The sequence below is a fragment of the Candidatus Kurthia intestinigallinarum genome, from assembly GCF_003991225.1.
Lineage (GTDB): Bacteria > Bacillota > Bacilli > Bacillales_A > Planococcaceae > Kurthia > Kurthia populi.
Map to the genome: position 1 here is coordinate 1 of NZ_JTFC01000008.1, position 57,671 is coordinate 57,671.

Sequence of the window (57,671 nt, forward strand, 5' to 3'; positions counted from 1 at the left end):
AGAACGTAAGCAATTACGTAGTCAACGAAAGACACCTAAACAAATCGTGAAACAAATTCATGATTGGATTACGCGAAAGAAAGTCTATCAACAAGACTTAGAATTGATGGGTGAGCGAAACAGTTATTCTAAAACAGATAGAGATGCGACGTTTATGCGTATGAAAGATGACTATATGAAAAATGGGCAGCTTAAGCCAGGTTATAATCTACAAGTAGCAACTGAAAATCAATATACACTCGCGTATGATGTATACCCTAACCCAACAGATACGAAAACGTTAACGCCTTTTTTAGAAACGATTACGGACCAGTATTTCGAATTACCGAAATATATTGTGGCAGATGCCGGTTACAGCAGTGAAGTTAATTATCAAAACGTGTTAGAAACACATGAACGTATCCCTCTTATCACTTATAATATGTATCGCAAAGAAGGAAAGAAGAAGTTTCAGCAAGACCCCTCAAAAACAAATAATTGGCCATACAATGAAAAAACAGACAGCTATACCTGCCCGAATGAAAAACAATTAACTTATCAATATGATGCGAGCCGTAAGGATCGTTCAGGGTATATACGTACGTTTAAAGTATATCAATGCGAAGACTGTTCAGATTGTCCAATACGTTCTCTCTGTACAAAAGCTGCCGAAGGCGCGCATCGAAAACTGTATGTGAACACGAAATGGGAACAACAGAAATCATATATACGACAGAAGCTTTCAGAACCAAAAACAGCTGAAATCTATCGTCAACGTAAAATTGACGTAGAACCAGTTTTTGGATTTCTGAAGGCTAATTTAGGTTTCACTCGATTCTCCGTCCGAGGAAAATCGAAAGTAAAAAATGAAATTGGCCTCGCATTAATGGCGACAAACTTAAGAAAATACGCAATAAGGGAATGGTAATTCCCAATTTGCGCATAAAAATAGAGAAGGTGATGTCAAATTCGACATCACCTTCTCTATTAAAGACTGGAATTTTTACTTATGTCCCAACCTCCTTTTTTTATGTAAAAAATAGTTCATTTGTTGTGTTAAATTATAAGAAATATTAAAAAATATGGTAAAATGAAAGGATTAGAAGGCTTAGGAGAGGATGAGACTAATATGAAGGAACGAATTGTTGTTGTAGAAGATGACATAGATATTTTAGAGGTTTTATCAATCTATATTGAAAATGCTGGCTTTCAATTATTCAAAGCATCAACAGTAGCAGATGGAGAACGTATTATTTTGGAAAGTAAGCCGGACGTCATCGTATTAGATGTGAATTTACCTGATGGTACAGGTTTTGAATTAGCTAAAAAAATCCGCAGTAAGACGAACGCGGTGTTAATGTTTTTAACGGTAAATGAAATGATTGATTATAAGTTAATGGGATTTGAAGTAGGTGCAGATGATTATATGACAAAGCCGTTTATTCCGAAAGAACTTATCGCAAGAATTCAAGCGCATTTAAAACGTCGTACTTCCAATCAAGATGCGAATGCGTTAACATTTGATGATTTAACGATTCAATTGGATGAAAAAGAAGTGTACCGTGCAGGAGAACGAATCAATTTATTTACGAAAGAGAAGCAATTACTGTTTTATTTAGTCGAAAATCGTACGCGTGTCGTAAGTTCAGAGCAGTTGCTTAATACAATTTGGGGCTATGATGGAATTGTTGATCCGAAAACATTGTCTGTACACATTAGTACATTGCGCAGGAAAATTGGTGATTCCTCAACGAAACCAAGATGGATTCAAACTATCCGAGGTTTTGGCTATAAATTTAATGAATAAGTTTGAATTTTTTGCGAATAGGAGTGCTATTGATGGTTAAGAAAACGGAATATATGCCGCAGCTATTGCATCGTAAATATATAGAAATCTATGAATCAATGATGGTATTACAAGTGATTCCGGATGTTACAACCTTACAGCAGGCACAAGAAAAATTACAATATGTAAAAAAGAATACGGAGCAGTATCCATTTTTGTTTCAACCACTCAACGTGCTTGAATTTAATGGACAATTTTTATTTTTATATGAAGATTTTACAGGCCAATCCCTTCGTCAACTGTTGTTGTCAAAACTGTCATTAAATCAAGTATTGCAAATTGTAATCGCTATCATTGCTGCAACTGAAAATTTGCATCAGCAAAATACGATATATCAGTTGATTAATCCATCCCATATTTTTGTGAATCCACAAACCCTTGAAGTGAAATTATTGGCGCCTGAAACATTAGCACAAGCGACAACAGAGGTAGACTGGGCTTATTTGGCACCAGAACAAACAGGACGCATCGACCAAAAAAGTGATGAACGTGTGGATTTATATGCAATTGGGGCATTACTTTATGAAATGATTGCCGATAAGCCCCTTTTTGAAGCGGATACAGAGCAAGAATATGTATTTGATATTTTGACAAAACAAGTTGATCACACGGTGATTGTACAAAAAAGTCGTATGCCGATTTTAGGAAATATCGTCCAAAAATTAATTGCAAAGAGTTCGGGTGAGCGTTACCAAACAGCAAGTAGTTTAAAGTATGACTTAATTCGTGTTTTCGAAGCGCTTGCACAAGGGAAAATGAATATAGATTTTCAGCTTGCTGAAATGGAACAACACTCGGATATGACGGTTGATTCAAAATTATATGGACGTACAACAGAGAAGCAAATGCTTGAACGCGCATTTCAACGTGTTGTCAAAGGGGATGGTCAAGTTGTCTTTTTGGTGGGTGCATCAGGGACTGGAAAATCTTCGCTTGCAAAATCGATTATGGAACAAACTTTTTATGCAAAAGGATATTTTATTGAAGGGAAATTTGATCAGTTAAAAAAACAGCATACGTTCGCTCCAGTTGTGGCACCTTTTCGCGATTTATTAAAACAAGTGTATTTAGCAGGTGATGCCGAAATTTCACGTTTTAAACAAGGTATCAAGCAAGTGGATTTAATCGTTATGGATAGTTTGCTTCAACTCATTCCAGAATTATCCTGGTTCATATCAAAAACAACGAAAATTATTGATGACCGCGAACAAGCAACACAACAAATTTATGCGTATATTTTTTCTTCATTGCAAAAATTACTTACTGTTTTTGCAACGAAGAAGCGCCCGCTCGTATTTTTTGTTGATGACTTACAATGGGCGGATGATATTGTTGTCGATTTGTTTAAGAAAATTTGTGCATATCATGATAGTGGCTATTTATTATTTATTGTAGCTATGCGTGATGAGGCATCTACAAAAAATCGTCTTATGGAGTGGCAACAAGAATTAGAAAATTATAGCACCATTCAATTAGGATTACTGGAGCTTTCAGCTATTGAAGAATGGGTGAAAGCAGTATTAGGCGAAGGTCCGACTGCATATGAAATCGCTAAATATTTAGCGCGTTTAACACAGGGCAATCCATATTTTATTGCTGAGGCTTTTCGAATGCTATTAAAAACAAAGATTCTTTTTTATGAGGCAGCGACTGCAAGCTGGCATTATGATGCCCAAAAATTAAATGGTATTGTGACGAGTGACGGTTTATCAGAATTTATTACCCGACGAGTTGATTTATTGGAGCCGCATTTAAAATATATTTTGCAAACAGCTGCTTGTTTTGGGCAAACATTTGAATTTCAATTATTACTGAAGTTGTTAGATGTTCCGTATTATAATTTATTAAGTGATTTACATATATTAATGGAGCGTGGGTTTATACGAATGCGCAGTGTATACCAACGTACGCTACCAAATGAAAAACAACTATTCCAGTTTGTTCATGATGGTGTTCAACAGGCCGTTTATAATTCTATCCCTGAAACAGAGAGTATGTCGATACATTTTTCGATTGGAAAACTATTGCAAAAAGAAAATAATGGTGTGGAATTATTAGAAGAAATTGTGCGACAACTGAATTACTGTAAGAGTCGTTTAAGTACGATTGAGCATGAGCAGCTGGCATTATGGAATCATCAATTAGGTGTTCTAGCAAAGTCGGCTGGGCTTGTACAAAATGCACGTTATTATTTTTTAGAAAGTAAAACATTATTACCTACAGACTGCTGGGAACGGTTACGAGTGGAAACTTTGCAAATTTATATGGATCTTGCAGAGTGTGAAGGTGTATTAATGCATATAGACGAATCGAATGACTATATGAATGAGGCGTTGACTCATGCGGAAACAAAGCTCGAAAAATTACGCGTATATTATTTGATGACACGTATGCATCAAGAACATGATTCTTCAGATAAGTTAATTGATATTGGCTTTCGTGCATTAGAACTTGGCAATATGAATATTACAAAATCAGTTAAAAAATTAGATATTGTTAAAGAGTTTGTAAAGGTAAAGTGGGCATTACGTCGTAAAACAAATGAGGATTTATTAAATTTGCCCGCCATTGATAATGAAGAGATTGATATTCTTATACAAATAATGATTGCATTTAGTCGGTTATCTTCACATCCGAATATTTCAGCGATGCTATTTTTACGTTTACTTCGTTTGCAGTTGAAATATGGTGCTTCTACGCAGGCGCCTATCGTTTATTGTAATTATGCATTAATACTCATTTCAGGGTTTGATGATATTGAAGGTGCGCTACGTTTTGGAAGTCTAGCAAAAGAGTTAGCGGATGCTTCAGAGGATATTTATATTAAGGCGCGCGTATATTTTATTTATAGTATTTTCCTACATCATTGGCAGCATGATTTACCATCAGCTATTGAATTAATGCGCCAAAGTCAGTTATGTACAAATGAATTAGGGATGAACTATATTACGACATCGCATTCTTGTTTTGTTTGTAATACACGGTTTTTATCAGGCGATTCACTAGTGGATGTGCAACAGGAAATCGTGACTCAACAGGACCGTTATGGTCAGCATCCGAATGCCTTAGCAGAGGACTTTTTAGCAGAATTGCAGTATTGGATTGAAGCGTTACGAAACGGTGATATTGTACCTGAATATCATATGCCGATTACGCTTGAAGATGAGGCGATGGTGAAAGCTATGCATTATATCTTGCGTATTCAAATGGCCTATTTCTTTAATGATTGTACAGCACAAGAGGAATTGCTCATGGAGTTAGAAAAACAAAAGCATGAAATTATCTCACTACCAATTGCACCATATTACTATTTCTTTAGAGCATTACATCAATTTGATCGACTGCGAGAGGATATTTTACCGCGTAAGGCGTTGTTGAAGGCTGTACGTGAAATTAAGGAAAGCTTATATAAATTTAAAATTTGGAGTACCAAAGCACCGCATCAATATGAGCATTTATATATGCTATTGGTGGCTGAAAATGAGTACCGTAAACAAATGTATGAGGAAGCAGCATTACGATATGATCGTGCGATTCAATTATCAAAAATTTATCACTATGTGCACCATGAGGCGATTTTTTATGAGCGTGCGGCACGTTTTTATCATAATCAACATGATGAAAAGAAAACGCAGCGCTATGTAGCTCAAAGTATTCAAAAGGTGCGTTTATGGGGGGCATCAGTTATTGCAGAGCGCCTCGTAGAACTATATACACATTATATTTTACCAGAAGAAACAACAACATCGAATGTGCCAGTTGATAGATTGGCTATATTTGAAGCAACAGAATCATTAGCACGTGAAACGACGATTGAAGAGGTTTATGAGCGCCTACTTAAATTATTAATGCGCCAGGCTAATGCGACGGCAGTCCATTTTATTAAAAAGCAAGAAGATGAATGGTGTGTCACAGCCTCTCTTTTAAGAGAGCAAGGACCAATACAATTAAATATGATTACAAAGCCATTAACGGCAGCGCAGCTTGTGATGATTCATGAAGTGCAACAGCGAACACAGCCACTTATATTGCGTGAAAGTACGGATGAGGAAATTCGTTTATATGATAATACAGCAAAAACATTAATTTGTATGGCAATTCAATATAAAGGAGAAACGAGGGCTTTTTTATATTTAGAAAATCAGTATGTTGAACATGTTTTCAAAGTTGTTGATATGGATATTTTACGTCAGATTGCCTTGCAGTTATTAATTGCAGTTGAAAATGCGGAAGTATATGCAGATTTAGAAAATCGAGTGACATTGCGTACAAATGAGTTAGAAGAGAGAAATATGGATTTACAAATAGCGATGGGGCGTCTTGAAATGAGTGAGCAGGAGCGTAAACAACTACTACAAAGTGTCTCCCATGAGTTACGATCACCAATTACTTCTACACTTGGCTATATTGAAGCAATTTTGGATGGTGTTGTAACAGATGAACAACAGCAAATGAAATATTTAGAACGCAGTAAAATGCGGTTATTAAATTTGAATGAGTTGATTCGTGATTTATTTGATTTAGCAAAATTAGAAGCAGGGCGTTTAGATTTCCATTATACACAGTTACCGGCACAACAATTGTATGAATCTTTATGCTATAACTATGCAGAGGATGTTGCAAGGGCTGGGTTGATATATGATACAACAAGCACTGTTTCTGCAGAGATTTTGGTTGTAGTAGATGTAAAACGAATCGAGCAGGTTTTTGTTAATTTAATGACAAATGCGCTGAAATATACAGATAAAGGATATATTTCATTTAGTATGCATGTTGAAGATGAGTATGTCATATTTGAAATTAAAGATAGCGGCATCGGCATTCCAGCGAAGGATCTGCCTTATATTTTCCAAAGTAATTATCGTGCGAGCAATAGTAAGCATCGTGATTCACATGGTATTGGATTAGCTATTTGTAAGAAAATTGTAGAAGAACATAAAGGAATGATCGAAGCAAAAAGTGAAGAATCAGAGGGTACATGTATTCGATTTAAGTTACCGACCGATAATGAGTCTTTAGACTATAAATAATTAAGTAAAAGATGTGCTGTTTAACGTTGTTTTAACCTTTGAAGAATATAGTCTATATACAAACTATATCTAATAGGAGGGGTTTTAATGGCAGTGGCACAAAAAAGCTACGAATACTGCACCGTTCATACTGTGTGTTCAGGAGACGAATTATATAGTGATTTACGAGTTGAAAATCAAGTTTGGATGCGTAGTGGGCATATTTTAACAGAACATGAAATTGACTTTTTGAAAAAAAGAAATATCAGGACTATTTGCGTGAAACGTAGAAAATTTAATGACATAGACGAGTCATTAAAATCTGTGACGGATTTATTTTTCCAGGCAGTTGGCTACAACAGCTTAGAGATGCGTTATGGTCGTACATTAAAGGATTCAACAGATATTCAATTTATTAAAGAGTTATTTTTATCATATATGAAAAATGCGCAGTGGCGAGAGCACTTCTTAATGCTGAAAGATTTTGATGGGTATTTGTATAGACATGCGACAGATGTTTTTACACTGGCAACATTATTTGCAAAGCATGAGAATATGCCAAATATTTCTCAATTTGCAATCGGTTATTTACTATATGATATAGGAACAGTCTATACATCGTTACTATTACTGCAAAAAAAGGACCCATTTACGAATGCAGAGAAACGTGTCGTGCAGCAACATGTGGAACGAGGTGAGATAATGCTTGAGTCACTAGGGCTTGAGCATGTTTCACATTTTTCAAAGCAACATCATGAAAGAATAGATGGAAGTGGCTATCCGTATGCACTAACAGAGGAAGATTTATCAGTAGAAGTGCAACTACTACAAATTGTTGATACGTATTCTGCACTTACAATGAAACGTGCGCATCAACCCGCAATGTCTGCATCAGAGGCTTTTGAGCATATGTATCGCCTTGGTACACAATTTAACAAGCAATTATTAAATCGTTTTATCGAGTTTATTGGTATTTATCCGAAGGGTTCCATTGTTGAATTAACAACAGGTGAAAAGGCTGTTGTAGAAGCCAATAATGAATTGATGCAGCTTTTACCACGCGTACGAACAGCGCATAAATCAATGATTTTGCCAATGGATTTAAGTATTACGATTAAACGTTTAGTGTCATATGAAGTAGATACGGCAAAAGAATTATTTACGCATTTATCGAATTATTTAATTAAAGGTGATACACAGCACGTACAGCGCTATTATGAACAACTAAAATTATGCTATGCATGTAAAGATTGGAGCACGCAAATTTTTATTCCAATTTATCATTTACTACAGATGCTAAAACGCACAAATTATTTACAAACAGAGCATTTACAACATGCTTTGTCAAAATTACAGCTGCTATTAGATGATACATTACAGCAATTTAGAAATGAAAATGTTGATGAACCAGTACTATTAGTTACGACAAATACAACTGAAAATCCTACACTTATTAAAATTTTCAAAAGCTTATTATATACACAAGGTTGGTCTGTGTATGCGAAATCAAAAGAATCTTGCGAACAAGTGTTGGAGCAGATGTATCTTGAGCATATTATTACAATTGGGAATCAGCCGTATCAATTTTCTACTAAGCAACAAAATTTTCATCTAACAGAACCTCAGTTAAATTCACTATTGGAGCATTTTTCCGGTAAATATATGACGGGGAAAGAATTAGAAATTTATTTAAATAAGTATAAAAGAACTATTTAAATGGGTTTTTAGTTCTATTTTATTAAATAATCTGATAATTTAACTATTTTTTAACCTTTTTCTCTTATTGTAGAGTGTAACAACGTCTATAAAGAAGGGAGAAAGAACGTATGCAACTACAGTTAACGAAGGCTTATCGCCATGTGAATGTTTTAAGCTCTGGAGATATTATTTGCGAAAATGTAAAAGATGAAAAAAAGTTATTATTGCGTGCAGGCAGAAAATTAACAGACCGTCTTATTTATTTGTTGAAACTGCATCATATTCGCTATGTCTATGTAGAACAGTCTTTACCACATCAATATGATGTCGAAACACGTACGTTTTTGACAGAATTTTTTAAAATGATACGTGCAAATAATGAAAGAAATCGCTATGCACATTTATTTTTGAATAAAGAATATAGTTGTGTGATTCAAACATTATTAGCTGCGTATTTACAAGATAATCGGTTGCGTGAGGAAATGCAGCATTTAATGCATGATCAGATGTTTTCGCAGGCGGTAGAACAGTTTTCACTGGGCACACTGTTAGCAAAACGTATGGGAATGGAACGCTTAGGGGATACGGCAATTGCCTATCTCTTAATACCTTGCGAAGCACTTGATGATACGTATTTAAAGGGTTATTTTGAACGAATTGGACTTGCACATCTTTCGCATATTCTAAAGTATCACTGTATAGAGCAGCCCACATTAGATGTTCAGATTTTACAGGTCGTCCATACGTATGTTACGATGACGCGTGAAAATTCAATGATTTCTTTGCAAGAAATTTACCATTTAATGCATGAACAAAATCGTTGGAGTAATGAGTTATTGTATCATTTTCGGGAGCTCTTAGAAGCGGGGGAACGAAAAAAAGAAGGTTTTATGCAGTCGACGCAAACAACAACAGTGGCGACACAAGCATTGCCGGTACGTACGACTATTACATTATGTAAAATGGAGTCACCAGATTATGAACGACTACTATGTTTATTGCATTATGTTGTAGAGGAACAATATGAGCAAGCAACGACATATGTCCAAGAACTATTAGCGAAATCGACACCAGCAGATTGGTTGACGATGATTGTTATGCCGTTGAAGCAGCTTATTGAGGCGGGGGCATATGCACCGGCTGTGGAGCGCTTTATTGATGATTTATTAATATCGTTATTAAAGGAATTACGCTTACATGGCGAGCAAAAAAATGTGGCCCTACTCATTATTAATAAGAAAATGAAAAACCCACAATTATTAGCACTACTTGAAGGGATTTTGCGTACACAAAAATTGACGGTTTATCGGCCACCTTTTATTAAATCGGCGGCACAAATCGAGCGCCTTAAAGAGCATTACGAGGCGCAGCATATTATTGTCGTTGGTCATGCACCACAACTTGCAACAAATCCAAAGCATTATTACGAATTGCATGAAAATCAATTGGCGAGTCTATTGTATAGCTTAGCGGGTGAGAGAATTCGTGATTATGCATTTATGAAAAAATTAGATAGGTATAATATGTTGCAGACCGAGAAGAACTAATTTTCGGTCTTTTTTGTTGACTTCTAAAGGTTTCTATTTTATAGTAAGTTACGAATAGTAATTAACTAATAAAAAATTAGGGGAAATATAATCATGACAACTTATCATAAAAAACCAAATGCATATGTGTCACATGTGCAATTAAATGTATCAAATTTAGCCCGTTCAATTGAATACTATACAACAATTATTGGCTTCACTGTTTTAAAGCAAACAGCAACAACTGCTTACTTATCAGCAGATGGCAAAACAAGTCTTGTATCGATTAATGAAGTACCAGAGGCGGTATCAGCAAAAGGTTATACGGGGTTATATCATTTTGCATTACTTTTACCAACACGCAAAGATTTAGGGAATTTTGTGCAGCATTTTATTGAATATGATGTACGTATCGGTGCAGGTGATCACGATGTGAGTGAAGCACTTTATTTATATGACCCAGATGGTAATGGTATTGAAATTTATGTGGACCGTCCAGATACCGAATGGCAATGGGATGATAATAACCAAGTGTATATGACAACGCGTGAAGTTGATTTTGCGTCAGTTCTTGCGGAGGCAGATGGACAATATAATGGCTTACCAGCAGAAACCGTAATGGGGCATATTCATTTATCTGTGGCAGATTTAGCGCAAACAGAAAATTTTTATACAAATGTATTAGATTATGAAGTGGTGACAAGATATGGTCGCCAGGCGTTGTTTATTTCAACAGGCCATTACCATCACCATATTGGTTTGAATACATGGAATAGTGCAGGGGCAAGTGAGCGTCCTCATAATGCAGTTGGTTTAAAATCGTACACAGTCGTATTGAAAGATGTAGCCTATGCGGATACGGTAGCAGGGCAATTAAAAACGGCTGGGTTTCCTGTTGAAGCATTTGAAGAGGCACCCGCATTTGGTGGTGAACAACGCTTTTCAACAGTAGATCCAAATGGCATTCGTATTATTTTTACAATTGATGAGAATTAAAAAAACGCACAAATAGGTATGTGCGGCTAAAATATAGTGGAAAAGAATCGCAGCAATGTGGTTCTTTTTTTACGTTAGCTTAGTGCTTTGACCATTAGCTCACACACCTCAGCACAGCGTGTACAAGCTTCTTCACATTTACGACAATGCTCATGATGCTCGGCGTGTTTGGCGCATTCGTTTGCGCAAGTATGACAGATTTCAGCGCAAAGAGCACAAAGTTGCTTTGCGAAGGGACTATTTCGTTCTAGCGCACTTGCAGTAGCATGACAAAAATCCGTACATTCTCGTGTTAATCGAATGCACTGAGCAACCATTGTGACATCCTGTTCTGCTAGGCATAAATCAAAGCAACGATTTGCAATTTTTGCTGTTGCGACACATTCTGCACTACATGTTTCCATATCCATATCTTAAACACTCCAATCTTTTTCTACTGTCAATCTCTTCCCGTCCTCTTGCAATTTAAACAAAAACAGGTAAAACTAAAGAAAAGGAGATGGTTTATAATGAAAGCAATTATTTTTGATGTAGATGGCACAATGCTAGACACAGAGCGTGCACAGCTGAAGGCGCTTCAACAAGTATTAGAGCAACATGATTTGATGTATACGATGGATGAGCTGCGAGTTGTTTTTGGTATTCCAGGTAAAGATGCATTGAAGCGTTTAGGTGTAGAGAATATTAATGAAGTACATAAAGAATGGGATAAAGCAGTCGAAGTCTATATGGACGAGGTACAATTATTTTATGGTGTCGAAGAAGCTTTAAAGACATTAACGGCACAGGGTGTAAAACTAGGAATTGTAACATCTAAAACACGCGTACAATTTGTGAATGAATTTCAGCCGTTTGGATTGAATGACTATTTTGCATCTATTATCACAGCAGAGGATGCACCAAAGACGAAGCCGGATCCAGCGCCATTACAACTTTGTTTAACGGAGTTAGCAGTAGCGCCAGCAGAAGCGATTTATGTTGGAGATACGATTTTTGATTATCAATGTGCGAAAGGGGCAGGTGTTCCTTTCGCGCTAGCATTATGGGGTGCGCATTCAACAAAAGGAATGGACGATGCGGCATATCGTCTTGAAACAGCTGAAGAGATTACAAATATTATTGTTTAAGCACTTCTTCTTGAGGTAACAGTACAACGAGGAAGGTGATTGAATGAATTCGACAAAAAAATTAGCAGATGGCTATGATATTCCATCCATTGGTTTTGGGACGGTATTTATGAAAGGTGAGGACTGTGCAAATAATGTAGCGCAGGCAATCAGACATGGTTATCGTTTAATTGATACGGCGATTCGTTATGACAATGAGGGAGCAGTCGGTGAAGGTATTCGCCGTTCCGGAGTTCCACGTGAGGAATTATTTGTGACGTCTAAATTACGTGCACAGTTTTATAAAAATCCTGACGTTGCACTCGAAATGATTGAAGAATCACTTTATCGTATGGGATTAGATTATTTGGATTTATATTTATTACATTGGCCAAATCCAAAGCAAGATTTATACGTACAGGCATGGCAGGTTTTAATTGAGGCGCAAAAACGCGGACTTGTCCGTTCGATTGGCGTGTGTAACTTCATGCCAGAGCATTTAAATCGTTTAGAAGATGAAACGGGTGTCCTTCCGGTCGTTAATCAGATTGAGTTGCATCCTTACTTTTCACAAGAAGAGCAACGTGCATTTGATGCATCTAAAGGCATTATTACCGAAGCATGGAGTCCCCTTAGCCGCGGACGTACAGTTATCTATGATGAGACATTAAAGGCTATTGCGGCGGAAAAAGGAAAGACAGTTGGTCAAATCATTTTACGTTGGCATTATCAGTTAGGTGTTATCGCGATTCCAAAAGCAGGTTCTGAGGAACATCAGCTTGAAAATTTAGCGATTTTTGATTTTGAATTGTCTGATGAAGATATGCAAAAGATTAATGCGCTAACACAAGAAAATGGACGCATTGATAATCAAGATCCGAGGGAGTTTGAGGAATTTTAACCTAATAATTGTTTAGCTGAAAAATAGGCTAGAACATATGTGTAAAAATAACCGCTCCTAGAAACATAAGAAAAGCCGGAATCGCACGGTGGCGCGGTTCCGGTTTTTCGTTGCGAACGCTAAAAAAAGGAAAATGACGTATTTCGTCTCAGTCTCTTTTTAGTCTATAAATCTCGTGCTTTTTTAATACGCTGCTTATCGACATACATCGCGTCATCTGCAAGCTGATAATAATATTCAAAATGAGCTGATACGTCAGCGTGTACAATAGCGTAGCCAATACTTGGTGAAATAATAAAGGATAGGTCTTCATACTGGAATGGATTTGACACAAAGCGAGTCCGTAAATCATCTACAAAACGCATCGCAAATGCCTCGTTACTATCAGGTAAATAAAGCACAAACTCATCGCCGCCTAATCGTGCTAACTCATGTGTTGGCTGTGCAGCATCGCGTAGTAGTTGTGCAGTAAACTGTAGCACATAATCACCAATTTTATGGCCGTACGTATCATTAATTTGTTTGAATGAATTTAAATCCATTAAAATCAATGTGCCCATTTTTAGGGTGTTGATTAAGTTCGTCACTTTTGGGATGAAGTATGCGCGATTTGGCAAGTGAGTTAATTGATCCTCATAAGCGAGTTGATGTAAGCGCTGCTGTTGCTTCATTTCTTCTGTCATATCAAAATAAGATAAGTAATAAAAATAATGATGCTCCTCTTCTAAAATGGAGGCATTGACAGATAAAAAATACGCATCATCTGAAAAAGGGTCTTCCATACGAACAATATGATTCGTTAAAATCCCTCTTTTTGTTAATAAATCATAAATTGACCCACTATGGTTGAGCGATAAATCATTGAAAAAAAGCTGATGAACAATATTTTCGACGCCGTACTGTTCAATGGGTTCTCGCGCATTGTCGTTAATTTCAGAAATACGGAATTCATGGTCTAAAATAACGATACCAATCGGTGCCACCGTGATAAGTTCACGATAACGATTGGCGATGCTCGGCGATAGCTCTAGGTGAACCATGCCAGCGCCAACCGCTAATATGCAGGCTACTTGAATGTACATCGACATAAATGGAAATGTCGTTTGAGGTGGAAGAAGCCATTCCACTGTGTAAAATGCACCGATAACAATAATGAGTACACTTGAAAAATAATAAAACATTTTCTTTTGAATGCCGCGACGGATTTTTAAAGCGATATAGCTGGCAAAACCAAGCAGGCCCAATAAGAGGATTGCCGATAAACTATAAACAAGTGATATAAACGGTGTCATCGTATTTTGGAGCCAAATATTCCCGTTTTCAAAGCCTGTCGTTGGCAGGGGTGCAAAAAATGCACCGATAAAAACCGCTGCTGCAGGAGCGTAAAAAATAAAAGGTGCAAACGGAATCCGTACTTGATTTAAGTTACGAATGAGCCAATAGGCAAGGTGCATTAGTGCGCTAAGTGATAAAATGCCAATCGGGGCATGCACATAATTTGTTAAATACGGATGGATGGTTGGCTGTAAATGCGCAAAAAATATGCTAATAAACGACACCATATAGCAACAGCAGATAAAGGCAATTAGTCGATTTTCTAGACTATGCAACCCGCGCGTTAATACGAATAAACTTAAACAAATTAAAATGGCTACTGGCAATAAAAAGGCACAGCAGTAAATTAAAAGCGTGGTCGCATCATACGTCAAAAGATTCACCCCTTTTTAAGCGTTTTTTAAATGCTTTTTTTCCTTGTACATATTTAAATCTGCTGTATGAAGCACAGTCTCCAAATTTGTAATCGGTTCCTTAGAAATAGCATATCCGAAGCTAGCGCTAATAAAAATTTCATTACCATCTTTTAAGGTAAGTGGCTTTGTTTGACATTGCACTCGTAATGTATAAATTAAGGATTCAATTGTGTCGATGGACGTACAATTATGCAAATAAATCGCAAATTCATCTCCACCTAGCCGAGCACTTAAATGAGGTGGGGTGATATATTCTTTAAAAAATGATGCAAAAAGCTGTAATAATTCATCTCCAATTTGATGACCATACGTATCATTTACTTGTTTGAAACGATTTAAATCACACAGAATTAAAGTGCCAGGTGTGTTTTTAGTGAGAATATAAGAATTAAAATACGTGCGGTTAGACAATGTCGTAATGGAGTCTACATAGGCCATTTCCCTAATTTGCCGTTGGCGTTCGATTTCACTTGTTTGGTCATACCAGACTAAGTAATAAAAAGGACCATCATTTAAATAAACAACAGAGGCATTACAAGAAAGATAGGTTGTTCTACCAGTTTCCGCGTGCTGAATCGTTAATAATTGCCCACGTAATGAATTTTCTTTTACAAGTCGGTCCATAAATGATTGGAACCGCAAAATATTTTCTTTTAGAATAAAAGAATCTTTTGCAGGCATACCTACTTTAAAATCTGCCCAAATCATTGCAGCATCATTAAAGTCAAATACGCGTTGTTTTTCATCTAGTAGCACAATTGCGTAAGGTGTTAATTTCATCATCGTTTGATAGCGATTCGCTAAACTTGAGGTAAGGTTAAAACGCAATATACCCCAAAATAGCATCAGCGTCGTGAAAATACCTAAATACAGCGGCCACATTGGTGGATAAGGTATAAGCGTGAAAGTCACAATACAGGTAATATACGTCGCAAAAACAATGAGTTGACCGATAAATAAAAAGCGAATTAATCGGAAAATATTACGATTGAGGCAGCGACGATAGCCGACGTATAAAATCGGTAACGTTGAGAGTGAAATAGAACCAAATCCGATAAAAAATAATGTGGTATAGAATGGTACATCTCGGTAATACCAAACGGTGTGCGAATAAAAGTTATCTGAATTAAGACCGATAATTGGAATCATCGCAAGCATGAATACAACAGGTACATAAAAAATAATTGGCGCGAACCGAAATGGAATCGGTGTATATTTTGCAATTACAATATACATAGTATGCAATGTAAATGAGGCGCCTAGTAAAATAAAAGGTGCTACAATAAATTCAGTTAGCCACCAACTTTGATTCATTGGAACCATGTGGCGTACAAATTCGCTTATTAATGCAACTGCGTAGCTGCTAAAAGCATAGCCGATAAGCTTTGCTTCTTTTATAGAATAAGAGCGCGTGAGAAGAATTGTAATACAGCTAATTAAAAGAATTGCAGGAAGCAAAAAGATAGTTATATATATATATAATGTAGGGATTGGCATCGTCAAAACCTCCAATAAGGCTTATAAGCATAATTCTATTTTTAATTAGAAAGAAAGGACAATTATGCATAATATATGTATAAGTTTGAGTGATTTTTTAGAATGCTCTTTTAAATAAAAAAGAAAAAAGGCTAGTGTGCCATTTTAAATATAAAACTTTTCAGCTAATCTATATAGAAAGAAGTCAATGCTTAACTTTACCCCATCGTAAAACAGAAAAACTAGATAAAATACCCTTAATAATGAATAATTAATTAAGGAGTCTATACTAGCATTATAGAATATAATAACTTTAATTTTCAGTTAATTCAGAGATTAGTAATAGTCATAAATACTCTTTTTTTAATATTATTTTTCGTTTAAAAGATAAACATTGAGCATAAAGTATTGTTTTGCTTTGGTTGTCGTAAATGATATTCAAGTATTGGGGAAAAGGGAATAAAACAAAGGCAAAAGGAGTGATAATGATGTGGGAATTAGCAATGCGCTTACGTAGTGCAGGGAAACATGAAGAAGCACTGAAACAATTTGAAAAAATAACAGTCGAAAATCCTCAAGACGCAGAGGCACAGTACTATGCAGCAACAAATGAGGTGTTAGGACGAGAAAAAGAAGCGGTACCGTATTATGAAAAAGCGATTGCGCTTGGCTATGATGAAGTGGATGCTTATATTGGATTAGGGAGTACATATCGCGTGCTCCATCGCTATGAGGATGCACGAAAAATCTTAGAGCAGGGCTATGAACAATTTCCAGATAACTTCGCTTTACCACCACTTTTAGCGATGCCCTATTATAATTTACAAGAGCATGAGAAGGCAACGACCTTATTGCTACAATGTTACGTGAAGGCTTCTTTAGACAATGATGTACAGGCATTTAGTCGTGCCATTAACTATTATGCGACACATTTAAACGATTAAAAAAAGCAGAATGGTGACTCTTCGCCTTTCTGCTTTTTAAATGAACATTTTATGTTCCCCTTTTATCAGTTGCTGGTCATGATACATGCGTACATCGGTAGGCTGGTAAAGCATTTCATATGGATCACAAGCAGGCGTTGCAACAGCGTAAGCCAAAGCTTGGGCCGAGCTCGATATGTGTATGATGATGTACGTATAGATTTAATGCAAAACTAATGTGCCATACTGGTAAGCGATTATGAAAAGCCACTTCTGACATGGGAGAAATGGCATACAAATTCATCTCTGTTAAGCATGCAAGCAAGTCATTTTTTGTAAAAGCTTAGCAGTATGTTTAAATAACTCATCTCTCTGAAAAAACCTAGTACCTTTTCTTATTTTTTCAAACTACTTTCAAGCGTTGACGTAATGAAAAAAGGGAATAGACAATAAAAAGGAGGTCTTTGGATGTTAGTTGATATGGAGTTAGAAGTAATGGAGCCAGATACGGATTTGAATGGGCATATGAATCATGTGCAATATATTTATTATTTAGAGCAGGCGCGTCACACATGGTATAAGGGCATTGGCATGCCGGTAAAAAAATTAATTGAAGAAGACCGTATTGGGACAGTGGTTGTGCATTTAGAAACGGATTTTAAAAAAGAGGCGCGGCTTGGTGATAAGCTAATTATTCATACAACATTAGCCCATGTAGGAACAAAAAGTTTCACATTACAGCAGGAAATCATTAATGAACAGAAAGAAACAATCGCAGAAGCTTCTATTATAAGTGTTATGTTTGATTTATCTGCTCGAAAAGCGATTCCGGTTTGTCAGGAAATTCGTGATGCACAAAAATCGAGTAATTAATAAGTTCGTATGAAAGAAGAAAGATGATTTCTTCTTTTTTATTTTGTGCAAATACATAGAAAAAAACTTTTTAAAAAAAATTTGTACTTTTTTGTAACGAAATGAAAACTCAAGGTATTAATACTATGAACGAACCAAGAAGGGAGGTCGCTGATGAATAAAATTGAAGAATATTATGTGGATTTGCAACCGCAAGTCGAAGCTTTTTTCTACGCTAAAACGGCTAATCGAATGCTGACACAGGATTTATGCCAAGACACATTTTATGAAGCATGTAAAAGTGTCGATACATTTTCTGGGGCAAGCACATTAAAAACATGGATTTTTTCGATAGCGAATAACTTATTAAAAAAATATTATCGAAAAAACCATTATGAAAACGATTTGCTAGGTATGTTATCAGCGCTCCCAGAACAAGAGGTGCCATCAACCGAACATTTAATTGAAGTGCAAGAAGATATGAAGCATTTTTTATATGTATTGTCGAAATTAAAAAAAGATGAGCAAGAACTCGTTTTACTACGGACATATGGTGAGCTAAGTTTTGCGGAAGTAGGCGAAATGCTTGGCAAGAGCGAAAACTATGCGCGTGTGACGTTTCATCGACTGAAGCGCAAGTTACAACAAGAAATGGAGGACATGTAATGAAAGAATGTCAAATTGTCGAAGACTTATTACCCTCATATGAGGAAGATTTATTACAGCCCGATTCAAAAGCATTTGTCGACGAGCATTTAAAGCATTGTGAGAAATGTCGAAAACTCGTAGCTGATATGGGGAAACCACTTCCAGCCTTTGAAGTGAAGCGTGATGTAAGGAAACTTCAAAAAACAATTAAAAAATCAAGCTTCATGCAAATGCTGCTCATTGTCTTAATGGCAGCGGGTGCGGCGTATAGCGCATATGGAGCTGAAGAGGGTCTTTATTTTATCTTAATTTATCCGCTGCTAGGTGCGCTACTATACGGATTTTATGGCAAGATGCGCATACCACTTGTGATAGCAACGATTACAACGACAATCTTTGTGGCACTTATTCCGGCATTAGAGATGCCGACAATGTATGATACGTTGCAAGAATTTATCGGATTATTTATATACGTTCCAATTTTGTTATTATTCTTTATGATTGGCTTTTTACTAACAAAATGTTGGAACATGATGACAGGGAGAGAGAAATATGAAAAAAAATAAAATGATTGGTGCAATTGGCTTTATCGTCATTGTCGCCGCATTACTAATCGCTTACTTTTCAGCGAATGGCAATCCCATTGCGAAACAAAAAGCAAAAGATGTCGTGAAAAATTATTTAGAAATGACATACTCAAACGCGAAAGATATGGAAATTGTGAAGGCGGGCCACAACTGGTATATGGACACCTATTCTTTTGAAGTAGAATTTAAAGATGGTTACGGTAATACAGAAACATTTATTGTTGATACAGTAGGTGATCGTCCATATGAAATTAATTATGATACGCGTTTTTCTAAATTAGAGGATACAAAAAAAAGTGAGCTATTTACAGAGCAAGCAACAAAAGAATTAAGAAAACAGTTGGAGGCAGAAAATGTGCCACTTGTAACGAAGGATTATGCCGCAGACGAACTTTTAATTATTAATGTTGATAAAAAAAATACAGATAAAACATGGTCTCCAAATGTGAAAGCATTTGGCCCTGTAGGTGGGAACATCATATTAGATAACCATTTATCAAAAGAACAGTTTTTAGCTGAAGCAAAAAAAATCCAAGTGGTGTTAAATAATATGGGTGTGACATACGATAAAATAAATGTTTCAACAAATAATTACGATTATTATGTGACACCAAAGAAAATCGAAGACATTGCATATTAATGAAGGCCTAGAAGAGCAGATTTGCTTCTTCTAGGTTTTTTATGTGTGAAAACTGTATTTTAGTGGAACTATAATGATAAGGAGGGGATGCCGATGCATCAGGATCAATTAATTGTCAAAGAAGCGTTAGCTGGAAAGTCAGCCAAGGAAATTAAAAAAGTATTAAAAGATGAAAAAATTAATATGAAGGCAAAAGAAATTGTTGCAAGTCTTTCCACATATGGTTTTGTGTATGATGAAGAGGAAGGAAAATGGGTACAGGTGATGCCACTCCATCCATTCACAGATGACGAAGTGAAAAAATTAAAAGAACTTGCGACGGTGGAGTCGCAGGGGAAATTAAAACAAACACTTACGAAGGATATTACAGATGCAGCGGCAGCTCTATCATCAGAGGAACGGAAAAGTAAGACATTTTATATTGACCAGGGCATGGCACAGCAGGCAAAAGAGTTTGCGGAAGAAAAGGGTATAAAACTTGCTGAATTTGTTGAGATTGCTTTATTAGATGCTATGGAAAAATATCGATAAACGAAAATGATTCAGAAATCGCACTAGTAAAAGGTGCGATTTTTTTGATGGGTTATTTTGGGTTATTTTTAAAACAATTGATGTGTTTTTGATAATATAAGTGAAAAATATTGAAAAAAATATCATTTTTTATATAATTGACTAGTCAACAATTGATGCATCAATAATAAAGGAGTTTTTGTCATGAGTCAGGAAGAGATGAAGCAAGTATTAATGGAAATAAAGGGCATTGAACGTCAAGTGACGCAATGCTTTGAGAAATCAACGCATATGAGCTTGACGCGCTATGAAATGCTGCAACAACTCTATCATAATGGGCGCATGGTACAAAGCGACTTACGTGATGTACTGAAAATCGACCAAGCTGCTGTTACAAGGCACTTGAAAGTATTAGAGCAAGAAAACCTTGTGAAACGTGAACGAAACGCTGACAATAACCGGGAAGTGTTCGTAGAGTTAAGCTCACAAGGACAACAGCGCCTGAGTGGCTGTTCATGCAACCGTACGCAGTTTTTTGATGAATTGTATGCAGGGTTTTCAGAAGCGGAATTTTCACAACTGCAACATTTTGTGAAGCGACTTAATCAAAATGTAATAAATATGAAAGAAGGATTAACACAATGATCTCTACACAAACTGAACTTCAACGAATTATGAATGACCGTAAATCGGTACGTAAATATAAAGAGGGTGTCACAATTCCTCAAGAAAAGTTAATGGAATTAGTACGACTTGCAACAACTGCTCCATCATCAAGCAATATGCAACCTTGGCGTTTCCTAATTATCCAAGATGAAGAAGCGAAAAAAGAATTATTACCAATCGCATTCAATCAAGAACAAATCGTACAATCATCTGCAACAATTGCTGTATTAGGTGATTTGAAAATGTATGAAAATGCACAAGCAATTTATGATGCAAACGTGGAACAAGGTTTTATGACACGTGAAATTGCGGACAATATGATTAAAAACTCTGTAAACTTATATGCTGGTTTACCAGAGGAAGCATTGAAAAATGTGATTCAATTTGATGCTGGTTTAATCTCAATGCAAATCATGTTATTAGCAAAAGAAATGGGTTATGACACCGTACCAATGGGTGGCTTTAACAAACAACAATTTGCAGAGCACTTCAATCTTCCAGAGAATGAATTCCCTGTATTATTAATTTCTATTGGTGAAGCGGCAGCGCCAGCATATGGGTCTTCACGTATTCCTGCTGAACAATTAACGCGCTTTATCTAAATTATCGGAAGCAAAAGGCCGCCATTGTGCGGTCTTTTTTTATCGTACATAATTTTTTTTGGCATTATTTTTAGGCATGAAAAAATTTTTTATGCAAATAGGCTAAAAATAAATACAGATTTTCAGTATAAAGAGTTGAATTATCTTTTTGTCTTTTACTCATTTAGATATGATGAATAGGAAAAATTAGATTAAATTGTATAATATATCATGTAATCGTATGTTTATAACTTTTGATAAGCTATTTATTGCTATTTGACAGTGGCATTTTTTTAGGATAATTTCAATAAGGTTAACCAAAAAACATACTGATTTACTATTATGAAACTACATATCCTAGGCAATAGTGCTGTAATAAATTTAAAGCTATACGGAGGCCCAACATTTATGAAAAAAGAATTAGCAGTGACACTGTCTTCGGCTGTATTTTTTGCACCGATGACAGCTCTTGCTGATACTTATAAAGTGGAATTTGGTGATAATTTGTGGAACATTTCTAAAACACGAAATAAAGATTTCAATGAAGTATTGAAACTTAATAATCAAATAAACAATAAAGATTTAATTTACAAAAATCAATTAATCCAATTGCCACCGACAACTATCAAAAAGGCAACAAAAACGTACAAAGTCGTTGTTGCTGATAATTTGTGGTTAATTGCACAAAAGAAACAAGTTGATTTCGCTGCATTACTAAAAGCAAATCCACAAATAAAAAATAAAAATCTTATTTATCCGGGGCAAGAAATTAATTTGCCAGCAACCTTTACAGATGTGAAAGAACGAACGAAAGCAACAAAAGCGTTAGATGGAGCAAACGCATGAACGAATAAAAAGGAAGCAACGAAAAACTTGCCATCGGATGTAGCAACGAACAAAAAGCAACCAGCGAAAAAGAAAACAACCAAAGTTTTGGCAGGTGCTACGCTATGGAGCATTGCGAAGGATAATCATGTTAGTGTGCCTGAACTAGTGAAGGCAAATCCGCAAATAAAAGATAAGAATCTCGGATGAAACGTCGGAAGCGGCAACGTATGATATCATTGCTTATGATAAAAAATTAGGTACGACAAAGGCAACAACAGTAAAAGCACAATAAAGAAAAAGGAGAAAGCGCTAAACTCGCGCTTTCTCCTTTTTCTACTTTAAGGCACTCGTTTAATGAATGGCCCATTAAGTGAAATTTCGATTAATGTTTTAGCCATTTGCCCTGGCTCCGTCGCATAATTGGTTTTTATCCACCAACGAATGCATTCTAAATAAGCGCCTACCACATATGAATTAATTAAGTTTTCATCTACATCAATAAGATATGGACGTGTGGCAGAAAGATGCAACCCATTTTTTACATAGTCTCTTAAAATTCTTTGAATACCATTACTTAGTAATGCATCTGCTTTATAAATTAATAATGTTTCATAAGCTTTTTGATTTTTTTGTATATGTTCAAATAAAAGCGTCAAATTAATATAGCGTTCTTCTACAGGCATTTGCTCTAAAGGCTTTGTATTTTGAATCGTTAATGCATGCTCTAGTTCATTTAAAAGTTTAGCAATCAAGTCTTCACGTAAATCTTGTATGTCCTTATATGATTTGTAAAAAGTAGGACGTGTAATTTCAGCTTTTTTACAAAGTTGCTGAATACTTAATTGGTCATAGCCTTCAATCAATAATGCTAGGTAGGCCTCTTGTAATTTTTCTTTTGAACGTACTTGTCTTGGATCTAATTTCATTTTCATCACCTATTAGTTATAGTAGCATGAAACGATTGTTTAGATGCATTAAAGTGCTGCTTAGCTGTCATCAAATGAATAGCCATCACTTTATTTCCTTTAAAATCTCTCCTTTATAGCAAACTTAGTTTACAAAGTGTAAATTAGTTTATATAATAATCTAGCAAAGCAGTATTATTTTTGTAAGAAAAAACGCTTTGTAATAAAAATTGAGGTGTTTAACTATGAATCGTTTAGAAAACAAAGTAGCTATCGTAACAGGTGCTGCTTCTGGCATGGGTGAAGCAACAGTAAAATTATTCGCCGCACAAGGTGCTAAGGTAGTCGCTGCGGATATTAATGTTGCAGGATTAGAGCGCGTGGTGAATGAAGTACAAGCAGCTGGTGGAGAAATTATCGCTAAACAAGTGGATATTGGCAATGAGGAAATGATCAAAGATATGATTCAAACAGCTGTTGACACGTACGGACATATTGATATTTTAATGAATAATGCCGCACGCCTCGATTTCCATCATGATGTTAATGTAAAGGATATGGATATCTTTGAATGGGACGAAACGATGCGCTACAATTTAAAATCTGTCATGTTAGGTATAAAATATGTGCTACCAGTCATGTTAGAAAATGGCGGTGGGTCAATTATTAATACAGCATCAATGGGTGGACAAGTTGGGGAAATGACGAAATCAGCATATGCGGCCGCTAAAGCAGGCGTTATTTCATTAACACGTTCAACAGCGGTTCAATTTGGCAAGCAAGGCGTTCGTTGTAATGCCATTGCACCTGGAATGGTTTTACCAAAGGAGCGTATTGAAAATGCTCCTGAAGGTTTAGCAGCATTAATTGATATTTATAAAGATGTTAAATTACTAGACCGTATTGGAGATCCAATGGACATCGCTAACTTAGCATTATTCTTAGCAAGCGATGAATCTTCTTTTATTACAGGACAAGTCATCAATTCTGATGGTGGCATGCTTGTACAAAACCCAACGGTCAGTGCTATAAAAAATGCAAATCTAGCTTGGTAATACAAAAAGGAGAAAGCGCTAAACTCGCGCTTTCTCCTTTTTTAGTCGTTTAATTCGTTTGTAATGTTTTTTTGCGTAATGCTTTTGCTGCTTCGACCATATGTTTTAGTGAGGCAACGGTTTCAGGTTCCTGGCGTGTTTTTAGGCCACAGTCTGGGTTGACCCAGAAATGATTTGCTGGAATGACCGCAAGACTTTCTTCTAAAATCGTTGTCATTTCGTCTGCTGATGGGACACGCGGGCTATGGATATCATAAACACCTAAGCCGATACCATACGGATAAGGATTTTCTTTTAGTGAATGAATTAATTCGCCGTGGCTACGTGATGTTTCAAGTGAAATGACATCGGCATCAAGTGCGGTAATTGGGTCAATAAAGTCATTAAACTCACAATAGCACATATGTGTGTGAATTTGTGTCGTAGTATTGACGCTTGACGTGGCAAGCTTGAAGGCATCAATAGCCCAGTTTAAGTAAGCTTGCCAGTTGTCTTGACGCAGCGGTAACCCTTCGCGTAGTGCAGGCTCATCCACTTGGATAATGCGAATGCCCGCTTCCTCTAATGCATGAATTTCTTTTCGAAGTGCTAGGGCAATTTGTGCTGCGACTACATCACGTGGAAGATCATTTCGAACGAATGACCAGTTCAAAATCGTGACAGGCCCAGTTAACATACCTTTCATCCATTTATCGGTATGTTGCTGTGCAAAGACGGTTTCTTTTACAGTCATTGGCGCAAGCCAGTCGACATCACCGTAAATAATTGGCGGTTTAACGCAGCGTGAGCCATACGAGACGACCCATGCAAATTTAGTGAACGCAAAGCCAGCTAATTTTTCACCAAAGTATTCAACCATGTCCGTACGTTCAAATTCACCATGTACAAGAACATCTAAATCAATTTCTTCTTGTAAGGCAATCCAGCGCAATGTTTCAGCATCTAGTTTTGCTTCATATGCCGCGTCGTCTAAATCGCCACGTCGCCAAGCAGCACGCCATGAACGGACTTCTTTTGATTGTGGGAAGCTGCCAATTGTTGTCGTTGGGAATAATGGTAAATGAAGTGCCTGTTGTTGTAATGCAAGACGTTCTGTAAATGGGACGGTACGCTTGAAATCTTTCTCTTCTAACTTAGCAAGTGCTGTAGACACACTTTCATTTTGACGACTTGCATGATTTTTTAATGCTTCAATGCGCTTCATGCTAGCAGATACCGCCGTTGGTGTTGGCCACTCACTGCTTTCGATATAGCCACTTACTTCGACAAGTTCACCTAATTTTTCATCACTGAATGCGAGTGCATCTTTTAGCGTATCGAAGAGCATTGTTTCATTCGCAACGGTCACCGGGCAGTGCTGCAAGCTACAAGAGGGTTGCAGCCAAATAGCTTGTGGCGATACAAGTGTTTGAACAGCTTGTACATCTTGTGCAACTTCCTGTAAATTACTTGCCCAAATATCACGACCATTAACCACGCCAAGTGCTAATGTTTTTTGTGGTGGGAAGCCATGCTGACGAAGCGCAGCTAAATTTTCTTTTTTGCCATGGATTAAATCTAATCCGATACCAGCCACTGGTAAATTCGTGATGCGTTCAAAATCTGTTAACGCTTCGAAATAGGTTGTCAGCATCACTTTTGCTTGTGGCACAGCCTCGACAAGTTGTGTATAAATAACTTCTGCTAAGCGACAATCTTCCTCTGATAGGGCAGTAGTCAAAATCGGCTCCTCTAATTGAATCCACTCTGCTCCAACATCTACAAGTTGCTGTAAAACCTGTGCGTAAAGAGGCAGTAGCTCCAATAAATAGTGGGCAAGTTCTTTATCACGATAGCCTTTCGTTAATTTAGAGAAGGTCATTGGCCCGATTAGTGTTGGTTTCACGTCAATATCAACCGCTTCTTTTGCCTCTAAGAACCAATCTACATAATGATTATGATTTAACTTCAGTGTCGCGCCCTCGTATTCGGGAACGATGTAGTGATAATTAGTATTGAACCATTTTGTCATTTCGCAAGCGACCGTGTCAGTCGTACCACGAGCCATCGCATAATATGTAGTAAGAGAAGGTACATCTTCTAGTGAGCGATAACGAGATGGGATTAAGTTAAAAAGAAATGCAAGATCGAGCATACGGTCATACATCGTAAAATCACCAGATGTTACTTGCGTTAGGCCGAGTTTTTGTTGTTTTTTTAAATGGGTAATGCGTAATTTTTTCCACTCTGCTTGTAATGTATCTTCGCTAATCGCTTGTTTCCAAAATTTTTCTACGAGACGTTTCCATTCGCGGTTTTCTCCGATATACGGGTAACCAATTGTTGTTGTAATCATGTATATTCCTCCTTTGGTGTATTACATAACTCCAAATAAAAAAGCTATTTCAATTAAGAAATAGCGGAAGAATCTATGCATTATTAAAAAAGTCGAATCCTTTTGACCGACCATCGCACAGAACACCGCCCATCTCCACGTGAGCCTTTGGTGTGTACTCAAAACAGGCAGGTCTCCTGACTTATCATCAACATGCTTAAAGCCTTCCCATTTACACAGTGGCGAATTTTTAAGCACTCCGAATTACAGTTGCGGGACAGCGATGGATTCACACCATACTTCCCTTTTAAGCATGTTCTCACATGCACCGGTTTGTAACACGTTATGTAATTGAACAATACTATAGCATATATTTTTCAGAAAATAAAATATATTTTGAAAATGAGCAGAATTTTACTTAAAACCATCTAAAACAATACGAGATGAATTATTTGATGTTATACTGTAAGAAAACATCGCTACACTCAATAATTTATACATAAAACGTAGTGTGCGAAAAACTTAGGTATATAGTATAACGCCAAATAATGGGCTGTTTTTAAATACTTATAGAAGAAATTAGGAGGGATACAATGACGATTCTACTAGTGGATGACAACAAGGTAAATCTATTTGTCATGGAGAAAATTTTAAAAAGTGCTGGGTACGATAATTGTGTATCTCTGACATCGGCTCAGGCACTGTATGATTATTTGAAAATTGATGAACTAAAGTATAAGCCAGATTCAGTGGATCTAATTTTACTAGACATTATGATGCCAGAAATTGATGGTATCGAAGCGTGTCGGACGATTCGTCGTGATGAGCGTTATAAAAATATCCAAATTTTATTTACAACTGCACTTGATGATAAGAAAAAATTATCAGAAGCACTTGGCGCTGGTGGTAATGATTATATTACAAAACCAATTAACAAAACTGAATTACTAGCGCGCATGGATGTGGCGCTCCGTTTAAAACAAGAGCTGGATTGGCATATGATTCATGATGAAAAGATTGAAAATGAATTAAATTTAGCAGCACATGTGCAGCGCAGTTTATTAAGTGAACCTTTTACTGGTGACAAGCTTGCTGTACAAGTGGCGTATAAACCGTCATTTAATTTAGCTGGGGACATGTATTACTGGGAACAAATAGATGAGGATCGCTATGCCGTAATGTTATTTGACATGATGGGGCATGGTATTTCGGCTTCCCTCGTTTGTATGTTTATTTCATCTGCGCTGCGTGATAGTGTGAAGAAACGTGTAAAGCCGGCTGAAGTGATGATCGAATTAAATCGCTATATGTCCTTATTGCATACAGATAAAGAAAAAATTCCATACTACTTTACAGGTGTTTATATGCTAATTAATACGAAGGAAAAAACGATTGAGTATGTCAATGCAGGGCATCCGCACGGCTATGTGTGGCTGAACGAAGAAGAACTTGTACATTTGAACAACAATTCCTGTGCAATTGGCTTTTTCGATGATATTGATGTGAAATCACAAACGATTTCATACGAAAGCTCGGCGCAAATTATTCTGTTTACAGATGGTGTGCTAGAGGCGATGCATCCAGATGAATTTGAAGCGGAGCGACGTATGGATAAGCTTGCTACACAAACATTATCACTTGATAAACCATTACTTGATTATGTTATTCCGCGTGAACAGCAAGAGAATCAACCAGATGATATGTGTATGCTTGTGATCCAGGCAAATTAAAAAGAGGCTTTGACATATGTGTCAGAAAAGCCGCTCCTATGAGCATAAGAAAAACCGGAATCGCGCTGTGGCGCGGTTCCGGTTTTTCGTTGTGAACGCTAAAAAAGGAACATGACATGTTTTGTCCCAGCCTCTTTTTTAGTCATAGATTTTTTGATAAATTTTTTCATTCGTAATCGTTTCTTCAAATTTAGGCATAATATCTGAGAAGCGGAGCGATTCTTTTGCACCGAGGCAAAGGAAGCCACCACGTGATAGACTATCGTGGAAAAGCTTATATACTTTATTTTGAAGTGGTGGTGAAAAATAAATCAATACGTTACGACAAATAATTAAGTGAAATTCATTAAATGATTGATCTGTCACTAAGTTATGCTGTGCAAAACTAATTGATTCAAGAAGCTCCGGTTTTATATACGCAAAATGACTGTCCGTATAATAATATTCAGAGAAAGCTTGGCTACCACCCGCAAGCATATAATTTTTCGTATAGTTTTGCATTTTTTGAATGGGGAACCGGGCAGCCTGCGCACGCTCAAGTACGTCCTCATTCATGTCGGTTGCGTAGAGAGTAGCTTTATCAATCAACCCAAGCTCTGTAAGTAAAATGGCGACGGAAAAAACTTCTTCTCCCGTAGCGCAGCCGGCATGCCAAATACGAATGTCATCTAATTTTTTAAAACGCGGTAAAATGTCTTCGCGTAATGCTCTGAAAAAGCTAGGGTCACGAAACATTTCCGTGACATTAATCGAGAAGTCATTTAATAATTCTTTGCGTATTTTCTCATCATAGATTACTTTTTCCGTTAAACGAGAGATGTTTGGTAAATGCTCGAGTGCTAGACGATTATGCACTCGACGTGTAATAGAGGGGCGATTGTACTCTCTAAAATCATAAGAGGTTAATTGATAAATCGCTTCTAATAAAAGTGCTACCTCTAATTCTTCTGTTGCCGTTGTTTCCATTACATCACCTCAGTAGTTAACCAAACACGTAAAACAGAGAAAAGTTGCTCTAAGTTTAGTGGCTTACTAATATAATCGGTTGCACCTGCAGCAATGCATTTCTCGCGGTCTGATTTCATTGCTTTCGCTGTTAATGCAATAATCGGTAGCTCGATATTCATATCTTCGCGTAAAATTTGCATCGTATCATAACCATCTAGTTCAGGCATCATAATGTCCATTAAAATTACATCGACATGACGGTCCTTCTCAATAAAGTTTAAACATTCACGACCATTGCGTACACTATCTACAATCATGCCATGTTGTTGTAATGTTTTTTCGAGTGCAAAAATATTGCGTTCATCGTCATCAACAATCAACACGCGCTTGTTTTTAAAGAAATTCTCTTCTACAATAGCTGGCATGTCAGTTTGAGTCGCATCAGGTGTTTCTTCTACTGATGGTACTTCAAAGATTGATTCTGCTGGCATCTCGACATTATTCGGTAAGCCCGTTTGTAAGCTAGGAATATAAAGTGTAAATGTACTACCCTCACCCTCCGTACTATCGAGTGTAATAGTACCACCAAGTAGTTGCGCAAATTCTTTACAAATGGATAGACCAAGACCTGTACCACCATATTTACGAACAGTTGCTCCGTCTGCTTGTTGGAAAGATTCAAATATAAGCTCATGTTTTTCTTTTGGAATACCGATACCTGTATCTGTGACAGAAATAGCTAACCACTGTTCAGAAATTCTTTGCTGTTCCTTCGTAAGTGAAGGATTGTAGAGATGGACATTCACAGAGCCATGTTCTGTAAATTTAAAGGCATTTGATAATAAGTTTTTCAAAATTTGCTGGAAGCGTTTATGGTCTGTATGAATAACATCTGCGACATCATCCTCTTTTACAACGTTAAAGACAACATCTTTGTCGTTACTAAAATGTGTAAAGGATTGTTTTAAATAAAGCGGCAATTCATTGATATTGACTTCTTCATAAATCATTTCTAATTTACCAGCCTCAATTTTTGATAAATCTAAAATATCATTAATTAAGTTTAAGAGATCTTTACCAGAAGAATTAATCACACGTGCAAATTCTTCATCTTCTTCTTGATTTTCCGCTTTTGCATTCTCTGCTAGCATTTCAGATAAAATTAAAATACTGTTAAGCGGTGTTCGCAGTTCATGTGACATATTCGCAAGGAATTCAGATTTGTATTTAGAACTTTGAATAAGCTCTTCGGCATTTCGTTCTAAATCAGATTTTGTAATTTCAAGCTCTGCTGTCTTTTCTTCTGCTTCACGCGTACGTTCTTCAAGCTGTTCATTAATATTTGTTAATTCTTCGGTCTGTGCTTGTAGTTCCTCTGATTGTGTTTGCAGTTCTTCCGATTGTGTTTGCAATTCTTCAGTCTGTGCTTGTAGTTCCTCACTCATGGCACGAGATTCATTTAATAATTGAACGACTTCCATACGAGTTAAGACGCTGTTAATCGTTAAACCAAGTGAACTTACGACTTCTTTTAGGAAAATACGATCTAACTTCTCAAAGGCATTAACAGTGGCAAGTTCTAAAATTGCAATCGTTTTTTCTTCAAATGTAATAGGAAGAATGATTACTTCTTTTGGCGGCATATCACCAAGACTCGTTGAAATCATTTGATAGCCTGTCGTATCCGTTAAGTGAATGACACGACGCTCAAGTGCAGCTTGACCTGCAAGACCTTCGCCTAAAGCAATGGTTTCACGGCCAATTTTCGTATAAGAATTTGCAAAAGAGGTCTGCTGCTCAAATATTTTTCCTTCTTTATCATTGCGTACGTAAAGCGAACCATAACTAGCACGCGTAATACGAGCGACTTGCGATAAGAAAATAGAAGTTAATTGTTTGATCGCATCAATGCCTTGGTAATTTTTCACGACTTGTGTGGCATTGCTTCGCACCCATTCGCGGTTTTCTAAGTCATCTAATAAATCATTCGTAGCAACCGCTAGGTCACGTACCTCATCTTTAGTTGTAATTGGAATACGTGAAGTAAATGTCCCTTTTTCTTGTGCAATGTGACGAATAGCAGCGGTTGTACCGGTGATTGTATTTGTAATCGATTTAGAAATAAATGATGAAAAGAAAATTGCAACGATGGCTGCTATAAATAGGAATAGGCCCAACGTAAAGACAATTTTATTGTTTACGTTATCCAGTTTTTTCGCCTCAGATGCTAGGTGAGAAATTTCATCACTACGAATTTTCCCAAGTGTTGCCATGGTTGACTGGATTTCAGAACGCCCTACTTCTTCGCGGTAGAATTTTTTAATACCAGCTTCATCATTGTTTCGTTTTAAATTAATAGAAGGCTCACCCGCTGTTTCAATCCAACGTGTGATATGTGTTTTAACAGAGTCTAGAGATTCTTGCTGGTCTGGGCGTCCCTCCATTAATACATTTAATTCATTCCAATTATCTTCCCAGTTTGCTTTTGCTTCACGATAAGGGTCTAAATAGGAATCCTTACCTGTCACGATGTAACCACGCTGAGATCGGTTCATATTTAATGTGTGATTTTCTAAAGTGCTAAGAAGCGTTTGTACTTTTGCAGTGTTTGTCATTAATTTATTGCGCTCTGTTTGTAGTGTACTGACTTGAAAGCCGACTACAATGACGCCAATAATTAAACAAAGAATCAATGCAATATACCCGCTCGTTATTTTAGAACGGATTTTAAAATTCACGTTATTTCCAACCTTTCTTTCTAAATTGATAAAATATAGCATTTTAAGTGAATCATAGATGACTAAAAAACGCAAGAAAACGTCGCCCTTTCAATGAAAAAGCGACGTGTCCCTCCAGATTTTATTTCATTTTTAATTCAGGTTTATTTTTTTCTTTTAGGCCAGTTTGATTCATACCTGTAAGTGTGTAAGCTTCTTTTACAGTTGCTGTTAATTTACCACGTTTTGTTTGTACGTTAATCCACATAGAGTCAGGGCGTGTATTATTACTCATCGCTTTCTCTTCTAATTCCTCGATGAGGGCTTTAATTTGTTTTTCATCGTCCATTTTTGTTTCAATTGTATATTGTTGCATGCCGCGCACGACGGTATCTTTTACTACTTCATAGTCAGTATCGTTGCCACCACAAGCACTTAATAGTAAAACTGAAGAAAGCGCCATAGCGGATAAAATCTTTTTCATGTGTAAAATCCTCCTTACGAACTTCTTCTATTATAGCACCTCTACATGACGAAATTGTGACCGATTATGACTATTTGAGGACAATCACCGTTTAATTGTTTACTGAAAGGGAAGGCAATAAGAGAGGGAGTTTTAGCGTTTTTTTGATACAAGCCATTTAAACAAAATAAAGGTACAGAATCGATTTAATGCTACATAAAACACTTTTTAACCATTTATAAAATAATTTTCCAATAGTGAAAAAATTTACTATTACTTTTTTTGATGTTACAGTAAAAAAGTATAGTGAGAAAATTTTAAACGAAAAGGAGAAAAAAATGAAGAAATTAGGGATTGTTTTCTGGGTATCTGCAGTGGTTGCAATATTTGCAGCAACAGTAGGATTAATTGCACCAGAAATGTTTGAAACAGTTACTGGAAATATTCAAAGCTTTTTGACGACGTCATTTGGCTGGTATTATTTATTAACCGTTGCCATTATCGTCGCATTCTGTCTATTTTTAATTTTAAGTCCGGTTGGTGGTATTCGCTTAGGAAAGCGTACAGACCGACCAGAATATAGTAATAAATCATGGTTTGCGATGCTATTTAGCGCTGGTATGGGGATTGGTCTTGTATTCTGGGGTGCCGCAGAGCCATTATCACATTTCGCGATTAGTGCACCATCTGCGGAGGAAGGATCTCAACAAGCACTTAAAGATTCGTTTCGTTATACATTCCTTCACTGGGGAATTTCTGCATGGGCAATTTATGGGATTGTAGCCCTTGCCCTTGCTTATTTCCAATTCCGAAAAGGGATGCCGGGCTTACTAAGTTCAACACTTTATCCATTAATCGGCGAACGTGCTAAAGGATGGATGGGGCATACCGTTGATGTTATTGCCGTATTTGCGACGGTTGTCGGTGTAGCAACAACACTTGGTTTTGGTGCTCAACAAATTAACGGCGGTCTATCGTATTTAACATCGATTCCAAATAGCTTTACTGTACAATTTATTATCATTATTATCGTAACGGTACTATTCATGATTTCTGCTTCTACAGGTCTCAACAAAGGGATTCAATTACTGAGTAATGCAAATCTGTATATTGCCTTTGTGCTATTCGTACTCCTGCTTATTTTAGGGCCAACAGTACAAATTATGAATAACTTTACGAACGGCCTTGGTGGCTATTTACAAAACTTCGTACAAATGAGTCTACGTACCTCTCCAGGTGGAGAAGGGCGCGACTGGATTAATAGTTGGACCATTTTCTACTGGGCATGGTGGATGTCTTGGTCTCCATTTGTTGGGATTTTCATCGCGCGTATTTCACGTGGACGTACAATTCGTGAATTTTTAATGGGTGTTATTTTATTACCAACGATTGTTAGTTTATTGTGGTTCGCGGTATTTGGTACATCTGCGATTGATGCATCGAAAAAAAATCCTGGCATTATTGATTTACCGACGGAGCAAGTGCTCTTTGGAGTCTTCGATCAACTTCCATTCGGTATTATTTTATCAATTATTGCGATTATTTTAGTAGCGGTATTCTTTGTGACATCTGCCGATTCAGCAACTTTTGTACTTGGTATGCAGACAACAGGTGGCTCGTTAAATCCATCATTTAAAGTGAAATTAATTTGGGGGATTTTACAAGCGGCCATTGCGACAAGTTTATTATTCTCAGGTGGTTTACAGGCGCTACAAAATGCTGCGATTATTGTTGCCTTCCCATTCTCGATACTCATGCTCATTATGATTTATTCGCTTTATAAAGCATTAATGCACGAACGACGAGAATTAGGCTTATACATTCGTCCGAAAAAACAACAGAAATAATGAAAAAAGGCAGGAAGCGCATAGGCGTTTCCTGCTTTTTTATTCGTTACGGGGCAACTGTTAAATAATGCGCTTTCCATACATCTCTGCGTTCTTCATAACTAGTAGCAGTTAAATCTTCATTATCAAACTGTAGTGTGTAATGATTTGGCGCATGGAAAATAATATTAATTGTCGACCAATTTTCATTATATAGTTCAACCCATTTATCATGGAATTGTATTAAAATTTGTGCGAATGATTTTTCCTTCCATTCGGTCGGTGTGTTGTAGACAACATCATCGCGGTATTCAAGCTCACCCTTTGTATTGTAAAGGCAGTGATGACCAAGCAAGTATGGGTTAGGTTCTGCAATCTCGCGGTAAAGCACACCATGGCCTTGCGTATATTTACGGGCAATGCGTACCGCTTTTTCCTCTAAACGATGTAGCTGTGCAAATTCTCCGAAGACATCTTCAGGAATGGCATTGACTTGTTCTACATCCCAAAGGCCGTCCTCAGGGTGCTTTGTAGCAATTAAAAACACATCACGTTCATTTTCCTCACAGTGTGGTAAAATTTCTTTTTTTAATTTTTCAAGAAGCTCAAAATAGCGTTCATCATGAGCTGGAATAAGTACTTTTTCATTTTCTAAACCGAATGTGACTTTAAGAAAAATAGCAGGATAAATGATTTCCGCATCAATTAATACCTTATTTGCATTTGCGGGTAAATAAGGTGTTACGATTTTTTGGAAACGAATTAAATTTTCAGTGTTTAAACGCATAATTATCACTCCTCTGGCCAATCTATAAGCATCTTTGTATGCTACTTCTATCATATAGTAAATATAGGTAAAATGGTAAGGATATGTATGAAATTACGCAAAAAAAGATGTACAAAAACTGACCCACGAAAGTAAGACAAAGAAAAAGACAGGTTCTTTCAGTTGAATTTGACGGACGCTTTCCTGAGGCATGGCGTAAGCCTTCTCGCTCGCAAGCTCACTTCGGGGTCTTCCACTCATGCTAGGAGTCCTCTAGGAGTCGCCGTCAAATTCTTGTTGTGCCACCTTTTTCCGGTATTCAACTGGGGCTTAACTTTGAAAAAATTCGCGTATGATTATCGTAGTTGATGTATGCTTGAACGGTTTGAACGACAACATCATTTGTCGCACTTTAAGCTATCGAAAGAAGCAACCACCGGGTAATCTAAAAATTAGTGTGAGTGAAGTATGTCCGGATGTCGGGGCTAAGTTATTTTTCATGGAATGTACGATGATGCACAATGGCAAGCGTTTATAAACGCGCATTAAGTTCGGTGAAATTATTTGAAAATCTATAATAAAAACCAGGAGCCACGCAATATGCGGTTCCTGGTTTTTAATGTATAGGATTAGGCCTTTACTTTCTTCTTCGCATTTTTGTATTCAATATGCCAAGAGAAAGCTTCTTCTAAAATATGTGGGGTTTGTGCATTATTCGTTTCTTCTACAGCACGGTTGTAGTAATCCCATAGTTTGTCTTTGAAGTTCGGGTGCGCGCAGTTATCGATAATGGCTTTCACACGCTCTTTTGGCGCCATGCCACGTAAATCTGCAACACCTTGCTCTGTAATGATAACATCAACATCATGCTCGGTGTGATCGACATGCGATACCATTGGCACAATTGATGATACGCTACCAGCTTTTGCAGATGATTTCGTAACAAAAATACCGATACGCGCGTTACGGGCATAGTCACCTGAGCCGCCGATACCGTTCATAATTTGTGTGCCAAATACGTGGGTTGAGTTGACGTTGCCATAAATATCCGCTTCAAGTGCTGTATTAATGCACACAAGACCGAGTCGGCGAATAACTTCTGGATGATTTGAAATTTCTTGTGGACGCAATACAAGCTTATCCGCGTATTTTTCAATATTGTTGTACACCTTATCGCAGTAACGTTCACTTAATGTGATGGATGTACCAGAAGCGATTTTAATTTTACCAGCATCGATTAAATCAAAAACTGCATCTTGCAGTACTTCTGAATATAATTCTAAATCCGTTAAATCAGATTCTAAAAACCCGTTTAATACAGCATTGGCTACTGTACCAACACCAGATTGGATAACCGGTAGCTCATCTACGCGACCTGATGCCACTTCTTCACGTAAAAATTCGATTAAATGGTTGGCCATCACTTGTGTTTCTTCATCTGGCTCAATGATTAATGCAGGCGCATCACGTAGCTCTGAATGCACAATACCAGCAATCTTATCGACATCAACGCGAATGCCTAACTCACCAATACGGTCTGCAGGGTCAACAATTGGAATCGGCTGACGGCGACCTTTACCTGCTTTTTCCGGCACGTAAATATCATGAATACCTTCTAAATCTGGCTGAGCTGTATTGAGCTCGATTAAAATTTTATCCGCATATTGTGCATAGATGGGTGTATTACCGACCGAGTTTGTTGGAATGATAAGACCATCTTCTGTAATAGCCGATGCTTCGATAATGGCGAAATCGATTGGCCCGATGATGCCGTTACGTACAAGCTCTGCATTATGTGATAAATGCATATCTGTATAAAGGGTAATCCCTTCATTGATTGAGTTACGCATTAATTTTTCAGCTTGGTAAGGACCGCGCTTACGAATAATACCCGCTTCTACCATATAATGATCGACTTCTGGACCAAGAGATGCTCCTGTATAAACATCTAATTGAAATGGTTCTTTTTTTGCACGTTCGACAAGCGCTAATGGAATTTCCTTGGCGTCACTTGCACGACCAAAGCCACTCATGCCTACCACCATGCCATCTTTAAACCATGATGCTGCTTCTTCTGCTGAAACGATTTTATCGATAAGTTTTGGTAATCGGATACGTTCTTTCATTAAGTAATTGCCTCCTCGAATAGTGAATGTATAAGTTGGTGTTGCATTCAAAACATGATTTGGATAACTTTTTACAGAAAATCGTGACGCAGTCTAGAAGCTGCGTGCACGTAGCTATAAGATGTTTTAGTTCTAAGTTGTTACAATAAGTATAACTTTTGGAAATAAATGGTCCAACTGATAATTTCTATGATTATTATAGCGAGAAGCTATCATTACTTAGCAAAAGTAATGACATATGATCTTTTGCGACGATTCCTTTCGTACCTAAAAACCGTTCAAACATCGGTAAATATTCTTTTACTGCATAAGGTGGTTTTTCTTTTTTCGGAATAATTAGCACGACTTCTTTCAAAATATCACTATCAATAGGGCGTGCTTCGATATATGGATTACGGAGATGCGAATACAACGAACGTAGCATTACCGTGCTACCAAGGCGCTGCTCTAAAAAATGTAGCATCGCATGGGTGTTCTCTGTTTCAAAAATCGGATAATATTCAAGTCCCTGTTCAGCGAGCGTTTGATTTAATAGGATACGGCTATGATGCGTTTCTGGGAATAATGTTAATGGCTCATCTACAATATCTTTCCATGCCAATACCTCTTTTTGAATGAATGGGTGACTACGATGTGCGACAAAAACAAAGCTTTCATCATATAAAGGGATTTCGACGTAGCTACCATTAATGCGGTTGTCCTCATGATACGAAAAGGCGATATCTACCTCATCATTTTCAAGAAGCGTCGTTACGCGCTCATGTGCGAGCACTTTCGCTGGGGCAGTCGGAAATTGTTCAATATAATGAAGTACACTGAGTGAGATTAAATCGTAAATGGCGCCAGGGTAAGCACCAATTCGTAGCTGTTCATGATCAAAATGGTCGAGTGCCTGTAGCTGTATTTTTGTTTGTTCAAGTGTCGAAAAAATTTGTTGGCACTGGCTATATAAAATTTCACCGGCCTTAGATAAGGTGATTTTTTTGCCGATGCGGTTAAAAAGTAGCGCGCCAACAGTTTGTTCGAGTACTTTAATTTGCTGACTTAATGTTGGCTGTGAAATATGTAAGCGCTGCGCTGCACGGGTAAAGTGTAGCTCTTCACTGAGGACCATAAAATATTCTAGTTGTCTAAGTTCCATAAGGCACTTCCTTCCAAGCGATTAAAACATATCTAAAAATGCGCGCGTCGCATAAGATAAGTAACGTTCTTTTTTTGTAATCATGGCGATTTCCCAAAGATAGGGCTCATCACTATCGATAGCAATCATTTTGACATGCGGGTTGTTATGCTTTTCAAAAATGGATTTTGGTAATACGGCAACACCCATGTCAATTGCGATTAATTCGACCATTAAATCCCACTGTGAGGATTCATAGGCGATATTTGGTTTGAAGCCATTTTTTGCACATAGCTTAATAACCATATCTCGCAGTGTAAAATCGGTTGTGAAGACGATAAATTTTTCATCAGCTAGCTCCGCGATTTTAATACGTTCGCGGTAAGCGAGAGGATGATTATGAGATAAATAAATCATAAATTCATCAACGAAATACGGCTTTACACGGAAATTTCCTTCTGAGAAAGGCTTTACCGTAAAGCCGACATCGATTTTTTCTTCTTCCGCTAATGTCAAAATATGTTTGGCACCAAGCTCGATCAAGCGTAGCGTTACATCTGGAAAAGCGTGGCTAAAGCGCTGTGCAATCGACGGGAAGATGAGGGTTCCGATAACGGGTGGAATTCCTAATACAATTTCCCCTTTTTGTAAATTTTGAAGCTCATTCAGTAAATTAGGCATGTCTTGGAGCGGTTTTAAAGCCATGCGCCCTTGTTCGATAACGATTTTACCGGCATCAGTTAATTCGAGTTTACGTGTTGTGCGATTAAATAATGTGACATTGAGTTCTTCTTCTATTTGCTTCACAACCTTACTTAAATAAGGCTGTGTGACAAACGTTTTTTCAGCTGCCTTTGTGAAGCTTCCTTGCTCCGCAACAGCTAAAAATAATTCGATTGCACGTAAGTCCATTTTTGCACCTCCAAATATTTATAACCAATAGTAATAAAAAATATTCTTTATATGAATTTTACTAATAATTTAGAAGAATGTAAAATTTAGTAAGATAGGAAGGGGAGAGAGTATGAGAAATGTTGTAATTGTTGAAGCCGTTCGTACGGCAATTGGTAGCTTTAATGGCACATTACAAAATACAGCAGCGACGGATTTGGGCGCTGTTGTTGTGAAAGAAGTGCTAGAGCGTGCAAATGTTGCACCGGAGACGGTTGATGAAGTAGTATTAGGAAATATTTTGCAGGCTGGTCTCGGTCAGGGTCCTGCACGTCAGGCTGCAGTCAATGCAGGTGTGCCATATGAAGTACCATCAACAACAATTAATAAACTTTGTGGTTCAGGTTTAACAGCAGTACATTTAGCCGCGCAGGCGATTCAGCTTGGGGAAGCTGATATTGTCGTTGCGGGTGGTATGGAAAATATGACACAAGCGCCATATATTCTGCCACAGGCGCGTCAGGGATACCGTATGGGCGACGGTAAACTGATTGATACAATGTTACATGATGGCTTGACTGATGCTTTCCATCACTATCATATGGGGATTACAGCAGAGAATTTAGCAGAGAAATACAACATTACACGTGAAGAGCAAGATGCATTCGCGGCACAAAGTCAGCAAAAAACAGAAGCAGCTCAAAAGGCGGGGCGCTTCAATGATGAGATTGTGTCAGTTGAAGTCAAATCACGTAAAGAAACAATCACTTTCGACCGAGATGAATTTCCGCGTGCAGGCGTCGTAGCAGAGAAATTAGCTAGTATGCGTCCTGCATTTAAAAAAGATGGGACCGTTACAGCAGCAAATGCTTCAGGGATTAATGACGGAGCGGCAGCGCTTCTATTAATGTCAGAGGACAAAGCCAACGAGCTAGGCTTAAAGCCATATGCACGTATTGTAAGTAACGCTGTTGCGGGTGTAGACCCTGCAATCATGGGGATTGGGCCTGTACCTGCAACGAAAAAAGCACTTGAAAAAGCAAATTTAACAATCGATGATATCGATTTAATTGAAGCAAACGAGGCATTTGCTGCGCAGTCACTGGCTGTAGCGAAGGAGCTTGCTTTTGACATGAGTAAGGTAAATGTCAACGGCGGTGCAATCGCACTGGGGCATCCAGTTGGTGCAAGCGGTGCGCGTATTTTAGTAACGCTTCTGCATGAGATGAAAAAACGCGACGATGTAAAATATGGCTTGGCAACGCTTTGTGTAGGTGGCGGCCAAGGGGTATCAACAATCGTTGAAAAGCTATAGCATTTAGGCGATAACATGGGACTAATTTTGATAGACACAGCGTGTGGGAGCGCTGTGTTTTTTTGCGTGTAATGATTTTATGGAAGGGAATAGAGTGCTAGAAAGTAGGTGTCATAATGAAGCATTTTTTTGAATATAATTGGCAAAAGCGAGAAGAGTGGTTTGACTGGTGTGAAAAGCTTTCAGAGGAACAGTTATGGCAGGAACGTGTAGGTGGTGTCGGGAGCATTGGCGAGACATTACTGCATATCGTAGGTGTAGAATATAGCTGGATTTGCGATATTTTAGAGAAGACAGATGAGGCGGTACCGAGGCATTCACTCGCAGGGATTCGCACCTTGTCTAATGAGCTACGTCCAGAAATTGTAGCATTTCTAACGACGAAGTATGACCCACAAAAAATCGTAGTTGACCACGGTGATCGGCATACGATTGATGCCATTTTGCATCATATTATTATTCATGAAATTCATCATATCGGGCAGCTTTCTGTCTGGGCGCGCGAGCTTCATCTAGCGCCTATTTCCGCAAATTATGTCCGTGAACACTTCCCATCACTTGAAAAATATTTCGAAAAGTGAAATAATTCGATTAAGTAATGCACTATTCAGTTAATTATAGGGGGAATGAATATGACAACGTATTCAGAAACATGGGATTTAAATGCGTTTTACGAAGGCGGTACGAGTGACTCAGCGGCTTTTTTAGCGCATATTGCGGAAGTACCGACATTGATTGAAGCATATAAGGAAGCGGTAGAGGCAGCAATTGCACAGCCATCATCTGCTACAATTGCAACCGCGCTTGATGTGCAAACAACGACCGTGCTTAATTTACAAAAAATTGGCGTTATGCTGTCTTGCTTAACAGCACAAAATACAAAGGACGAAGCAGCTCAAGTCATTCAAAGTAATATGCGTACACAATATGCCGCATTATCGGATGTGCGTAATCGCTTTGATAAATTAATTGAAGAACTAGATGATGCGACATTTCATGACATTATTACGAGTGAAGCACTAGCGCCTTTTGAATTTATTTTAACGGAGACACGTAATCAAACGAAACTACTACTGTCAGAAGCAGAGGAATCCATCATTACGAGTTTACGCGCAGATGGTGACCAGGCTTGGAGTAGCTTATACGATTTATTAATTGCAGATACGAAAATTCGTGTAACGGTTGATGGCGAGGAAAAAGTATTATCCGTTGGTCAGGCGAATAATTTACGCAATCATGAAAGTGCGACTGTACGCGCAGATGTCGATGCCGCGATTGAAGCGGCATTTACTGAGCGAGAAGCCTTTTTTGCGCATACATTAAATCATTTAGCAGGCTTCCGTTTAACAACGTATAAAAAACGTGGCTGGGAGGATGTTTTAGAAGAGCCACTGCGCATTAATCGTATGAAGCGTGAAACATTGGATGCGATGTGGGGGGCGATTGCGAAAACGCGTGAGCCTTTCGTCAATTACTTACAGCGGAAAGCAACTATTTTAGGGAAAGAGGCCATGACTTGGGCTGATTTAGATGCACCGATTAGCGCATCGACAACAGCGTTAAGCTTTAATGAAGGCGCCGAATTTATTTTACAGCATTTCGCGAAATTTGGACCAAAGCTTGAGGCTTTCGCGCGTCAGGCATTTGAAAATTCATGGATTGAGGCAGAGGACCGCGATAATAAACGACCTGGTGGCTTTTGTACGACGACGAAGCTTGACAATGCATCTCGTATTTTCATGACCTATGCGGGCACGATGAACAATGTATCAACGCTTGCCCATGAGCTAGGCCATGCGTTCCACTCGTATGCACTGCGTGATGTTCACCCACTCAATTCAGGCTATGCAATGAATGTCGCAGAAACAGCCTCTACATTTGCTGAAATGATTATTGCGGATGCAGCGGTGCAAGAGGCGACAAATGCGGATGAGCGACTTGCGCTATTAGAGGATAAAGTCCAGCGCTCTGTAGCAATGTTTATGAATATCTATGCAAGATTCACTTTTGAAACCCGCTTTTACGAGGAACGTAAAAATGGTGTTGTGCCGGCCGCACGTTTAAATGAATTAATGAGTGAAGCACAGCAGGAAACATATGGTGGTGCACTTGAAACAACGCATCCGCATTTCTGGGCATCGAAGCTTCACTTCTATATTACAGGTGTACCGTTTTATAATTTCCCGTACACATTTGGCTACTTATTCTCACTAAGCATTTACGCGAAAGCAAAGGAAATCGGTACGGATTTTGAAGAGCGCTACATGGCCTTACTACGTGATACAGGGTCAATGAATGTGGAGGACCTTGTGATGAAGCATTTAGGCGAAGATATTACACAGGAGGCTTTTTGGTTAAAAGGAGTGCACTTAGCGGCACAGGATGCGGAAGAATTTCTGACATTGACTGAAAAAGCGTAAATTAACGGATCTTTTCTATGGGAATATATTCACAAAAATGCATAAATCGAGTATGATGAGGTGAATGTATACATAGAGAGAAGGCTTACGCATGGGAAAGTATAAAGGCGAGCTGCTCCTTGTGATTACCGCATTAATGTGGGGGAGCGGCTTTGTAGGCATGGCAGTCGGCCTAGAATATTGGACTGTCTTTCAGCTAATGGGACTACGCTTTACACTTGCAACGGTGTTACTATGCTTAATTTTCCATAAAAAACTACGGTTGATTAATAAAGCTGTGCTATGGAAGGGTGCTGTGCTTGGTGTCATTTTATTCGCTGCATTTGCGGTGCAAACGTATGGGTTACTCTATACAACACCTGCAAAAAATGCATTTTTAACCGCCATCAATGTACTGATTGTACCAGTGCTTGCCTATTTAATTTATAAACGACGCTTTGATCGCTATGAGGTAATTGCGGCAATCTTAGCTCTTGTCGGCATCGGCTTCTTATCTTTAACAAGTTCATTCACGATGAATGTCGGTGATATTTTATCAATCTTATGTGCGGTGCTATTTGCATTCGACATTTTTTATACGAATGTTTTTGTGAAAAAAGAGGATGCACTTGCGCTCACAATTGTGCAGTTTATGACAGCATCGGTGTTAGGCATTGTGATGATGATTATACTCGGTGAAGTGCCAACGGTTGTTGAACCAACTGGGCTTTATATTATTATTTATTTAGCAGTATTTTGTACATGTGTCGCCTATGTGTGTCAAAATATCGGTATGCAATATGCGAATCCTACAAAGTCAGCTATTATTTTATCAATGGAGTCGTTGTTCGGCACATTATTCTCGGTATGGCTTTTAAATGAGTTATTAACAGGCCGTATGATTTTCGGCTGTTTCTTAATTTTAATCGCGGTATTATTTGCCGAGCTTAAACCGAAGTTTGGCCTCGCGCATATGAAACAAAAAATTTAATGACGATACGAGCATTTCTAACTAGGAGATGCTCGTTTTGTTTTTTTCGAAACCTTTGCGGGTAAGAAAAAAAGGGGAGGGATACATATGAAGGAAACATGGATTGCGGCAGATGATACGCTCGTATTATGGGGCATTATTATTATTGTCGCATCAATTAGTATTGTATTAGAGCAACGTTTTAAATGGGCCTCACGTATTTCAGGGGCCATAATCGCGCTTGTTATTGCGATTATTTTGTCCAATACTGGCATTATTCCGACTGAATCTAGCGTATACGATGCGGTTTGGTCAGTCATTGTGCCACTAGCGATTCCATTATTACTGTTTCAAATTAATTTAAAAAAGCTTTTTCGTGAAAGTGGCCGGCTCTTACTGATTTTCTTAATCAGCTCGATTGGTACAGTAGCAGGAACAACGATTGCCTTCTTTATGCTGAAAGATCACATTCCAATGCTTGATAAGATGGCGGCGATGTTTAGCGCGAGCTATATCGGCGGTGGGGTCAACTTTGCGGCAATGGCAGCGAAGTTTGAAACACCAGGTGAGCTTGTTTCTGCATCCGTTGTTGCGGATAATTTGACGATGGCCGTTTTATTTGTCGTATTGATCATTATTCCGACGATGAATTTTTTCCGTAAACGCTATAAGACGCCACATATTGATGAGGTGGAAAGTCGCGCGGGGAAGAATGAAAACTTAGCCAAGTCATACTGGAAGCCGAAATCGATTTCATTATTGGACATTGCGCTTGCTGTCGGGCTTGCCTTTACGATTGTGTTAGTTGCGAAGAAATTATCGGAATACTTTGATAAAGTGATTCCATCTGGGGATAATGTTAGCTTCTTTTGGAATTTAGCGAATGGTCTTTTTGGTGATATGTACTTGATGCTGACGACGTTAACGTTCCTAGCATTGCTATTATTCCCACACTTTTTTGAGCGTCTTCAAGGAAGTCAGGAAATTGGCACGTATTTAATTCATATTTTCTTCGTTGTCATTGGGATTCCAGCGTCCATTCCGCTTATTTTACAGGAAGCACCATTATTATTCGTCTTTGCGGTGACGATTGTGATTGTTAATGTGACGATTTCACTCGTATTTGGTAAACTACTACGTTTTGATTTAGAAGAAATTATGTTGGCGATTAATGCAAATGCAGGGGGACCGACAACAGCCGCTGCACTGGCGATTGCGAAGGGCTGGCAAAATCTTGTTGGCCCGATTTTAATTGTCGGCACATTTGGTTATATTATTGGGAATTATGTTGGCACCGTCATGGGACTGTGGCTTGGGTCCTTTTTATAAATGGGGGAAACAGGGATTACTTCATGGGTAGTCCTTGTTTTTTTATTTTTTAAAATATAATAGAATTTTAATGGGTTTATATTTACCTAAGTAGTGTAATTATAATGGTATAAATACATACTGGAGGGAGATGCAAACATGAATGAATTTTTGGATAGTTTAGACCGTTTAATTCAGTTAGAAGAAGCACAGCCACAAATCCTCTGAATCAATAAAAAAACGCCAGCGCGTGATTGAGGCTGGGCGTCTTGTCTTATTAGAATCTGATATGCAGTCCATTCACTTTTTATCGGTTGAAATGGTTGCGAAGTATGAAGAATTAAAAGCAGCTTATATTGAATCGCTCAATAGCTTCTCTTATGAAGAGGTGTATCAAAGGTCAAATCATATACTAGCCTTTCATCATTTTCAATCTCAAAAAATCATTTGATTTGGTGCACATTTGTCCATGATAACGTACCACCTGCATAGCTATCACATCGTACATAACTTCCTTTTGGAAATAAAAATGTCCACGGCATACTCGTATGTGGTGGTATTTTTAATTGCGGCAGCGTAAAAAGAGCCGTCGCAATGTGCTGTCCATCAAGCTCATAATCAAGGGATGTTTGATCGAAAACGAGTGTTTTCTCACTGTGATTATGAATAAGCACACTAATAAGGAGTGTTTCCTGGTGATTAACCGCTTCTCGAATAGCTGTAAAATTTTCGCTTTTTTTTGCGTGAAGAAATAATTGTTCGATTCGCGTCCTATCAACGCTTGCGAGCGCTTTATCCCAAGATTTCTCGTACTGTAACTGCATAGAATTCACCTCTATTTTTAAGTTTATCATAAAATGAACTTTACAAATGCCTTATTTATTTGTAAGATTTAACTGATAATGATTATCAATTGAGAAAGAAGTGATGATAATGAAAACAGAAGAAGTCATGTCTTACTATGCACATACAAAAATTGAATTTAATGATATGTTTACACACCGCGTCCCTGCAACGATTAATGGGATGGTTCACCACAGTTCAACAGGATGCTGTAGCTTTGTGTTCCCACTTTCGGGTCAGGGGTATTTTACTTTTGATAATGTGCGCTATAAATTAATGCCAGGTATGGTGCTCCATATTAATAATACGGCTGATATCGATATGAAGCCGATCGGTAGCGAGGGCTGTCATTATGCGGTAATTTACTATGATGTCGAAGAAACGGTTATTGCGCATGATCCATTTGTCATTTCAATCGATGATTACACTACTTGTCAACGTGCGGTTGAGCAAATGATGAAGGCATTTACGACACCAGGGAATATTTCACGTGTACAAACAAAGGCGTACTTTATGCAATTTATTAGTGAAATGCTTGTCGCACACCAGCGCAGCAAGCATGTAGATCGTGAGGATGCGATGAGTGAGGCATTAGCCTTTATGCGCCAGTATTATCAATCTGGCTTAACGGTGACGGAAGTAGCGGAGCGCTTTAATATTGAACGTCGTCGTTTTGCGCATTTATTTGAACGTTATACAGGCATTAATCCAAGTAATTATTTGATTGAACTACGCATTCAGCATGCCAAAGAATTAATGCGTGCTACAGATGAAACAATCGCATCTATTGCTGAAAAGGTTGGCTATGACGATCCATTTTATTTCAGCCGTATTTTCAAAAAATATACAGGGAAAGCGCCGACTGCCTATCGTCAGTGTCTATAAGCGCAAAAGTCTATTTTTTTAAGCTACAATGAGAATGCTTTTCATTTGGAATTACATAGGTTGATGCTTTAGGCATCACCAACAAAAAAGCCGAAATCTATTAGGATTTCGGCTTTTGCTTATAGCTGCTGTAAACGTACAGCTTGCGCTAATTTTCGTAAATACTGCGTTTGTTCATTTAATAAGGCATAGCTCTCTGTGAGTGTCACGCATTCAAATTGGATGCTGTCGCCTGGCTTCATTTGGGCGAATACATGTAAATCACTCGTGATAACTTGTGCGATTCTTGGATAGCCGCCGGTCGTTTGACGGTCAGCTAATAATACCGTGGGCTGTGCATCATTTGATACTTGAATGGTGCCAAATAACACCGCATCTGATAACAGTTCCTCTGCTGAAACACGCTGCAGGGGGGTACCCTTTAGACGGTAGCCCATGCGGTCAGCTGCCGCCGTAATGTCATATCGTGTTGTTAAGAATTGCTGCTGACTATCGGCGGTAAACTGTGCCCACTCAGGACCGGCTGTTACATGCACGGTCCAGTTCTTCTTTGCATAATGTGGTGGTTCTGCCTGCCATTTTACTTGCTGTGCTGTATGTTTGTAGACGGTAAGCGCATCACCTTTTTTAAGTGCACGTCCTTTGTAACCTCCAATACCTGCCCGTAAATATGTGCTTTTTGAGTTCATAATAGCTGGTACATCGATGCCGCCGCGAAAGGCAATATAGTTGCGACAGCCGCTAAGTAATGGCCCAAGCTGTACGGTATCGCCGGCCTTGAGTGCGACAGGTCGGTAGCTTTGAAGCGGGTCTCTACCGTTAATGGTTCCTTGAATGGCTGCGCCTGTCATCGCCATGACACAGTCATCGTCCGTCTTAAAACGTAGTCCACCCATCGTCACCTCAAGGACAGCCTCATCCTGTGCGTTGCCCACTAAAATATTCGCTGTTTGAAGTGCTAACGTATCCATGGCACCACTGACAATGACGCCATACTGTTGAAAGCCCTGACGCCCGATATCTTGAATGGTCGTCAGCATGCCTGGTTTTTCAATGTGAATCATGCCATCATCTCCTCAAAATCTGCCGCTGAAATGGGCACGAATCGAATCATTGCACCCGCTTCGAGTAAAGTTGGCGGCATTTTTTCAGGCTGGAATAAAGCAAGTGGTGTCCGCCCGATAATCTGCCAGCCCCCGGGTGTTTCGATCGGATAAATTCCTGTCTGACTACCTGCGATGCCAACAGAACCTGCCTCGATTTTTAAACGAGGGCTCTTTTTCCGTGGCGTCGCAATGGTTTCATCAAGTCCACCTAAATAAGGAAAGCCTGGTGCAAAACCGAGCATATAAATTAAATAATGCGGTGTACTATGACGTTTAATCACTTCTTTGACCGAGAGCTGATGATAACTAGCCACTTCCTCTAAATCAGGCCCGTATTCTCCGCCATAGCATACTGGTATATCAATGATTTTTGTAGTTGCCGCTGAAGTGGCCGCATCGACTGATACACAAGCTGTTAATGTCTCAATGACTGCCTGAGCAGGATTTTTAATACCTTGTGTTAGTAAATAAATGGCGTCATAGAGCACCGTTAGTGTTGTATAAGCAGGAATCATTTCTTGAATGTATGGGATGTTTTGCGCGTCAATTTGCGCCATGGCCTGCGTAATCTGTCGTTGTGTAACGTCCGATACACTTGTGCCAAACTGCATACGAATGGCCATCTCCCCAAATGGCATCCACTCAATTGCTTGCGTATTATGCATCACGTTGTCCCTCCAAATACCATTTTTCGGAATTGAAATTCTGAATATAGGAATAATTATAACGAAAACTAGGATAAATTCAATAAATTATCAGAAAAAAAATACAATTCGCAACTTTACATTAAATAGTTGATTGTGATAATATTCGGAATATAAGTTCCTAAATACGGAATTTAAAAACTGAATTATGGTTTTTAAAATAGCAATAAGGGGTGATTTGATGTATCAAATTGATTTAAATTGTGATCTCGGAGAAAGTTTTGGTGCGTATACACTTGGCAATGATGCGGCCATTCTCGATTATGTGACATCTGCTAATATTGCCTGTGGCTTTCATGCGGGTGATCCAACTGTTATGAAAAAAACGGTTGAGCTTGCGCTTGAGAAAGAGGTTAAAATTGGCGCCCATCCAGGATTGCCAGATTTAGTTGGCTTTGGTCGCCGTAATATGGCGATTGCACCAGAAGATGCGAAAAATATTGTCATCTATCAGCTTGGGGCACTGCAGGCATTTACGAAGGCTTTAGGGGGACAAGTCGAGCATGTGAAGCCACACGGGGCACTGTATAATATGGCCGCAAAAGATGCACGGCTTGCTGAGGCCATTGCAGAAGCGGTGTATGCTGTTGATCCATCGCTTGTCTTGTATGGCTTAGCAGGGAGCGAGCTTATTACAGCAGGTAAGCGCATTGGTCTTCAAACAGCAAATGAAGTATTTGCTGACCGTACATATCAGCAAGATGGTAGTCTGACACCACGTACACAGCCTCATGCGATGATTGAAACGGATGAGGAAGCGGTACGCCAGGTGATGATAATGGTCAAAGAGGGACATGTTCAAACACAGCAGCAAACGAATTTTGCACTTGATGCGCATACGGTGTGTATCCACGGGGACGGTGCACATGCACTGACTTTTGCAAAATACATCCATGAAACATTAACAAACAACCAAATAGACGTTACGGCGTATCGTTAGACTTAGGGGGAACCACAATGGGAGAAAAAGTCACACAAAAAGCGAGCCGTAGCGTCCTGCTCGGTGCCGCATTCTTAATGGCCACTTCATCAATTGGGCCAGGATTTTTAACACAAACAACTGTTTTTACAGAGCAGTTACTCGCAAGCTTTGGATTCGTTATTTTAGTATCTGTCTTACTCGATATTTTCGCGCAGATGAATGTTTGGCGCATTATCGTCGTTTCAGGCCTACGCGGACAAGAAATTGCGAATAAAGTATTGCCAGGGCTAGGAATTGTTTTAGCAGTGCTAATCGTATTTGGCGGTCTAGCATTTAATATAGGGAATGTCGCCGGTGCAGGGCTTGGCTTAAATGCGATGCTTGGCATGGATACGGTGACGGGGGCCATTTTAAGTGCCATTTTTGCCATCGTTATTTTCTTATTTAAAGAAGCAAGTAAAGTAATGGACCGCGCTGCACAAATTGCCGGTGCTGTCATGATTTTCTTAATGTTTTATGTGGCTGTTTCAACACATCCACCTGTTGGCGAAGCGATTGTGCGTACGTTCGCACCAACGGATATTAGCATTTTAGCAATTGTTACACTTGTTGGTGGTACAGTCGGTGGGTATATTACGTTCGCAGGTGGTCACCGCCTACTCGATGCGGGTCTTAAAGGAGTCGAAGCGATTCCAGAGGTCAATAAAAGCTCGATTACAGGGATTATAGTGACAGCAGTTATGCGTATTGCTTTATTCCTAGCAGTATTAGGGGTTGTATCACAAGGACTTAAACTTGATGCCGCAAACCCAGCCGCTTCTGTATTCCAATTAGCATTAGGTGATATTGGGTACCGTATTTTCGGTGTGATTATGTGGGCTGCCGCTGTAACGTCAGTTGTAGGTGCCGCTTATACATCTGTTTCCTTCATTAAAACCTTCCATAAAAATATTGCGAAGTATGAAAACTGGATCATTATCGCGTTCATTGCTATCTCAACATTGATTTTCGCATTGATTGGCAAACCCGTAAATGTTCTTGTATTAGCAGGCGCATTAAACGGCTTAATTTTACCATTAGCACTAGGGACATTATTAATTGCGGTATACAAAAAAGATGTTGTCGGCAGCTACAAGCATCCGATATGGTTAACGATTACAGGTGCCTTTGTGGTTGTCGTGATGGGTGTTCTTGGCATTATGACATTAATTGAACAAATCGGTATTTTAGTAGGCTAGGAGGAATGACAATGAACTATCAACAACAATCACCACAAGCAATTCGCGAAGCCGTTCGAGCGGGTGTCATTACAGGACCGACAGCTGGCTATGCGATGGGCTATGCGCAAGCTAATCTAGCTATTTTGAAAAAGGAGCATGCTTTTGATTTTCTATTGTTTGCACAACGAAATCCAAAAGCCTGTCCAATTTTAGATGTCATTGAGCCGGGGAGTGTATCGCCATCGCGTATCGCAAAGAACGCGGATATTCGTACCGACATTCCAAAATACCGCATTTATAAGCACGGGGAATTAGTCGAGGAAGTGAGCGATTTGAAGGACTACTGGTCAGACGATTTTGTGTGCTTCTTAATTGGCTGTAGCTTCTCATTTGAAAATGCATTGATGAATAATGACATCGACGTGCGTCATATTTCAGAAGGCTGTAATGTCCCAATGTTTAAGACAAATATTGCCACAGAAAAAGCCGGTATATTTGAAGGGCCAACCGTTGTATCTATGCGTCCGATTCCTGAAGCAGAGGTCGTGCGCGCTGTTCAAGTAACATCACGCTTTCCGTCCGTGCACGGCGCACCACTGCATATCGGCAATCCAGCGAGCATTGGCATTCGTGACGTGACAAAGCCAGACTTTGGCGATGCAGTACCAATCAAAGACGGCGAAGTGCCAGTGTTCTGGGCATGCGGCGTAACACCACAGGCCATTGCCATGCACGTTAAGCCGGATTTAATGATTACACATGCACCAGGGCATATGTTTGTGACCGATGTAAAAGATGCGTTTTACGGGGTTTTATAGCCACATAAAAGAGGCTTTGACATACGTGTAGAAATCACCTCTCATAGGAGCATAAGAAAAACCGGAACCGCGGCACAGCGCGATTCCGGTTTTTCGTTGCGAACGCTAAAAAAGGAAAATGACGTGTTTTGTCCCAGCCTTTTTTATTTTGGCTCAATTGTTGCGTTTTTTTTCAGCAATGGATTTTTCCAAGCCATCGCAAGTCCTAGTCCAGCAAGGATAAAGACAGTTGCGAAGTAGTATGGATAGTTAATATCAATATCGAATAACACCCCGCCGATAACGGGACCAAACACATTGGCAAGTGATGTGAAAAATGAGTTCATCCCACCAACAAAGCCTTGGTCATTACCTGCAATACGTGATAAATACGTAGTAGCAGCCGGACGAATTAAATCAAAGCCGATAAATACCGTAAACGTTACCGCCATAATCATCCAGTAAGAGTTAACAAGTGTCATCGCAAATACGAGAACGGCAGATAACAGTAGCATAATACGAATTAAATTAATTTCGCCGAGCGCCTTCATCATTGGATCAAAGAACACCACTTGGAAAATCGCGCCTAAGATGGCCCCGCCGGTAATCGCAATGGCGATATCTGACGGGCTAAAGCTGAATTTATGGTCTACATATAAGCTAAAGAATGATTCAAAAGCGGCTAGACCAAATGATGAAATGAAAATAACAGCAAATGCGATGAAAAACATCGGCATTAGTAATTTACGGAAGCTACTTTTTCCTGCTGTCTCATCTTCTGTAACTGGAATAATTGGACGCTCTGGCTCACGTAGTAAAATCATTGAACCGACAGCGGCCACAAGTCCAAGGATACCTGCTGAATAGAACGGGACACGCGTGCCAATTTCTGCTAAGAAGCCGCCAATCCCCGGTCCGATAATAAAGCCTGTCGAAATTGCTGCTGACATATAGCCAAGTGCTTTTGGACGGTTATCTTCCGTTGTAATATCGGCGATAAAGGCAGTGACAGCTGGCATAATAAATGCCGCACTCAAGCCGCCTAAAATACGGGAAATAAATAACACATCAATCGTTTTCCCAAAACCGAATAATAGTTCTGACAAACCGAAAATAATTAAGCCAATGACAATCATAATCTTTCGTCCGAAACGGTCTACCGCCTTTCCGGCAAATGGGGAGAAGATTAACTGTGTTAAAGCGAACGCCGCTGTTAAATAACCAACGACCTGTCCACTAATGTTTAATTCGTTCATCAACCTTGGCAGTACAGGGATAACTAACCCAATACCGAGGAAGGCAATAAACAAATTGACTAATAAAACGCCTAACGTGATGGATACTTTTTTACTCATGTTGTTTTACCTCTACATCTTAAAGTACCTATAATGTTAAAGCCTACAGTAACTGTAAGGTCAAGCCTTAATTTTTACTTTTATCTCCACGATGTACGTAGGAGCTTCGTTTGGCGAGAAGCTTGTCGGTAAAAACAGCTCATACACAGGTGACTGTGCTTGCCATCCGCGCGTGTTAATGGCCTGATAGAACTTTTGATAATTTGATAAATAGTGATCAAATGTATATTCAAACGCAATGCATGCATAGTGGCCCGCTGGAGAGGTAATCAGATCCATGTTCGTCTGCATATAGTCAAAAGTATGTGATGTAAGTAGTGGCATAAACAAATAATCATAGCGTAAATCCTCGATTTTTTGATAATCCTGTAGCGGATAAATGCCGCCATAGCGTACATTTACAGCACTTCCACTTTGTTCTAGAGTTTCAATTACCGAATTAAAATAAATACTAGGGTCATCAGGGAAGGTGAAACCGGGTGTTTTGACAGCGAGTAGGCGCTCACCTTCATCATCCTTCTCATAAATTTCTTCATATACAGGAATTTTAATTTGCTCCTCCAACTGCTTCATCGTTTTTTGCAGTACGAGCTGCACCTCCTGCATTTTACGCAATTTTTCACTCACACGCTCTTGCTGTTCATTTAGAAATGAAAATAACTGCGCAGGCGTAAAATTTTGTGCATGTTTAATATCATTTAGCGATGTTCCAATATATTTTAATGATTTAATCAAGTCCATATTTGCTAGCTGCAGCTCACTATAATAGCGATAATTCGTTGCAGGGTCGACATAGGCGGGCTTAAATAACCCGATTTCATCATAATAATGAAGTGTACGTACGGGTAGATGAATCATTTTAGATACTTCACCAATTGTAAAATAATTTTGCTTCATGTTGTGTCCTCACTTACGATTCAATATAGCCAAGCTTTGTCGAAATATCACTGGCTGCCTGTTTGCCAAGTGTAATAAAACGTTCAAGTTCCGCGCCTACGTAATCCTTTTCAATACCTGCAATGCTAATACCAGCGATAATATCCCCTTTATAATCTAAAATCGGGAAGGCAATGGCTGCGGTAAAGTCCTCAAGCTCTGAATAACTAATCGTGTAGCCAACATTTCGCGCTTGTGAAATGGAGTGACGCAACTCTTCAATCGTTGAAATCGTCCCTTTCGCAAATGGAATAAGCTCCACGCGCTTTAAATATTCCTCGCGCTCCTGTGCCGGTAGAAAGGATAAAATGACACGCGCACAGGCCCCCGCATAAAGTGGTGTCCGGCGACCAATCATTGTATACAGGCGCACTGGTTGAATCGATTGGATTTTTTCGATATACACTGCTTCGTCGCGGTCACGAATAATTAAATTAATCGCCTCGCCAAGCTCCTTATGTAACTTCTCCATCGCGGGCATCGCTAATTGACGGATATCCATACGTTCCGACACAAGATGACCAAAGCGTAAAAAAAGCACTCCGAGGCTATAGTGACCATTTGTATCCTTATCAAGTAAATCCATTTCTTCAAGTGTTTGCACCATACGATAAGCTGATGTTTTTGGAATGCCTGAATACTCGACAATTTCATTAAATGATAATTTAGCATGTCGAATAAATAAATTTAAAATTTCCATCGAGCGCATAACCGTTTTATTTTTACTCTGCATGTTGTAACTCCCCCTCGTGCTAGTCCTTTTATTATACCGAAAGAGGGGACGCATGACACAATGAAAAGAAGCACCCAAATAGGAGTGCTTCTGACGTACTATCGTTCACAGGCAATGCCATCCCGGTCACGGTCCAAATCTGAATTTTGACGTGTGGCCGCTTTGTAAATAGAAGCCGAAACTTTTGCGCGACTTGCTTCATAGACAACGCGACCATTCCGCTTCTTCACTTTATTTTTCGTACTTGCTGACTTTCGAACACCATAAGGATATGCTTTGTTAAATGCGGTACAATTATTATACGTGCTTTTTGCGTCGGCTGTTACTGGTGCTGCAGTTGTCGTACCAAAGAACGTCGCACTGAGCATCATAGCCGCAAATGAAAATTTCACCATTTTTTTCATTTGAATCCCTCCCATTCCTTTGCTCGTTACCCGTATTTATATACATTATTCATATTATTTAATAAGGAGGAATTAAAAAGTGGACGCATTTACACTTCATAACTATCAAATAACGGTGACAATCCCTGAAAAACCCCATCCAAAGGAAGGGTTTCCTGTGTTGTATGTACTAGATGGTGAGCATAATGGTCCGGTTGTACGTGCCATTATTGATGCGCAGATGATGATGCGTAAGCTGACAAAAATTTCGCGCATGATTGTCGTGACAATCGAGCAGCCACCTGCAAAGCGCTTTTTTGATTTTACCCCACAAGCTCCGCATTACAATGTCTCTAACACATTTCCGATGCCAAAAGAAGGACCATTTGGCGGAGCAGAGGCGTTTCAACAATTTTTAGTACATGACGTAAAGCCATTTATAGCGGCACATTATCCAGCCAGCTCCCGTAGTACCTTATTCGGTCATAGCCTATCAGGATTTTACGTGCTGTGGCATCTGCTAACAGCGCCAGAAGATTTTACGAGCTATATTGCGCTTAGTCCATCCGTTTGGTGGAATGACGAGGAATTGTTGACGTACAGTACAGCACTTCTTGAAGCGCATCCGCCAAAGAACTTGTATGTGGCCGTAGGTGAGTTTGAGCGCTCCATGCATGCACCTATTGAGCGCTTACTAACACATTTATCTGCTGTGCCACACACTTTTTATATGGCACCAGAGGAAAATCATTTATCCGTTTTACCGACAGTGCTAAGTCGTGCGTTGCGATTTATTAAATAGCTCAGAAAAAATCATCGATTCGCTCAGAAAGCAGCTTTTCGATACGACATATTTTTCGATAAGTGACAACTGTAAGTATATAGGCATAGTGTCGTCGTATTCATTTGCTCTTTATCAGCATTATCACAAATCATTATGATTTTTTTGGCGATTTGTAGTAAAAAGTCGTACACTATCCGAATTAAAAACACCCGTTAGAGCTACTCTAGCGGGTGTTTTTTGGCCGTTTATCGGCTTATAAGGGTTTTTTTAGCACAGAGAAATCATCCGGATCATGAAAATTTGTCAACCGTCGATTTTTTTGAATAAATGTCATTTTACTTCTGCTATTGCGGCTTTTTGTATGTCCGAAAAGGTCTTTTTTTGGTAGGAATTGTCCTTTAGGGAATCATTTTTGCCCTAAAATCGTTCTTTTTGGGAATTAAAAATAGTATTTATTTTTGATGACGTCGCGAAATAAAAGTTTAGTTGACAGATTTTGCACGATAAGTAGGACTTCGATGAAAAAACGTGCGCTAATGGTCCTGTTTTGACACATATTTTAAACTATGTCGTATCCAAAACACGCTTTCTGCACGTATGATTGATTTCTGAAAAATCATTTCTCAAAAGCTACATTGAACTTTCAAATCGATTATAATGAAACTAAGAATGGATAAAGGAAGTACATATGATGAATGAAAAACAATTTGCGATGCAAAAGGCGGCGCATCGTTTATTTAAAGAAAAAAGCTACGTAGAAACATCAATTGCGGATATTGTGAAGGAGAGTAATGTGTCGCGGGGCACATTTTACAATTATTTTGCATCGAAGGCGGCATTGCTCGTTGAGATTACGCGTTCTTTTCAGGAACATTTAAAAGAGGAGCGCACTTTACTAACAGTGCAGCATCGTGGAACGGATGAGGAATTACTGCGAGAGATCATTTATTTATGTCGTGAGAAGGAACAAAACTCACGCATTAATCAAATCGTCGCGGAGGCAGCTGGGGAGAAAGATATTGACTTGGTGCGCTATGCAGAAGATTTGCGTATCAATCGTATGCAGTGGCTTCATGTGTATGTAAAGCGGGCTTTTGGTAGCACGTATCCGCACGCGACACTTGCAGCTACACAGTTTGTCGAATCAACTTTAAATTATCATATTAGTTTTAATCGTATCGTCAATAAACCACGTACCTTACGAGAAATTGTTGATTACTGTGTGGATTTAATGATTTTTGCGTTGCCAAAACTAGAAGAAAAGCCACTTTTTTCTACAGATGATTTTTTATTTGATGACCAAATGACATGTAAGGAACGCTTTACAGAAGCGGCGGATCAGTTAATTCAATGGCTCCTAACGCATGAGGTTGATAATACAATGCTGTTTAAAGAATATATTGAGCTTCTCCTTAGCCACCGCGAATTACCACTTACAAATCCAGCGCTAACAGCACATATAAAAAAACAGCTAGTCGAGGCGTTAAATCCAGACTACCCAGCAATTCATAATTTTGTAAAACTCATTGGTTAAGGACAATGAGTTTTTTTGTTGACATTCAATAGTTCACAGGGATAAACTATCAACATTAAAACAGTTCATGCATATGAACTATATAAGGAGGGC

At 38.6% G+C, this 57,671-nt stretch carries 51 protein-coding genes, 1 pseudogene and 1 riboswitch; of the genes and pseudogenes, 33 read left to right on the top strand and 19 right to left on the bottom strand.

Annotation, left to right across the window (positions count from 1 at the left end):
- The 6 genes and pseudogenes from QI30_RS02050 to QI30_RS02075 all read left to right on the top strand — a co-directional run.
- A pseudogene (locus QI30_RS02050) lies at window positions 1-889 on the top strand (transposase); the annotation flags it as partial.
- A gap of 219 nt (window positions 890-1,108) precedes the next feature.
- Entirely contained in the window at window positions 1,109-1,786 is a 678-nt protein-coding gene (locus QI30_RS02055) for a response regulator transcription factor (RefSeq protein WP_126989289.1), read from the top strand.
- A 32-nt stretch (window positions 1,787-1,818) separates the two neighbouring features.
- Window positions 1,819-6,855, top strand: a complete 5,037-nt coding sequence (locus QI30_RS02060) for an AAA family ATPase (protein WP_126989290.1) — start codon at window positions 1,819-1,821, stop codon at window positions 6,853-6,855.
- Window positions 6,856-6,942: 87 nt separating this feature from the next.
- A complete protein-coding gene (locus tag QI30_RS02065; protein ID WP_126989291.1) occupies window positions 6,943-8,550 on the top strand; it encodes an HD-GYP domain-containing protein in 1,608 nt (535 codons plus the stop codon).
- Window positions 8,551-8,660: 110 nt separating this feature from the next.
- On the top strand, window positions 8,661-10,079 hold the full coding sequence (locus QI30_RS02070; RefSeq protein ID WP_126989292.1) for a hypothetical protein: 1,419 nt from the start codon (window positions 8,661-8,663) through the stop codon (window positions 10,077-10,079).
- A 93-nt stretch (window positions 10,080-10,172) separates the two neighbouring features.
- Entirely contained in the window at window positions 10,173-11,054 is an 882-nt protein-coding gene (locus QI30_RS02075; RefSeq protein ID WP_233600502.1) for a VOC family protein, read from the top strand.
- 74 nt (window positions 11,055-11,128) lie between these two features.
- Here QI30_RS02075 and QI30_RS02080 read toward each other — a convergent pair whose 3' ends face one another.
- Window positions 11,129-11,464: a four-helix bundle copper-binding protein gene (locus tag QI30_RS02080; RefSeq protein WP_126989294.1), complete on the bottom strand. Its 336-nt coding sequence runs from the start codon at window positions 11,462-11,464 to the stop codon at window positions 11,129-11,131.
- A gap of 99 nt (window positions 11,465-11,563) precedes the next feature.
- On the opposite strand from QI30_RS02080, the gene QI30_RS02085 reads away from it, so the two are divergent.
- Together QI30_RS02085 and QI30_RS02090 are read left to right on the top strand one after the other, a co-directional pair.
- Window positions 11,564-12,181: an HAD family hydrolase gene (locus QI30_RS02085; RefSeq protein WP_370323571.1), complete on the top strand. Its 618-nt coding sequence runs from the start codon at window positions 11,564-11,566 to the stop codon at window positions 12,179-12,181.
- Between the two features lie 43 nt (window positions 12,182-12,224).
- Window positions 12,225-13,061, top strand: coding sequence for an aldo/keto reductase (locus QI30_RS02090; protein ID WP_126989295.1), 837 nt, complete (start codon window positions 12,225-12,227; stop codon window positions 13,059-13,061).
- Window positions 13,062-13,225: 164 nt separating this feature from the next.
- Here the strand turns inward: QI30_RS02090 and QI30_RS02095 are convergent, their stop codons facing one another.
- Window positions 13,226-14,770, bottom strand: coding sequence for a diguanylate cyclase domain-containing protein (locus QI30_RS02095; RefSeq protein ID WP_126989296.1), 1,545 nt, complete (start codon window positions 14,768-14,770; stop codon window positions 13,226-13,228).
- Window positions 14,771-14,785: 15 nt separating this feature from the next.
- Window positions 14,786-16,309: a sensor domain-containing diguanylate cyclase gene (locus QI30_RS02100; RefSeq protein WP_126989297.1), complete on the bottom strand. Its 1,524-nt coding sequence runs from the start codon at window positions 16,307-16,309 to the stop codon at window positions 14,786-14,788.
- Window positions 16,310-16,773: 464 nt separating this feature from the next.
- Between QI30_RS02100 and QI30_RS02105 the strand changes: the two genes are divergently transcribed.
- The 10 genes from QI30_RS02105 (at window position 16,774) to QI30_RS02150 (ending at window position 22,730) form a co-directional block, all read left to right on the top strand.
- Complete coding sequence (locus tag QI30_RS02105) at window positions 16,774-17,232, top strand: tetratricopeptide repeat protein (protein ID WP_158620933.1); 459 nt, start codon at window positions 16,774-16,776, stop codon at window positions 17,230-17,232.
- A gap of 447 nt (window positions 17,233-17,679) precedes the next feature.
- Window positions 17,680-18,084: an acyl-CoA thioesterase gene (locus tag QI30_RS02110; RefSeq protein ID WP_126989299.1), complete on the top strand. Its 405-nt coding sequence runs from the start codon at window positions 17,680-17,682 to the stop codon at window positions 18,082-18,084.
- Window positions 18,085-18,237: 153 nt separating this feature from the next.
- On the top strand, window positions 18,238-18,729 hold the full coding sequence (locus QI30_RS02115) for an RNA polymerase sigma factor (RefSeq protein ID WP_126989300.1): 492 nt from the start codon (window positions 18,238-18,240) through the stop codon (window positions 18,727-18,729).
- Window positions 18,729-19,277 (top strand): zf-HC2 domain-containing protein, encoded by a 549-nt coding sequence (locus QI30_RS02120; protein ID WP_126989301.1) that lies wholly within the window; start codon window positions 18,729-18,731, stop codon window positions 19,275-19,277. Before QI30_RS02115 ends, QI30_RS02120 begins: the two co-directional genes overlap by 1 nt.
- Window positions 19,264-19,938 (top strand): hypothetical protein, encoded by a 675-nt coding sequence (locus QI30_RS02125; protein ID WP_126989302.1) that lies wholly within the window; start codon window positions 19,264-19,266, stop codon window positions 19,936-19,938. The genes QI30_RS02120 and QI30_RS02125 overlap by 14 nt, the downstream gene beginning before the upstream one ends.
- Before the next feature lie 93 nt (window positions 19,939-20,031).
- Complete coding sequence (locus tag QI30_RS02130; protein ID WP_126989303.1) at window positions 20,032-20,469, top strand: hypothetical protein; 438 nt, start codon at window positions 20,032-20,034, stop codon at window positions 20,467-20,469.
- A 183-nt stretch (window positions 20,470-20,652) separates the two neighbouring features.
- A complete protein-coding gene (locus QI30_RS02135) occupies window positions 20,653-21,093 on the top strand; it encodes a MarR family winged helix-turn-helix transcriptional regulator (RefSeq protein WP_126989304.1) in 441 nt (146 codons plus the stop codon).
- A complete protein-coding gene (locus tag QI30_RS02140; RefSeq protein WP_126989305.1) occupies window positions 21,090-21,716 on the top strand; it encodes a nitroreductase family protein in 627 nt (208 codons plus the stop codon). The genes QI30_RS02135 and QI30_RS02140 overlap by 4 nt, the downstream gene beginning before the upstream one ends.
- A gap of 387 nt (window positions 21,717-22,103) precedes the next feature.
- The gene (locus tag QI30_RS02145) at window positions 22,104-22,541 is read left to right on the top strand and encodes a LysM peptidoglycan-binding domain-containing protein (RefSeq protein ID WP_158620934.1); all 438 of its coding nucleotides are present in this window, start codon (window positions 22,104-22,106) and stop codon (window positions 22,539-22,541) included.
- 27 nt (window positions 22,542-22,568) lie between these two features.
- Complete coding sequence (locus QI30_RS02150) at window positions 22,569-22,730, top strand: LysM peptidoglycan-binding domain-containing protein (RefSeq protein WP_126989307.1); 162 nt, start codon at window positions 22,569-22,571, stop codon at window positions 22,728-22,730.
- Between the two features lie 131 nt (window positions 22,731-22,861).
- Here QI30_RS02150 and QI30_RS02155 read toward each other — a convergent pair whose 3' ends face one another.
- Window positions 22,862-23,449 carry a TetR/AcrR family transcriptional regulator gene (locus QI30_RS02155; protein WP_158620935.1) on the bottom strand — a complete coding sequence of 196 codons (588 nt, stop codon included), beginning with the start codon at window positions 23,447-23,449 and terminating at the stop codon, window positions 22,862-22,864.
- Between the two features lie 224 nt (window positions 23,450-23,673).
- Here QI30_RS02155 and QI30_RS02160 point away from each other — a divergent pair, with 224 nt between their 5' ends.
- Window positions 23,674-24,483 (top strand): SDR family NAD(P)-dependent oxidoreductase, encoded by an 810-nt coding sequence (locus tag QI30_RS02160; protein ID WP_126989309.1) that lies wholly within the window; start codon window positions 23,674-23,676, stop codon window positions 24,481-24,483.
- A gap of 49 nt (window positions 24,484-24,532) precedes the next feature.
- Here the strand turns inward: QI30_RS02160 and metE are convergent, their stop codons facing one another.
- The gene (gene metE, locus QI30_RS02165; protein WP_304999922.1) at window positions 24,533-26,818 is read right to left on the bottom strand and encodes a 5-methyltetrahydropteroyltriglutamate--homocysteine S-methyltransferase; all 2,286 of its coding nucleotides are present in this window, start codon (window positions 26,816-26,818) and stop codon (window positions 24,533-24,535) included.
- Between the two features lie 149 nt (window positions 26,819-26,967).
- Window positions 26,968-27,145: riboswitch (cobalamin riboswitch) on the bottom strand.
- 245 nt (window positions 27,146-27,390) lie between these two features.
- Here metE and QI30_RS02170 point away from each other — a divergent pair.
- Window positions 27,391-28,527 (top strand): SpoIIE family protein phosphatase, encoded by a 1,137-nt coding sequence (locus QI30_RS02170; RefSeq protein ID WP_126989311.1) that lies wholly within the window; start codon window positions 27,391-27,393, stop codon window positions 28,525-28,527.
- 138 nt (window positions 28,528-28,665) lie between these two features.
- Here the strand turns inward: QI30_RS02170 and QI30_RS02175 are convergent, their stop codons facing one another.
- The 3 genes from QI30_RS02175 to QI30_RS02185 all read right to left on the bottom strand — a co-directional run bounded on the left by QI30_RS02175 (window position 28,666) and on the right by QI30_RS02185 (window position 32,676).
- Window positions 28,666-29,493, bottom strand: a complete 828-nt coding sequence (locus QI30_RS02175) for a CheR family methyltransferase (RefSeq protein ID WP_126989312.1) — start codon at window positions 29,491-29,493, stop codon at window positions 28,666-28,668.
- Window positions 29,493-32,213: an ATP-binding protein gene (locus QI30_RS02180; protein WP_370323572.1), complete on the bottom strand. Its 2,721-nt coding sequence runs from the start codon at window positions 32,211-32,213 to the stop codon at window positions 29,493-29,495. Before QI30_RS02180 ends, QI30_RS02175 begins: the two co-directional genes overlap by 1 nt.
- Before the next feature lie 121 nt (window positions 32,214-32,334).
- Window positions 32,335-32,676, bottom strand: a complete 342-nt coding sequence (locus QI30_RS02185; protein WP_126989313.1) for a hypothetical protein — start codon at window positions 32,674-32,676, stop codon at window positions 32,335-32,337.
- Between the two features lie 317 nt (window positions 32,677-32,993).
- Between QI30_RS02185 and QI30_RS02190 the strand changes: the two genes are divergently transcribed.
- Window positions 32,994-34,502: a glycine betaine uptake BCCT transporter gene (locus tag QI30_RS02190; protein ID WP_126989314.1), complete on the top strand. Its 1,509-nt coding sequence runs from the start codon at window positions 32,994-32,996 to the stop codon at window positions 34,500-34,502.
- A gap of 46 nt (window positions 34,503-34,548) precedes the next feature.
- Here the strand turns inward: QI30_RS02190 and QI30_RS02195 are convergent, their stop codons facing one another.
- The 4 genes from QI30_RS02195 to QI30_RS02210 all read right to left on the bottom strand — a co-directional run bounded on the left by QI30_RS02195 (window position 34,549) and on the right by QI30_RS02210 (window position 39,405).
- Window positions 34,549-35,268 carry a hypothetical protein gene (locus QI30_RS02195; RefSeq protein WP_126989315.1) on the bottom strand — a complete coding sequence of 240 codons (720 nt, stop codon included), beginning with the start codon at window positions 35,266-35,268 and terminating at the stop codon, window positions 34,549-34,551.
- Between the two features lie 608 nt (window positions 35,269-35,876).
- The gene (locus QI30_RS02200) at window positions 35,877-37,373 is read right to left on the bottom strand and encodes a succinate CoA transferase (RefSeq protein ID WP_126989316.1); all 1,497 of its coding nucleotides are present in this window, start codon (window positions 37,371-37,373) and stop codon (window positions 35,877-35,879) included.
- 196 nt (window positions 37,374-37,569) lie between these two features.
- Window positions 37,570-38,514, bottom strand: a complete 945-nt coding sequence (locus QI30_RS02205; RefSeq protein ID WP_126989317.1) for a LysR family transcriptional regulator — start codon at window positions 38,512-38,514, stop codon at window positions 37,570-37,572.
- A 21-nt stretch (window positions 38,515-38,535) separates the two neighbouring features.
- Complete coding sequence (locus QI30_RS02210) at window positions 38,536-39,405, bottom strand: LysR family transcriptional regulator (RefSeq protein ID WP_126989318.1); 870 nt, start codon at window positions 39,403-39,405, stop codon at window positions 38,536-38,538.
- A gap of 112 nt (window positions 39,406-39,517) precedes the next feature.
- Here QI30_RS02210 and QI30_RS02215 point away from each other — a divergent pair, with 112 nt between their 5' ends.
- From QI30_RS02215 to QI30_RS02240, 6 genes are all read left to right on the top strand, one after another.
- On the top strand, window positions 39,518-40,699 hold the full coding sequence (locus tag QI30_RS02215) for an acetyl-CoA C-acetyltransferase (RefSeq protein WP_126989319.1): 1,182 nt from the start codon (window positions 39,518-39,520) through the stop codon (window positions 40,697-40,699).
- Window positions 40,700-40,815: 116 nt separating this feature from the next.
- Entirely contained in the window at window positions 40,816-41,280 is a 465-nt protein-coding gene (locus tag QI30_RS02220) for a DinB family protein (protein ID WP_126989320.1), read from the top strand.
- 45 nt (window positions 41,281-41,325) lie between these two features.
- Window positions 41,326-43,119 carry a M3 family oligoendopeptidase gene (locus QI30_RS02225; protein ID WP_126989321.1) on the top strand — a complete coding sequence of 598 codons (1,794 nt, stop codon included), beginning with the start codon at window positions 41,326-41,328 and terminating at the stop codon, window positions 43,117-43,119.
- Between the two features lie 91 nt (window positions 43,120-43,210).
- On the top strand, window positions 43,211-44,089 hold the full coding sequence (locus tag QI30_RS02230; RefSeq protein ID WP_126989322.1) for a DMT family transporter: 879 nt from the start codon (window positions 43,211-43,213) through the stop codon (window positions 44,087-44,089).
- Window positions 44,090-44,176: 87 nt separating this feature from the next.
- Entirely contained in the window at window positions 44,177-45,397 is a 1,221-nt protein-coding gene (locus QI30_RS02235; protein ID WP_126989323.1) for a DUF819 domain-containing protein, read from the top strand.
- Between the two features lie 229 nt (window positions 45,398-45,626).
- A complete protein-coding gene (locus QI30_RS02240; RefSeq protein ID WP_126989324.1) occupies window positions 45,627-45,827 on the top strand; it encodes a hypothetical protein in 201 nt (66 codons plus the stop codon).
- On the opposite strand, the gene QI30_RS02245 is transcribed toward QI30_RS02240, so the two are convergent.
- Entirely contained in the window at window positions 45,820-46,200 is a 381-nt protein-coding gene (locus tag QI30_RS02245; RefSeq protein WP_126989325.1) for an SLAP domain-containing protein, read from the bottom strand. The two genes, QI30_RS02240 and QI30_RS02245, sit on opposite strands and share 8 nt — an antisense overlap.
- Before the next feature lie 109 nt (window positions 46,201-46,309).
- Here QI30_RS02245 and QI30_RS02250 point away from each other — a divergent pair, with 109 nt between their 5' ends.
- On the top strand, window positions 46,310-47,104 hold the full coding sequence (locus QI30_RS02250) for a helix-turn-helix domain-containing protein (RefSeq protein WP_158620936.1): 795 nt from the start codon (window positions 46,310-46,312) through the stop codon (window positions 47,102-47,104).
- A gap of 119 nt (window positions 47,105-47,223) precedes the next feature.
- Here QI30_RS02250 and QI30_RS02255 read toward each other — a convergent pair whose 3' ends face one another.
- Together QI30_RS02255 and pxpB are read right to left on the bottom strand one after the other, a co-directional pair.
- On the bottom strand, window positions 47,224-48,168 hold the full coding sequence (locus QI30_RS02255) for a biotin-dependent carboxyltransferase family protein (RefSeq protein WP_126989327.1): 945 nt from the start codon (window positions 48,166-48,168) through the stop codon (window positions 47,224-47,226).
- Entirely contained in the window at window positions 48,165-48,875 is a 711-nt protein-coding gene (pxpB, locus tag QI30_RS02260) for a 5-oxoprolinase subunit PxpB (protein WP_186439611.1), read from the bottom strand. Before pxpB ends, QI30_RS02255 begins: the two co-directional genes overlap by 4 nt.
- A 220-nt stretch (window positions 48,876-49,095) precedes the next feature.
- Here pxpB and QI30_RS02265 point away from each other — a divergent pair, with 220 nt between their 5' ends.
- From QI30_RS02265 to QI30_RS02275, 3 genes are read left to right on the top strand one after another with little or no spacing between them, the layout of a single operon-like run.
- Entirely contained in the window at window positions 49,096-49,854 is a 759-nt protein-coding gene (locus QI30_RS02265; protein ID WP_126989328.1) for a LamB/YcsF family protein, read from the top strand.
- Between the two features lie 17 nt (window positions 49,855-49,871).
- Window positions 49,872-51,074 (top strand): NRAMP family divalent metal transporter, encoded by a 1,203-nt coding sequence (locus QI30_RS02270; protein ID WP_126989329.1) that lies wholly within the window; start codon window positions 49,872-49,874, stop codon window positions 51,072-51,074.
- Window positions 51,075-51,079: 5 nt separating this feature from the next.
- A complete protein-coding gene (locus QI30_RS02275; protein WP_126989330.1) occupies window positions 51,080-51,874 on the top strand; it encodes a putative hydro-lyase in 795 nt (264 codons plus the stop codon).
- A gap of 143 nt (window positions 51,875-52,017) precedes the next feature.
- Here the strand turns inward: QI30_RS02275 and norA are convergent, their stop codons facing one another.
- From norA to QI30_RS02295, 4 genes are all read right to left on the bottom strand, one after another.
- Window positions 52,018-53,208 carry a multidrug efflux MFS transporter NorA gene (norA, locus tag QI30_RS02280; RefSeq protein ID WP_126989331.1) on the bottom strand — a complete coding sequence of 397 codons (1,191 nt, stop codon included), beginning with the start codon at window positions 53,206-53,208 and terminating at the stop codon, window positions 52,018-52,020.
- Between the two features lie 60 nt (window positions 53,209-53,268).
- Entirely contained in the window at window positions 53,269-54,105 is an 837-nt protein-coding gene (locus QI30_RS02285; RefSeq protein WP_126989332.1) for a MerR family transcriptional regulator, read from the bottom strand.
- Window positions 54,106-54,118: 13 nt separating this feature from the next.
- Window positions 54,119-54,877 carry an IclR family transcriptional regulator gene (locus QI30_RS02290; protein WP_126989333.1) on the bottom strand — a complete coding sequence of 253 codons (759 nt, stop codon included), beginning with the start codon at window positions 54,875-54,877 and terminating at the stop codon, window positions 54,119-54,121.
- Window positions 54,878-54,975: 98 nt separating this feature from the next.
- Complete coding sequence (locus tag QI30_RS02295) at window positions 54,976-55,281, bottom strand: excalibur calcium-binding domain-containing protein (RefSeq protein ID WP_233600503.1); 306 nt, start codon at window positions 55,279-55,281, stop codon at window positions 54,976-54,978.
- Between the two features lie 79 nt (window positions 55,282-55,360).
- On the opposite strand from QI30_RS02295, the gene QI30_RS02300 reads away from it, so the two are divergent.
- Window positions 55,361-56,062 (top strand): alpha/beta hydrolase, encoded by a 702-nt coding sequence (locus tag QI30_RS02300; RefSeq protein WP_126989334.1) that lies wholly within the window; start codon window positions 55,361-55,363, stop codon window positions 56,060-56,062.
- A 670-nt stretch (window positions 56,063-56,732) separates the two neighbouring features.
- Window positions 56,733-57,578, top strand: coding sequence for a TetR/AcrR family transcriptional regulator (locus QI30_RS02305; protein ID WP_126989335.1), 846 nt, complete (start codon window positions 56,733-56,735; stop codon window positions 57,576-57,578).
- Window positions 57,579-57,671 lie beyond the last annotated feature (93 nt).

What these genes read in the sequence shown, in the direction of transcription:
- QI30_RS02055 (WP_126989289.1), top strand. Translation starts at nt 1,109, where the DNA reads ATGAAGGAACGAATTGTTGTTGTAGAAGATGACATAGATATTTTAGAG.
- QI30_RS02060 (WP_126989290.1), top strand. Translation starts at nt 1,819, where the DNA reads ATGGTTAAGAAAACGGAATATATGCCGCAGCTATTGCATCGTAAATAT.
- QI30_RS02065 (WP_126989291.1), top strand. Translation starts at nt 6,943, where the DNA reads ATGGCAGTGGCACAAAAAAGCTACGAATACTGCACCGTTCATACTGTG.
- QI30_RS02070 (WP_126989292.1), top strand. Translation starts at nt 8,661, where the DNA reads ATGCAACTACAGTTAACGAAGGCTTATCGCCATGTGAATGTTTTAAGC.
- QI30_RS02075 (WP_233600502.1), top strand. Translation starts at nt 10,173, where the DNA reads ATGACAACTTATCATAAAAAACCAAATGCATATGTGTCACATGTGCAA.
- QI30_RS02080 (WP_126989294.1), bottom strand. Translation starts at nt 11,464, where the DNA reads ATGGATATGGAAACATGTAGTGCAGAATGTGTCGCAACAGCAAAAATT.
- QI30_RS02085 (WP_370323571.1), top strand. Translation starts at nt 11,564, where the DNA reads ATGAAAGCAATTATTTTTGATGTAGATGGCACAATGCTAGACACAGAG.
- QI30_RS02090 (WP_126989295.1), top strand. Translation starts at nt 12,225, where the DNA reads ATGAATTCGACAAAAAAATTAGCAGATGGCTATGATATTCCATCCATT.
- QI30_RS02100 (WP_126989297.1), bottom strand. Translation starts at nt 16,309, where the DNA reads ATGCCAATCCCTACATTATATATATATATAACTATCTTTTTGCTTCCT.
- QI30_RS02105 (WP_158620933.1), top strand. Translation starts at nt 16,774, where the DNA reads ATGATGTGGGAATTAGCAATGCGCTTACGTAGTGCAGGGAAACATGAA.
- QI30_RS02110 (WP_126989299.1), top strand. Translation starts at nt 17,680, where the DNA reads ATGTTAGTTGATATGGAGTTAGAAGTAATGGAGCCAGATACGGATTTG.
- QI30_RS02115 (WP_126989300.1), top strand. Translation starts at nt 18,238, where the DNA reads ATGAATAAAATTGAAGAATATTATGTGGATTTGCAACCGCAAGTCGAA.
- QI30_RS02120 (WP_126989301.1), top strand. Translation starts at nt 18,729, where the DNA reads ATGAAAGAATGTCAAATTGTCGAAGACTTATTACCCTCATATGAGGAA.
- QI30_RS02125 (WP_126989302.1), top strand. Translation starts at nt 19,264, where the DNA reads ATGAAAAAAAATAAAATGATTGGTGCAATTGGCTTTATCGTCATTGTC.
- QI30_RS02130 (WP_126989303.1), top strand. Translation starts at nt 20,032, where the DNA reads ATGCATCAGGATCAATTAATTGTCAAAGAAGCGTTAGCTGGAAAGTCA.
- QI30_RS02135 (WP_126989304.1), top strand. Translation starts at nt 20,653, where the DNA reads ATGAGTCAGGAAGAGATGAAGCAAGTATTAATGGAAATAAAGGGCATT.
- QI30_RS02140 (WP_126989305.1), top strand. Translation starts at nt 21,090, where the DNA reads ATGATCTCTACACAAACTGAACTTCAACGAATTATGAATGACCGTAAA.
- QI30_RS02145 (WP_158620934.1), top strand. Translation starts at nt 22,104, where the DNA reads ATGAAAAAAGAATTAGCAGTGACACTGTCTTCGGCTGTATTTTTTGCA.
- QI30_RS02155 (WP_158620935.1), bottom strand. Translation starts at nt 23,449, where the DNA reads ATGAAATTAGATCCAAGACAAGTACGTTCAAAAGAAAAATTACAAGAG.
- QI30_RS02160 (WP_126989309.1), top strand. Translation starts at nt 23,674, where the DNA reads ATGAATCGTTTAGAAAACAAAGTAGCTATCGTAACAGGTGCTGCTTCT.
- metE (WP_304999922.1), bottom strand. Translation starts at nt 26,818, where the DNA reads ATGATTACAACAACAATTGGTTACCCGTATATCGGAGAAAACCGCGAA.
- QI30_RS02170 (WP_126989311.1), top strand. Translation starts at nt 27,391, where the DNA reads ATGACGATTCTACTAGTGGATGACAACAAGGTAAATCTATTTGTCATG.
- QI30_RS02175 (WP_126989312.1), bottom strand. Translation starts at nt 29,493, where the DNA reads ATGGAAACAACGGCAACAGAAGAATTAGAGGTAGCACTTTTATTAGAA.
- QI30_RS02185 (WP_126989313.1), bottom strand. Translation starts at nt 32,676, where the DNA reads ATGAAAAAGATTTTATCCGCTATGGCGCTTTCTTCAGTTTTACTATTA.
- QI30_RS02190 (WP_126989314.1), top strand. Translation starts at nt 32,994, where the DNA reads ATGAAGAAATTAGGGATTGTTTTCTGGGTATCTGCAGTGGTTGCAATA.
- QI30_RS02195 (WP_126989315.1), bottom strand. Translation starts at nt 35,268, where the DNA reads ATGCGTTTAAACACTGAAAATTTAATTCGTTTCCAAAAAATCGTAACA.
- QI30_RS02200 (WP_126989316.1), bottom strand. Translation starts at nt 37,373, where the DNA reads ATGAAAGAACGTATCCGATTACCAAAACTTATCGATAAAATCGTTTCA.
- QI30_RS02205 (WP_126989317.1), bottom strand. Translation starts at nt 38,514, where the DNA reads ATGGAACTTAGACAACTAGAATATTTTATGGTCCTCAGTGAAGAGCTA.
- QI30_RS02210 (WP_126989318.1), bottom strand. Translation starts at nt 39,405, where the DNA reads ATGGACTTACGTGCAATCGAATTATTTTTAGCTGTTGCGGAGCAAGGA.
- QI30_RS02215 (WP_126989319.1), top strand. Translation starts at nt 39,518, where the DNA reads ATGAGAAATGTTGTAATTGTTGAAGCCGTTCGTACGGCAATTGGTAGC.
- QI30_RS02220 (WP_126989320.1), top strand. Translation starts at nt 40,816, where the DNA reads ATGAAGCATTTTTTTGAATATAATTGGCAAAAGCGAGAAGAGTGGTTT.
- QI30_RS02225 (WP_126989321.1), top strand. Translation starts at nt 41,326, where the DNA reads ATGAATATGACAACGTATTCAGAAACATGGGATTTAAATGCGTTTTAC.
- QI30_RS02230 (WP_126989322.1), top strand. Translation starts at nt 43,211, where the DNA reads ATGGGAAAGTATAAAGGCGAGCTGCTCCTTGTGATTACCGCATTAATG.
- QI30_RS02235 (WP_126989323.1), top strand. Translation starts at nt 44,177, where the DNA reads ATGAAGGAAACATGGATTGCGGCAGATGATACGCTCGTATTATGGGGC.
- QI30_RS02245 (WP_126989325.1), bottom strand. Translation starts at nt 46,200, where the DNA reads ATGCAGTTACAGTACGAGAAATCTTGGGATAAAGCGCTCGCAAGCGTT.
- QI30_RS02250 (WP_158620936.1), top strand. Translation starts at nt 46,310, where the DNA reads ATGAAAACAGAAGAAGTCATGTCTTACTATGCACATACAAAAATTGAA.
- QI30_RS02255 (WP_126989327.1), bottom strand. Translation starts at nt 48,168, where the DNA reads ATGATTCACATTGAAAAACCAGGCATGCTGACGACCATTCAAGATATC.
- pxpB (WP_186439611.1), bottom strand. Translation starts at nt 48,875, where the DNA reads ATGCATAATACGCAAGCAATTGAGTGGATGCCATTTGGGGAGATGGCC.
- QI30_RS02265 (WP_126989328.1), top strand. Translation starts at nt 49,096, where the DNA reads ATGTATCAAATTGATTTAAATTGTGATCTCGGAGAAAGTTTTGGTGCG.
- QI30_RS02270 (WP_126989329.1), top strand. Translation starts at nt 49,872, where the DNA reads ATGGGAGAAAAAGTCACACAAAAAGCGAGCCGTAGCGTCCTGCTCGGT.
- QI30_RS02275 (WP_126989330.1), top strand. Translation starts at nt 51,080, where the DNA reads ATGACAATGAACTATCAACAACAATCACCACAAGCAATTCGCGAAGCC.
- norA (WP_126989331.1), bottom strand. Translation starts at nt 53,208, where the DNA reads ATGAGTAAAAAAGTATCCATCACGTTAGGCGTTTTATTAGTCAATTTG.
- QI30_RS02285 (WP_126989332.1), bottom strand. Translation starts at nt 54,105, where the DNA reads ATGAAGCAAAATTATTTTACAATTGGTGAAGTATCTAAAATGATTCAT.
- QI30_RS02290 (WP_126989333.1), bottom strand. Translation starts at nt 54,877, where the DNA reads ATGCAGAGTAAAAATAAAACGGTTATGCGCTCGATGGAAATTTTAAAT.
- QI30_RS02295 (WP_233600503.1), bottom strand. Translation starts at nt 55,281, where the DNA reads ATGAAAAAAATGGTGAAATTTTCATTTGCGGCTATGATGCTCAGTGCG.
- QI30_RS02305 (WP_126989335.1), top strand. Translation starts at nt 56,733, where the DNA reads ATGATGAATGAAAAACAATTTGCGATGCAAAAGGCGGCGCATCGTTTA.